Annotated in this window: 53 protein-coding genes and 2 pseudogenes (2 of these 55 cut by a window edge); 22 read left to right on the top strand and 33 right to left on the bottom strand. The window is 60.4% G+C overall.

The window, feature by feature from the left end; translation table 11 throughout:
* The 3 genes and pseudogenes from PSH87_RS09190 to fabB form a co-directional block, all read left to right on the top strand.
* Positions 1-319, top strand: a pseudogene (locus tag PSH87_RS09190) (ATP-binding protein); it begins 1584 nt to the left of the window's first position.
* Between the two features lie 249 nt (positions 320-568).
* Positions 569-1084: a 3-hydroxyacyl-[acyl-carrier-protein] dehydratase FabA gene (fabA, locus tag PSH87_RS09185; protein ID WP_017734321.1), complete on the top strand. Its 516-nt coding sequence runs from the start codon at positions 569-571 to the stop codon at positions 1082-1084.
* 11 nt (positions 1085-1095) lie between these two features.
* The gene (gene fabB, locus PSH87_RS09180) at positions 1096-2316 is read left to right on the top strand and encodes a beta-ketoacyl-ACP synthase I (RefSeq protein ID WP_017734322.1); all 1221 of its coding nucleotides are present in this window, start codon (positions 1096-1098) and stop codon (positions 2314-2316) included.
* A 169-nt stretch (positions 2317-2485) separates the two neighbouring features.
* Here fabB and PSH87_RS28790 read toward each other — a convergent pair whose 3' ends face one another.
* Both PSH87_RS28790 and PSH87_RS28785 read right to left on the bottom strand, forming a co-directional pair.
* Positions 2486-3529 (bottom strand): methyl-accepting chemotaxis protein, encoded by a 1044-nt coding sequence (locus PSH87_RS28790; protein ID WP_370695314.1) that lies wholly within the window; start codon positions 3527-3529, stop codon positions 2486-2488.
* On the bottom strand, positions 3526-4113 hold the full coding sequence (locus PSH87_RS28785; protein WP_370695298.1) for an MCP four helix bundle domain-containing protein: 588 nt from the start codon (positions 4111-4113) through the stop codon (positions 3526-3528). Before PSH87_RS28785 ends, PSH87_RS28790 begins: the two co-directional genes overlap by 4 nt.
* A gap of 210 nt (positions 4114-4323) precedes the next feature.
* Here PSH87_RS28785 and PSH87_RS09170 point away from each other — a divergent pair, with 210 nt between their 5' ends.
* Positions 4324-4740, top strand: coding sequence for an OsmC family protein (locus PSH87_RS09170; protein WP_017734324.1), 417 nt, complete (start codon positions 4324-4326; stop codon positions 4738-4740).
* A gap of 64 nt (positions 4741-4804) precedes the next feature.
* Complete coding sequence (locus tag PSH87_RS09165; protein WP_305433206.1) at positions 4805-5671, top strand: pirin family protein; 867 nt, start codon at positions 4805-4807, stop codon at positions 5669-5671.
* 181 nt (positions 5672-5852) lie between these two features.
* Here the strand turns inward: PSH87_RS09165 and PSH87_RS09160 are convergent, their stop codons facing one another.
* From PSH87_RS09160 to PSH87_RS09145, 4 genes are all read right to left on the bottom strand, one after another.
* Complete coding sequence (locus tag PSH87_RS09160; protein ID WP_305433204.1) at positions 5853-6575, bottom strand: dienelactone hydrolase family protein; 723 nt, start codon at positions 6573-6575, stop codon at positions 5853-5855.
* A gap of 66 nt (positions 6576-6641) precedes the next feature.
* A complete protein-coding gene (gene htpG, locus PSH87_RS09155) occupies positions 6642-8546 on the bottom strand; it encodes a molecular chaperone HtpG (protein WP_305433202.1) in 1905 nt (634 codons plus the stop codon).
* An 89-nt stretch (positions 8547-8635) separates the two neighbouring features.
* Positions 8636-9088 (bottom strand): PaaI family thioesterase, encoded by a 453-nt coding sequence (locus PSH87_RS09150; protein ID WP_017734328.1) that lies wholly within the window; start codon positions 9086-9088, stop codon positions 8636-8638.
* Entirely contained in the window at positions 9085-9561 is a 477-nt protein-coding gene (locus tag PSH87_RS09145) for a PaaI family thioesterase (protein ID WP_305433200.1), read from the bottom strand. The genes PSH87_RS09150 and PSH87_RS09145 overlap by 4 nt, the downstream gene beginning before the upstream one ends.
* A 158-nt stretch (positions 9562-9719) precedes the next feature.
* Here PSH87_RS09145 and PSH87_RS09140 point away from each other — a divergent pair, with 158 nt between their 5' ends.
* Positions 9720-9971, top strand: a complete 252-nt coding sequence (locus PSH87_RS09140) for a hypothetical protein (RefSeq protein ID WP_026136463.1) — start codon at positions 9720-9722, stop codon at positions 9969-9971.
* Positions 9972-10061: 90 nt separating this feature from the next.
* Here PSH87_RS09140 and PSH87_RS09135 read toward each other — a convergent pair whose 3' ends face one another.
* The 11 genes from PSH87_RS09135 to sdhC all read right to left on the bottom strand — a co-directional run bounded on the left by PSH87_RS09135 (position 10062) and on the right by sdhC (position 24166).
* Complete coding sequence (locus tag PSH87_RS09135; RefSeq protein WP_017734331.1) at positions 10062-10799, bottom strand: DUF599 domain-containing protein; 738 nt, start codon at positions 10797-10799, stop codon at positions 10062-10064.
* A gap of 249 nt (positions 10800-11048) precedes the next feature.
* Positions 11049-12362, bottom strand: a complete 1314-nt coding sequence (brnQ, locus tag PSH87_RS09130; RefSeq protein WP_305433197.1) for a branched-chain amino acid transport system II carrier protein — start codon at positions 12360-12362, stop codon at positions 11049-11051.
* Positions 12363-12794: 432 nt separating this feature from the next.
* Positions 12795-13676 carry a succinate--CoA ligase subunit alpha gene (gene sucD, locus PSH87_RS09125; RefSeq protein WP_003172813.1) on the bottom strand — a complete coding sequence of 294 codons (882 nt, stop codon included), beginning with the start codon at positions 13674-13676 and terminating at the stop codon, positions 12795-12797.
* Positions 13676-14842 carry an ADP-forming succinate--CoA ligase subunit beta gene (sucC, locus tag PSH87_RS09120; RefSeq protein ID WP_017734333.1) on the bottom strand — a complete coding sequence of 389 codons (1167 nt, stop codon included), beginning with the start codon at positions 14840-14842 and terminating at the stop codon, positions 13676-13678. Before sucC ends, sucD begins: the two co-directional genes overlap by 1 nt.
* 204 nt (positions 14843-15046) lie before the next feature.
* Positions 15047-16483, bottom strand: coding sequence for a dihydrolipoyl dehydrogenase (gene lpdA / locus PSH87_RS09115; protein WP_017734334.1), 1437 nt, complete (start codon positions 16481-16483; stop codon positions 15047-15049).
* A 99-nt stretch (positions 16484-16582) separates the two neighbouring features.
* Positions 16583-17800, bottom strand: coding sequence for a 2-oxoglutarate dehydrogenase complex dihydrolipoyllysine-residue succinyltransferase (gene odhB / locus PSH87_RS09110; protein WP_305433195.1), 1218 nt, complete (start codon positions 17798-17800; stop codon positions 16583-16585).
* Positions 17801-17844: 44 nt separating this feature from the next.
* Positions 17845-20676, bottom strand: coding sequence for a 2-oxoglutarate dehydrogenase E1 component (locus PSH87_RS09105; protein ID WP_017734336.1), 2832 nt, complete (start codon positions 20674-20676; stop codon positions 17845-17847).
* A gap of 261 nt (positions 20677-20937) precedes the next feature.
* On the bottom strand, positions 20938-21642 hold the full coding sequence (locus tag PSH87_RS09100) for a succinate dehydrogenase iron-sulfur subunit (protein ID WP_003172807.1): 705 nt from the start codon (positions 21640-21642) through the stop codon (positions 20938-20940).
* 11 nt (positions 21643-21653) lie between these two features.
* Positions 21654-23426 (bottom strand): succinate dehydrogenase flavoprotein subunit, encoded by a 1773-nt coding sequence (gene sdhA, locus PSH87_RS09095; RefSeq protein WP_026136464.1) that lies wholly within the window; start codon positions 23424-23426, stop codon positions 21654-21656.
* A 3-nt stretch (positions 23427-23429) separates the two neighbouring features.
* Positions 23430-23798 (bottom strand): succinate dehydrogenase, hydrophobic membrane anchor protein, encoded by a 369-nt coding sequence (gene sdhD / locus PSH87_RS09090; protein WP_016974690.1) that lies wholly within the window; start codon positions 23796-23798, stop codon positions 23430-23432.
* Positions 23792-24166 (bottom strand): succinate dehydrogenase, cytochrome b556 subunit, encoded by a 375-nt coding sequence (gene sdhC, locus PSH87_RS09085; protein WP_016979564.1) that lies wholly within the window; start codon positions 24164-24166, stop codon positions 23792-23794. The genes sdhD and sdhC overlap by 7 nt, the downstream gene beginning before the upstream one ends.
* Positions 24167-24530: 364 nt before the next feature.
* Between sdhC and gltA the strand changes: the two genes are divergently transcribed.
* On the top strand, positions 24531-25820 hold the full coding sequence (gltA, locus tag PSH87_RS09080; protein WP_017734340.1) for a citrate synthase: 1290 nt from the start codon (positions 24531-24533) through the stop codon (positions 25818-25820).
* Between the two features lie 240 nt (positions 25821-26060).
* On the opposite strand, the gene PSH87_RS09075 is transcribed toward gltA, so the two are convergent.
* From PSH87_RS09075 to PSH87_RS09065, 3 genes are all read right to left on the bottom strand, one after another.
* Complete coding sequence (locus PSH87_RS09075) at positions 26061-27719, bottom strand: cation acetate symporter (protein WP_305433191.1); 1659 nt, start codon at positions 27717-27719, stop codon at positions 26061-26063.
* Entirely contained in the window at positions 27716-28027 is a 312-nt protein-coding gene (locus tag PSH87_RS09070; protein ID WP_003190001.1) for a DUF485 domain-containing protein, read from the bottom strand. The genes PSH87_RS09075 and PSH87_RS09070 overlap by 4 nt, the downstream gene beginning before the upstream one ends.
* A 266-nt stretch (positions 28028-28293) precedes the next feature.
* Entirely contained in the window at positions 28294-29145 is an 852-nt protein-coding gene (locus PSH87_RS09065; RefSeq protein ID WP_124525326.1) for a glycine betaine ABC transporter substrate-binding protein, read from the bottom strand.
* 332 nt (positions 29146-29477) lie between these two features.
* Between PSH87_RS09065 and PSH87_RS09060 the strand changes: the two genes are divergently transcribed.
* On the top strand, positions 29478-31031 hold the full coding sequence (locus PSH87_RS09060; RefSeq protein WP_305433188.1) for a glycosyl hydrolase family 17 protein: 1554 nt from the start codon (positions 29478-29480) through the stop codon (positions 31029-31031).
* 98 nt (positions 31032-31129) lie between these two features.
* Here PSH87_RS09060 and PSH87_RS09055 read toward each other — a convergent pair whose 3' ends face one another.
* The gene (locus PSH87_RS09055; RefSeq protein WP_305433186.1) at positions 31130-31498 is read right to left on the bottom strand and encodes a hypothetical protein; all 369 of its coding nucleotides are present in this window, start codon (positions 31496-31498) and stop codon (positions 31130-31132) included.
* A gap of 236 nt (positions 31499-31734) precedes the next feature.
* Between PSH87_RS09055 and PSH87_RS09050 the strand changes: the two genes are divergently transcribed.
* The gene (locus PSH87_RS09050) at positions 31735-33033 is read left to right on the top strand and encodes a serine protein kinase PrkA (RefSeq protein WP_017734345.1); all 1299 of its coding nucleotides are present in this window, start codon (positions 31735-31737) and stop codon (positions 33031-33033) included.
* Positions 33026-33815, top strand: a pseudogene (locus PSH87_RS09045) (VacJ family lipoprotein). The gene PSH87_RS09050 and the pseudogene PSH87_RS09045 overlap by 8 nt, the downstream one beginning before the upstream one ends.
* 56 nt (positions 33816-33871) lie before the next feature.
* On the opposite strand, the gene PSH87_RS09040 reads toward PSH87_RS09045, so the two are convergent.
* The gene (locus PSH87_RS09040) at positions 33872-34786 is read right to left on the bottom strand and encodes a DUF808 domain-containing protein (protein ID WP_305433184.1); all 915 of its coding nucleotides are present in this window, start codon (positions 34784-34786) and stop codon (positions 33872-33874) included.
* A gap of 133 nt (positions 34787-34919) precedes the next feature.
* Here PSH87_RS09040 and PSH87_RS09035 point away from each other — a divergent pair, with 133 nt between their 5' ends.
* Both PSH87_RS09035 and PSH87_RS09030 read left to right on the top strand, forming a co-directional pair.
* Positions 34920-35525 (top strand): TetR/AcrR family transcriptional regulator, encoded by a 606-nt coding sequence (locus tag PSH87_RS09035; protein ID WP_017734348.1) that lies wholly within the window; start codon positions 34920-34922, stop codon positions 35523-35525.
* Between the two features lie 205 nt (positions 35526-35730).
* Positions 35731-36189, top strand: a complete 459-nt coding sequence (locus tag PSH87_RS09030) for a transposase (RefSeq protein ID WP_017734349.1) — start codon at positions 35731-35733, stop codon at positions 36187-36189.
* A gap of 118 nt (positions 36190-36307) precedes the next feature.
* Here the strand turns inward: PSH87_RS09030 and PSH87_RS09025 are convergent, their stop codons facing one another.
* Complete coding sequence (locus tag PSH87_RS09025; RefSeq protein ID WP_017734350.1) at positions 36308-36748, bottom strand: heme-binding protein; 441 nt, start codon at positions 36746-36748, stop codon at positions 36308-36310.
* Positions 36749-37004: 256 nt separating this feature from the next.
* On the opposite strand from PSH87_RS09025, the gene gcl reads away from it, so the two are divergent.
* The 8 genes from gcl (at position 37005) to PSH87_RS08985 (ending at position 46426) form a co-directional block, all read left to right on the top strand.
* Positions 37005-38780 (top strand): glyoxylate carboligase, encoded by a 1776-nt coding sequence (gcl, locus tag PSH87_RS09020; RefSeq protein ID WP_207041458.1) that lies wholly within the window; start codon positions 37005-37007, stop codon positions 38778-38780.
* Between the two features lie 10 nt (positions 38781-38790).
* Positions 38791-39573, top strand: coding sequence for a hydroxypyruvate isomerase (hyi, locus tag PSH87_RS09015; RefSeq protein ID WP_305433182.1), 783 nt, complete (start codon positions 38791-38793; stop codon positions 39571-39573).
* 168 nt (positions 39574-39741) lie between these two features.
* A complete protein-coding gene (locus tag PSH87_RS09010; protein WP_017734353.1) occupies positions 39742-40632 on the top strand; it encodes a 2-hydroxy-3-oxopropionate reductase in 891 nt (296 codons plus the stop codon).
* A 171-nt stretch (positions 40633-40803) separates the two neighbouring features.
* Positions 40804-42084, top strand: coding sequence for a glycerate kinase (locus PSH87_RS09005; RefSeq protein WP_305433179.1), 1281 nt, complete (start codon positions 40804-40806; stop codon positions 42082-42084).
* Positions 42074-43489, top strand: a complete 1416-nt coding sequence (gene pyk, locus PSH87_RS09000) for a pyruvate kinase (RefSeq protein ID WP_017734355.1) — start codon at positions 42074-42076, stop codon at positions 43487-43489. The genes PSH87_RS09005 and pyk overlap by 11 nt, the downstream gene beginning before the upstream one ends.
* Positions 43490-43608: 119 nt before the next feature.
* Positions 43609-44472, top strand: a complete 864-nt coding sequence (locus PSH87_RS08995) for an urea transporter (protein ID WP_305433177.1) — start codon at positions 43609-43611, stop codon at positions 44470-44472.
* A 31-nt stretch (positions 44473-44503) separates the two neighbouring features.
* Positions 44504-45328: an ion transporter gene (locus PSH87_RS08990; protein ID WP_305433175.1), complete on the top strand. Its 825-nt coding sequence runs from the start codon at positions 44504-44506 to the stop codon at positions 45326-45328.
* A gap of 93 nt (positions 45329-45421) precedes the next feature.
* The gene (locus PSH87_RS08985) at positions 45422-46426 is read left to right on the top strand and encodes a sulfate ABC transporter substrate-binding protein (RefSeq protein ID WP_124525340.1); all 1005 of its coding nucleotides are present in this window, start codon (positions 45422-45424) and stop codon (positions 46424-46426) included.
* 44 nt (positions 46427-46470) lie between these two features.
* Here PSH87_RS08985 and PSH87_RS08980 read toward each other — a convergent pair whose 3' ends face one another.
* Both PSH87_RS08980 and PSH87_RS08975 read right to left on the bottom strand, forming a co-directional pair.
* Entirely contained in the window at positions 46471-47832 is a 1362-nt protein-coding gene (locus tag PSH87_RS08980) for a hypothetical protein (protein ID WP_305433172.1), read from the bottom strand.
* Between the two features lie 124 nt (positions 47833-47956).
* Positions 47957-48571, bottom strand: a complete 615-nt coding sequence (locus PSH87_RS08975; protein WP_305433170.1) for a DUF5666 domain-containing protein — start codon at positions 48569-48571, stop codon at positions 47957-47959.
* A 173-nt stretch (positions 48572-48744) separates the two neighbouring features.
* Between PSH87_RS08975 and PSH87_RS08970 the strand changes: the two genes are divergently transcribed.
* Positions 48745-49941 carry an MFS transporter gene (locus tag PSH87_RS08970; RefSeq protein ID WP_305433168.1) on the top strand — a complete coding sequence of 399 codons (1197 nt, stop codon included), beginning with the start codon at positions 48745-48747 and terminating at the stop codon, positions 49939-49941.
* 29 nt (positions 49942-49970) lie between these two features.
* Here the strand turns inward: PSH87_RS08970 and PSH87_RS08965 are convergent, their stop codons facing one another.
* From PSH87_RS08965 to PSH87_RS08950, 4 genes are all read right to left on the bottom strand, one after another.
* Positions 49971-51497, bottom strand: coding sequence for a M57 family metalloprotease (locus tag PSH87_RS08965; protein ID WP_305433166.1), 1527 nt, complete (start codon positions 51495-51497; stop codon positions 49971-49973).
* Positions 51498-51865: 368 nt separating this feature from the next.
* Positions 51866-52270 (bottom strand): type II toxin-antitoxin system HicB family antitoxin, encoded by a 405-nt coding sequence (locus PSH87_RS08960; protein WP_016978509.1) that lies wholly within the window; start codon positions 52268-52270, stop codon positions 51866-51868.
* Positions 52271-52281: 11 nt separating this feature from the next.
* Entirely contained in the window at positions 52282-52470 is a 189-nt protein-coding gene (locus tag PSH87_RS08955; RefSeq protein ID WP_305433164.1) for a type II toxin-antitoxin system HicA family toxin, read from the bottom strand.
* A 107-nt stretch (positions 52471-52577) separates the two neighbouring features.
* Positions 52578-53705 carry a cytochrome P450 gene (locus PSH87_RS08950; protein WP_305433162.1) on the bottom strand — a complete coding sequence of 376 codons (1128 nt, stop codon included), beginning with the start codon at positions 53703-53705 and terminating at the stop codon, positions 52578-52580.
* Positions 53706-53781: 76 nt separating this feature from the next.
* Between PSH87_RS08950 and PSH87_RS08945 the strand changes: the two genes are divergently transcribed.
* The gene (locus PSH87_RS08945) at positions 53782-54477 is read left to right on the top strand and encodes a helix-turn-helix transcriptional regulator (protein ID WP_305433160.1); all 696 of its coding nucleotides are present in this window, start codon (positions 53782-53784) and stop codon (positions 54475-54477) included.
* A 117-nt stretch (positions 54478-54594) separates the two neighbouring features.
* Here the strand turns inward: PSH87_RS08945 and phnN are convergent, their stop codons facing one another.
* The 4 genes from phnN to ccmI all read right to left on the bottom strand — a co-directional run.
* Positions 54595-55155, bottom strand: coding sequence for a phosphonate metabolism protein/1,5-bisphosphokinase (PRPP-forming) PhnN (gene phnN, locus PSH87_RS08940; protein ID WP_305433158.1), 561 nt, complete (start codon positions 55153-55155; stop codon positions 54595-54597).
* Between the two features lie 50 nt (positions 55156-55205).
* Complete coding sequence (locus PSH87_RS08935; RefSeq protein ID WP_305433156.1) at positions 55206-55787, bottom strand: histidine phosphatase family protein; 582 nt, start codon at positions 55785-55787, stop codon at positions 55206-55208.
* Positions 55788-56002: 215 nt separating this feature from the next.
* On the bottom strand, positions 56003-56401 hold the full coding sequence (locus tag PSH87_RS08930) for a hypothetical protein (RefSeq protein ID WP_017734368.1): 399 nt from the start codon (positions 56399-56401) through the stop codon (positions 56003-56005).
* Positions 56402-56417: 16 nt separating this feature from the next.
* Positions 56418-57288, bottom strand: the 3' portion of a protein-coding gene (ccmI, locus tag PSH87_RS08925) for a c-type cytochrome biogenesis protein CcmI (RefSeq protein WP_305433154.1). It continues 314 nt past the right edge of the window; 871 of the gene's 1185 nt are visible here — the last part of the coding sequence; the start codon falls outside the window, past its right edge — the gene reads right to left on this strand; the stop codon is at positions 56418-56420.

Below are 57288 nucleotides of genomic sequence, written 5' to 3'. Positions count from 1 at the left end.
GTGGTTTGAGGCCATGTTGCGCAGCCTGGGCTTTGAAGTCAGCCTGGCCATCGACGGCGCCGAGGCGATCCGCAGTGCCGAAAGCCTGATTTTCACCGCGATCCTGATGGACTGCCGGTTGCCGTTGATCGATGGCTACGAGGCGACCCGGCAGATTCGCCAGTTGCCGGGCTGCGCCGACCTGCCAATCATCGCCCTCACTGCCAACGCCTTGCAGGGTGACCGCGAAGCTTGCCTGGCCGCCGGAATGAACGATTACCTGGCCAAGCCATTCAAACGCACGGATTTGCAGCAAATCCTGCAACGTTGGGTGCAATAGCGCCGCGCCATCAGCCAACTCCGACTGGCGTGAAAGACGAAAGTGCGGCAGTCTTAGGCACCCAAACGGACCCGATAAACAGGCCCGGTTTAAAATTTCAGTGAACAAGTGTACATTCAGTGCCTTGCCGCTGTGACTTTCACTACAACGCAATAGTCTATGTGTAGGCTGCCGGTATGAGGCGTAACGCTTCAGTCGGTTCGGGAAGATTTACCCTACCCTGCCGCATGGGATTATTGAGGAGCTCGCATGACCAAACAAAACGCCTTTACCCGGGAAGACCTGCTGCGCTGCAGTCGCGGTGAGCTGTTCGGCCCAGGTAACGCGCAACTGCCCGCCCCGAACATGCTGATGGTGGATCGCATCACCCATATCAGCGAAGAGGGTGGCAAGTACGGCAAAGGTGAATTGGTCGCCGAGCTGGATATCACCCCGGACCTGTGGTTCTTTGCCTGCCATTTCGAAGGCGACCCTGTGATGCCAGGCTGCCTGGGCCTTGACGCCATGTGGCAGCTGGTCGGTTTCTTCCTCGGCTGGCAAGGCCTGCCGGGTCGCGGTCGCGCCCTGGGTTCGGGCGAAGTGAAGTTCTTTGGCCAGGTCCTGCCGACCGCCAAGAAAGTCACCTACAACATTCAAATCAAGCGCGTCCTCAAGGGCAAGCTGAACCTGGCCATCGCCGATGGTTCGGTGAGCGTCGACGGTCGCGAGATCTATACTGCCGATGGCCTTCGTGTCGGCGTATTCACTTCCACTGACAACTTTTAAGGGTTATCCGCATGCGCCGCGTCGTTATCACTGGTCTGGGCATCGTTTCTTGCCTGGGCAATGACAAAGAGACCGTCACCGCTAACCTGCGTGCAAGTCGCCCTGGCATCCGCTTCAACCCGGAATATGCCGAAATGGGTCTGCGTAGCCAGGTTTCCGGCTCCATCGACCTGCCCCTCGAAGAACTGATCGATCGCAAGATCTATCGCTTCGTCGGCCACGCTGCCGCCTACGCCTACCTGGCCATGAAAGACGCCATCGCCGACTCCGGCCTGAGCGAAGACCAGGTTTCCAACGTACGCACCGGCCTGATCGCCGGTTCGGGCGGCGCATCGACCCTCAACCAGATGGAAGCGCTGGACATCCTGCGCGAAAAAGGCGTGAAGCGCGTTGGCCCGTACCGTGTCACACGGACCATGGGCAGCACCGTTTCGGCCTGCCTGGCCACGCCATTTGCCATCAAGGGCGTGAACTACTCGATCTCCTCGGCGTGCGCCACCAGTGCTCACTGCATCGGTACTGCGGTTGAGCAGATCCAGTTGGGCAAGCAGGACATCGTGTTCGCCGGCGGCGGTGAAGAAGAACATTGGAGCCAATCGTTCCTGTTCGACGCCATGGGCGCACTGTCCACCCAGTACAACGAAACCCCGGAAAAGGCCTCCCGCGCCTACGACGCCAAGCGTGACGGTTTTGTCATCGCCGGCGGTGGCGGCATGGTGGTGGTCGAGGAGCTGGAACACGCTCTGGCCCGTGGTGCCAAGATCTACGCGGAAATCGTCGGTTACGGCGCCACTTCCGACGGCTACGACATGGTTGCGCCAAGCGGTGAAGGCGCCATCCGCTGCATGCAGATGGCAATGTCCACCGTGGATACCCCAATCGACTACCTGAACACCCACGGCACCTCGACTCCGGTCGGCGACGCCAAGGAAATGGAAGGCGTGCGTGCGGTATTCGGCGACAAGGCCCCGGCCATCAGCTCCACCAAGAGCCTGTCGGGTCACTCCCTGGGCGCCGCCGGCGTTCACGAAGCGATCTACTGCCTGCTGATGATGGAAGGCAATTTCATTGCCGGCTCGGCCAACATCGATGAACTGGACCCGGCCGTCGCTGACATGCCGATCCAGCTCAAGACCGTTGAAAACGCCAAGATCGACACCGTGATGAGCAACAGCTTCGGCTTCGGTGGCACCAACGCCACCCTGGTGCTGAAACGCTGGCAGGGCAAGTAAGACCTGTCGCTTGATTGCATGAAAAAGCCCCGACTGGTTCGGGGCTTTTTTATGGGTGAAGGTTTCTGGACAGAGTCGCCTGCATCGCAGGCAAGCCAGCTCCCACATTTTGATTTGTGAATACATTCAAAGGTGGGAGCTGGCTTGCCTGCGATGGGGCCCTCCCGCCCTACACCGAAAACCGCGCCACCAGGGTGTTCAAGTCCACCGCCAACCGCGACAACTCCTGGCTCGCCGCACTCGTCTGGTTCGCCCCGGTAGACGTCTGATGCGCCAGATCACGAATATTCATCAGGTTGCGATCCACCTCCCGCGCCACCGCCGCCTGCTGCTCCGACGCGCTGGCGATCACCAGGTTACGCTCATTGATCAAGGTGAACGCCGACGCAATCGCCTCCAACGCTGTCCCCGCCGATTTGGCGATATCCAGCGTGGCGTGTGCCCGCGTGTTGCTGTGCTGCATGGAACTGACCGCTTGATCGGTGCCCTGCTGGATCCCGCTGATCATCAGCTCGATTTCCTGGGTCGACTGCTGTGTGCGATGAGCCAGCGCCCGCACTTCATCGGCCACCACCGCAAACCCGCGCCCGGCGTCCCCGGCCCGTGCCGCTTCGATGGCCGCGTTGAGCGCCAACAGGTTGGTCTGCTCGGCAATCGAACGAATCACATCCAACACCTTGCTGATGCCATAGACCTTTTGCGCCAAGTCCTCGACCTGCGTGGCGTTGGCGGTCACATCCGAGGCCAGCGCCTCGATTGACACCACCGTCTGCCGCACCTGCTCGCGCCCCTGTTGGGCGATGCGATCGGACTCGCGTGACGCCTGGGACGTGGCCACCGCGTTGCTCGCCACCTCCTCCACCGCTGCCGTCATCTGATTGACCGCCGTCGCCGCCTGCTCGATTTCCTGGTTCTGCTGGTGCAGGCCACGGGTGGCATCCTCGGTCACGCAGCTGAGTTCCTCGGAGGCGGAGGCCAGTTGATTCGACGATTCGGCGATCTGCCGGATGGTGTCCCGCAGGTGTTCCTGCATGCCCTTGAGCGCTTGCTGCAACCGCGCGGGCTCGTCCTTGCCGGTGATGTTGATCTCGCCGGTCAAATCGCCGCTGGCCACGCCCTGGGCGACTTTCAGCGACTGCGCCAGGGGCAGCACGATGCTGCGGGTCAGCCACACGGCCAGGCCGATGGTGATCAGCGCCGTCAGGGCAATCATGCCCACCACCCAGCTGCGCGATTGGCTGAACACACTCTGCGCCACGCTGGCGGCCAGGTTGGCATTGGTTTTGTTGAGGTTGACCAGGGGTCATGCAGGGTGACGGCCATTTCGTCGGCAAGGCGATTCATCTCACCGTTGACCACCTTGATCGCATCGTCCAATTGATCGGCCTTGGAAAAACCCATCACCTGCTCCTGACGTTGCAGGTATTGCAGCTCCTGGGCCTTGAAGCGGTCGAACAGCGTGCGCTCCTCGGGCAGCACGATCAACGCTTCGTACAAGCCCTGGGCCTGGTGCAGGCCGTTCTTGAGGTCGCCGAGCTTCTGCTCGTTCTGTGCCAGCGCCTGGGGGTCGCGGTTGAGCAACAGGCGCAGGGTCAGCGCACGCACGCGCAACAGGTCCTGGCTCATCTCCCCCACCGCCATCACACTGGGTAACCAGTTGTTCTCCACCTGGTCCGACTGCTGACGCATATTGGCCATCTGCAACAGGGCGAAGCCGCCCAACGCGAACACCATCAACGCCAACACACCAAAGCCCAGGCCGGCGCGCGGGGCGATATTCAGACTTCTGATACTCATGCCTTGGTTCCTTCCAAATGCGCTGCATCCATTTGCAGCTGGCTGCTCTTGAAGGTATCGGCCCTTGCGCCACTTTGCGTAAGACGAAAACGCGATATAAACCCCTAGCACAATCGCGACGAAACTGATTGTAGAAAACAGGGAACACCCGCACGCGCCCATGCTCTATAACTGCATGACCTTCATCCTGCCCTTCCTGTGAGGTTTGCCATGCCCGTTACCGTCAATACGCTCAACCACGACAACTTTCGCCACAGCGTGAATATCAACCACCACGAGCTGTTCACCGACCTGCCCAAGAGCCTGGGTGGCGATGACTCGGCGCCTTCCCCCCACGACTACTTCGACGCCGCCCTGGCCTCCTGCAAAGCCTTGACCGTAAAGCTCTACGCGCAGAAAAAGGACATCCCGCTCACCGGCGTGACCGTGGAAGTCACCCACGACGCCACCGAAGAGCAAAAAGGCAAATACAAGCTCAACGTCAAGCTGACCCTCAAAGGCGTGCTCACCGATGCCCAGCGCGACGAGCTGCATCGCGTGGCCGACCGTTGCCCGGTGCACAAGCTGATGACCACCGCCGAGATCAGCATCGACACCACCTTGTCGGAAGGCGCCTTCAGCCAGTAGCAGCAACATCCCGGCGAGCGGGTTATGCTCAACGCCATCTAACCCGCTCAGACTGGGACCTGCCATGCCCCCCCTTACCGTGATCCGCCCACGCCCCGAAGACGTGGAAGGCCAGCCGATCCTGCGCCCGCTGCCCTCGCGCGAATGCCGCAGCGTCGGGCCTTTCGTGTTTTTCGACCATATGCTGCCAACCCGCTATGCGCCGGGCAGCGGCATGAATATCCGCCAGCACCCGCATATCGGCCTGTCCACCCTCACCTACCTGTTCGAAGGCGCCTTGCAGCACAAGGACAGCCTGGGTTCGGATCAGGTGGTGCAGGCCGGCGACGTCAGCTGGATGACCGCCGGCAGCGCGATTGCCCACGTCGAACGCACGCCCGAGGCCGTCAAGGCCGCAGGATTCAGCCTGCACGGCCTGCAAGTATGGCTGGCGTCGCCCAAGGATCACGAGACCGGGCCGGGCCACTACAGCCATCACCCGGCGGCGAGTCTGCCGCTCAGTGACAACCTGGGGGTACAGGTTCGCCTGATCGCGGGCAATGGCTTCTGCCTGAAGTCACCGGTGCCGGTGCTGTCGCCGACCCTGTATGCCGAAGTGCGGATGCAGACGGCCACCACCCTGCTGATTCCTGACGAGCATGAGGAACGGGCGGTGTATGTGCTGGACGGCGAAGCGCAACTGGACGGTGAGCCGCTGGAGGTACACAGCCTGGTGGTGTTGCCACAGGGTCAGGAGATGGCGCTGTTTGCCGAGACGGAGTGCCATCTGGTGGTGTTTGGCGGTGCGCCATTGGATGGGCCGCGGCGGATCAATTGGAATTTCGTGGCGAGTGATCCGGCGGTGATCGAGCAGGCAAGGCAGCGTTGGGCGGCGGGGGATTGGCCGACGGTGCCGGGGGAATCTGAAAGGATTGAGTTGCCGGTGAGATAGCCATCGCGGGCAAGCCCGCTCCTACATTTTGATTTGTGAACGTATTCAAATGTGGGAGCTGGCTTGCCTGCAATAGGGCCAAAAAAATCAGCCCTGAAACACTCCCACATTTTGATTTGTGAACGCATTCAAATGTGGGAGCTGGCTTGCCTGCGATGAGGCCAGTACAGGCGCCGAAAAATCAGCCCGCGAACACTTCATCCAACAAATCATGCATCGACTTGAACGCCCGCTTGGCCGTCTTCGCGTCGTACATCATCTTGCCCGGCACATTGGCGTGCGGGTCGGTGAAGGAATGCACCGCGCCGCCGTAGCTCAGCAGTTGCCAATCCACCCCAGCCGCGTTCATTTCTGCTTCAAACGCTGGCAGCTGCTCTCTCGGCACCAAAGGATCGGACGCGCCATGCAGCACCAGCACTGACCCCTGGATGTGCCTGGCACCTGCCGGGTTCTGGGTGTCGATGGTGCCGTGGAACGATACGGCAGCCTTCAGCGGTGCACCGGTACGCGCCAGCTCCAGCGAGCAGAAACCACCGAAGCAGAAACCAAAGGTCGCCAGCTTCGCCGTATCCACCTCGGCCTGGGCCTGCAGTTGTGCAAAGGCCGCCTGCATGCGCTTGAGCAACTCCGGGTTATCGTTTTTCAACGGCATCATCGCCGCGCCAGCTTCATCGCCATTCGACGGACGCACGGTTTGCCCGTACAGGTCGGCGATCAGCACCACGTAGCCTTTACTGGCCACGCTCTTGGCGATCTCTTCGGCACCCGCACTCACCCCCATCCAGTTCGGCGCCATCAACAGGCCCGGCAGCGGGCCCTGGTGGCTGGCATCGAACGCGAGGCGGCTTTCGTAGGACTGGCCATCAAGCTGATAGACCACGGAACGCACAGTGACTTGGCTCATCATTTACTCCAGTTGAGGTGCACGAGAACGAAAAAGCCCGCCGAAGCGGGCTTTTCTACAACGGTGTCAGACCGACAGTTCAACCAACAGCTTGTTCAGGCGGCGCACATAGGCGGCCGGGTCCTTCAAGCTGTCGCCAGCGGCCAGGGCCGCCTGGTCGAAGAGGATGTGCGACAGGTCGCCAAACCGCTCTTCGCTCTGCTCGCCATCAAGTTTCTCGATCAGCGGGTGAGCCGGGTTGAACTCGAAGATCGGCTTGGAATCCGGAACCTTCTGCCCGCTGGCTTCGAGGATCTGGCGCATCTGCATGCCCAGGTCCTGCTCGCCGATGGCCAGGATCGCCGGGGAATCGGTCAGACGGTGGGAAACCCGCACTTCGCTGACGGCATCGCCCAGGGCGGTCTTGATTCGTTCAACCAGGCCTTCTTTGGCCTTGGCGACTTCTTCGGCTTCCTTCTTCTCTTCTGCGGAGTCCAGGTTACCCAGGTCCAGGTCACCACGGGCCACGTCGACGAACGACTTGCCGTCGAACTCGCTGAGGTAGCTCATCAGCCACTCGTCGATACGGTCGGTCAGCAGCAGCACTTCGATGCCTTTCTTGCGGAAGACTTCCAGGTGCGGGCTGTTCTTGACCTGGGCGTAGGTTTCGCCGGTCAGGTAGTAGATCTTGTCCTGACCTTCCTTGGCGCGGGCCAGGTACTCGGCCAGGGACACCACCTGCTCGCCACCCTCTTCATGGGTCGAAGCAAAGCGCAGCAGGCCGGCGATTTTTTCCTTGTTGGCGAAATCTTCAGCCGGGCCTTCTTTCATGACCTGGCCGAAGTTTTTCCAGAAGCCCTTGTATTGCTCAGGCTCGTTCTTCGCCAGCTTTTCCAGCATGTCGAGCACGCGCTTGGTCAGCGCCGACTTCATGGAGTCGATGATCGGGTCTTTCTGCAGGATTTCCCGCGACACGTTCAGCGACAGGTCATTGGAGTCGACCACGCCTTTGATAAAGCGCAGGTACAGCGGCAGGAAGGATTCCGCCTGGTCCATCACGAACACGCGCTGCACGTAGAGCTTGAGGCCCTTTGGCGCTTCACGCTGGTACAGGTCGAACGGAGCACGGGCCGGTACGTAGAGCAGCGAGCTGTATTCCAGCTTGCCTTCGACCTTGTTGTGGCTCCAGCTCAGCGGGTTCTCGTAGTCATGGGCGATGTGCTTGTAGAACTCCTGGTATTCCTCGTCTTTGACTTCGGTACGAGGACGGGTCCACAGGGCGCTGGCGCGGTTGACCACTTCCCATTCCTGGGCAGGTTTTTCTTCACCTTCGGCAACAGCCTGTTCTTTCGGCAGCTCGATGGGCAAAGCGATATGGTCGGAATACTTCTTGATGATGTTGCGCAGGCGGTAGCCGTCGGCGAACTCATCTTCATTGGCTTTGAGGTGCAGCACGATGCGGGTGCCACGGTCAGCCTTGTCGATGGTGGCGATTTCAAATTCACCCTCACCTTTGGACGACCAGTGCACGCCTTCGCTGGCGTCGAGGCCGGCGCGACGGCTGAACACTTCAACCCTGTCGGCAACGATAAAGGCCGAGTAGAAGCCCACGCCGAACTGGCCGATCAGGTGCGAATCTTTCTTCTGATCGCCCGACAGGTTCTTCATGAAATCTGCAGTGCCGGATTTGGCGATGGTGCCCAGGTGGGTGATCGCGTCTTCACGGCTCATGCCGATGCCGTTGTCTTCGAGGGTGACGGTCTTGGCGTCCTTGTCGAAGCTCACACGGATTTTCAGTTCGGCGCCGCCTTCCAGCAACTCAGGCTTGGACAGGGCTTCGAAACGTAATTTGTCGACAGCGTCAGAGGCGTTGGAGATCAATTCGCGAAGGAAGATTTCCTTGTTGGAATACAGCGAATGGATCATGAGGTGCAGCAGTTGCTTCACCTCGGTCTGGAAGCCCAGGGTTTCCTTTTGAGTTTCCACGCTCATGGTCATCAAACTCCAATTGGATGGCAGTGGCCGCGTTCTCAATGATTGGCGGCGGGTTGTCATCCAAGTTGGGGGCTAAGGCCAGGATTTCAAGGGCGACTTGGTTCCTCGATCTTGAAATGCGCGCGAGCCGTGGCAATCGGTTCCGCCGCCGTGCTCTGCCAGGCGGTGATCGCGACATTCGCCACCCGCCGGCCTTGGCGCCACACCTGGCATTTGGCGTAAGTGTCGCGAAACTGCCCGGCGCGCAGGTAATCCAGGGAGAAGTCGATGATTTTCGGCAGGCCCGGCGCACCGGTGAATACCAGCAGGTGCAGCGCCGCCGACAGCTCCATAAAGCCGGCAATCACCCCGCCGTGGAGCGCCGGCAATATCGGGTTACCAATATTGTCCTTGCTCGCCGGCAGGCGAAACAGCAGCTCATCCCCGAGGCGGGTGCATTCGATGCCGATCAGCTTGGCGTAGGGGATCAGGCCCAGCAGTTCGTCGTAGTTGCCGCGCGCATGGGCCTGTTCCAGGCGGGTCTTGAATCGATGTGTCATGCCTGCTCTCCCTTGATCGCGCTGCCCAATCCTTGCGTGCCCTTGAGACGCTTGCCCATACGCATGAACGTGCCCACTACATGGGCGATGGGCTGCTGTGGATCGTCCTGGTAGGCGAAGCCACGGGTGAAAATCACGTCGGTGGTGACGCGGTAGCATTGGGCGAAGCCAAACACGGGTTTATGGGGCTCGGCCGGGTGCATGTAGTCGATACGCAGGTCGAGGGTCGGGCACACCTCGAACTCGGGCAAGACACATAAGGTCGCCATGCCGCAGGCCGTGTCCATCAGGGAGGTCAAGGCGCCACCATGGATCACACCGGTATTGGGATCACCGACGAGATGGGGGGCGTAGGGCATGATCAACGTGATGCCCTCCCCGCTCGCGTGATGAGCGGTAATACCCAACACCTGGCAATGGCGCAAGGCCGATACAAAGCGCGTCGCGCGCTCTAACAAAGGGTTTTCGGTCATTCGTTCGGGACTCTTATTAGTGTGGATCGACAAAATCGGTGGCGCGGGCAAAAGTTCCTTTAAGTCAGCGGTTTATATATCTGTGAAACAAAAGGAACTAATGCCGGAGCCCCATGCTCGAAAGGCCAGTAGATATCTTCAATAAGGAGAAACACCCCATGCGCAAGACTTTAGCTATTTCCATGATGCTCGCTGCTGCCCTCGGTCTCGCTGCCTGCGACAAAAAATCCGAAGACAAAGCCCAAGACGCCGCTGCACATTCCGAGCAAGCTCAGAAAGACATGGCGAAGGCTCAGGATAAAGTGAACGACGCTGCGAAAGAAAACGCCGAAGCTGCCAAAGCTCAGGCTGAATCGAACGCCGCCGCTGCAAAAGAAGCTGCACCTGCTACACCAGCCACCGGTTCTTGAGACCGCGGCTAGCAATAGCACTGCTGCAAAAAGAAAGCCCGCTTAGATAGCGGGCTTTACTTTGTCTGCCGTTTTTACTTGAAGCGTTAGTTAAACCGCCTCTTTTACCGCCTCCGGCAGCGGCGTGTCGGTCTGCGTATACACCATCACTTGCAATACGTCGGAATGAAACTCCCGGCGGTAAAGCACCAACACCACCCCGCTGCTCATCAACATGAACAACCAGGGGCTGACAAACCACGCCAACATGGTCATGCCAAAATAATAAGAGCGCAGGCCAAAGTTGAACTGGTTGGCCGCCATGGAAATCACCCGCGCCGCCCGCAGGGCGAACGCCTTGCGCTCCTGCTCCGACACATGCCGCTCGCCGATCATCGGTGCCGAACCCACCAGCACGGCCGCGAAGTTGTACTGGCGCATGCACCAGCTGAAGGTGAAGAAGGCGTAGACAAACACCAGTGCCAGGCACAGCAACTTGATCTCCGACATGCCCTGGGACGCCTGCTGCACCATGGGAATGTCCGCCAGCAACGACACCGCCCGCTCCGAGGCCCCGAGCACGGTGAGAATACCGGCAAGGATGATCAAGGTGCTGGAGGCGAAGAACGAGGCGTTCCGCTCCAGGTTGCCGATCACGCTGGCGTCGGCGATGCGGTTGTCGCGCATCAGCATGCGGCGCATCCAGTCTTCGCGATACAGGTGCAGCACGCTGGCCAGGCAAGCCGTGTCCCGTGCTTTCCAGGTGGCATAACGGGTGTAGCCGCCCCAGCACAAGACGAACCAGAGCGCGGCAAGCAGGTGGATCAGATTGGTTTCGATGAACGACATGCGGGTCCCTATGACGAGCGCGATCAATGGGGGAGCTGGCTTGCCTGCGATGGCGTCTGTTCAGTCACTGCTGAGTTAACTGGCATACCGCTATCGCAGGCAAGCCAGCTCCCACACTGACTGCGTTTCAACTTGAAATTTTCTTAACCTGTTCGACGTTAGCCCAAGCGAAAAGACACTGCCTGACAACCAAAAAAAAATGCCCCGTATCGATTGATACGGGGCATTTCGGTAGCGCCTTTTAGCCGATCAAGCGATCGCTTCGCTGCGCTTGCCGAGCAGCAGATCAACCCCAAACGCCACCACCAGGGTCAAAAACGACGGCACCAGCCACGCCAGGCCCTGCTCGCTCAGCGGCAGGTGCGCCAATTGCGCCGGCATCCAGTCGGCCAAGCCAGCGCCTTTGAGCGCATCGATGCAACCAAAGATGAACGACACCAGCATCACCGGGCCGACAATGCGGCCCTGTTCATTCCAGAAGTCTTTGCAGAAGCTCAAGGCCACCAGCACGATGCACGGCGGGTAGATCGCCGTGAGCACCGGGATCGAGAACGCGATCAGCTTGGTCAGGCCCAGGTTGGACACGAACAGCGAAAACAGCGCCAGGATCACGACCAATGTCTTGTAGGACAATGGCAGGACGCGGCTGAAGTACTCGGCGCAGGCACAGGTCAGGCCTACGGCAGTGACCAGGCACGCCAGGGAGATCAACACGGCCAGGAAACCGCTGCCCAGGGAGCCGAAGGTGTGCTGCACGTAAGCATGCAGCACCGCTGCGCCGTTGGTCGCGCCGGCGGCAACGGCATGGCTGCCCGAGCCCAGGCGGAACAGGCTGAAGTACACCAGGGCCAGGCCCACGCCGGCAATCAAGCCCGCAATGATGGCGTAACGGGTGATGAGCTTGGGCGACTCGACGCCACGGGAGCGGATGGCATTGACGATCACGATGCCAAACACCAGGGCGCCCAGGGTATCCATGGTCAGGTAGCCCTGGATAAAGCCTTGGGAAAACGGTGCGGCCACGTATTCCGGGGTGGCGACACCCACGTCACCGGCCGGCAAGGCGAATGCAGCGATACCGAGGATCGCCAAGGCGATGATCTTCAGTGGGGCGAGGAAGCGACCCACGGTATCCAGGAGTCGACCTGGATACAGGGAAACGAAGAACACCACCAGGAAGTACACCGAGCTGTAGATGAACAACGCCAGCGGGCTTTCGCCGGTCAGCGGCGCCAGGCCCACTTCAAAGGACACGGTCGCGGTACGCGGGGTGGCGAACAGCGGCCCTACCGCCAGATACGCCGCCGCCGCGAGCAGGCCACCGGCGATCTTGCCGATCGGGCTGCTCAACGCGTCCATACCGCCGCCGACCTTGGCCAGGGCGATCACGGTGACCACCGGCAAACCCACGGCGGTGATCAGAAAGCCCAGCGCTGCCATCCAGACATGAGGCCCGGACTGCAAACCAACGATAGGCGGGAAGATGATGTTGCCGGCGCCCACGAACAGGGCAAAGGTCATAAAGCCCAACGCCAGGATATCCTGGCTTTTCAACACTTTCATTTGAGGAAATACCACACTACTGAATCGGAATTTAGAGAGGGATTCCCTATGGATGAGGGAAATACTGCCAGCCCTGATGGGGGCCGACCGGTCTAGCGCGGGGCTTCCTTTTGGGAGGCACACGCATAAAGAGGCGGGCAGAATACAGAATTTGGCTGACGAACGCACTGTTGCGGGGCGAACTGTCCGATAAGCGACATTCAAATGTCGCGTTTTCATACTTAACGTGGCAATACATTCCACTGTGGGAGCTGGCTTGCCTGCGATAGCGATCTGTCTGTGCCAAATGTGTCGGCTGACACACCGCTATCGCAGGCAAGCCAGCTCCCACATTTGACCGAGTAGATCCCACAACAAATGGGTAAACCCAGAAAGCACAAAGGCCACCCGAAGGTGGCCTTTGCTTGGTAAAGCGTCAGCTAAGCGCGAGGCTTACTTGACAGCCCAACCGGTCAGCTCGGCCAGGGCCTTGCCGATGTCTGCCAGCGAACGCACGGTTTTAACGCCTGCGTCTTGCAGTGCAGCGAATTTCTCGTCTGCAGTGCCTTTGCCGCCAGAGATGATTGCGCCAGCATGGCCCATGCGCTTGCCAGCAGGGGCAGTCACACCAGCGATGTAGGAAACAACCGGCTTGGTCACGTGTGCCTTGATGTAGGCAGCCGCTTCTTCTTCAGCCGAACCGCCGATCTCACCGATCATCACGATCGCTTCGGTCTTCGGGTCTTCCTGGAACAGTTTCAGGATGTCGATGAAGTTCGAACCTGGGATCGGGTCACCGCCGATGCCGACGCAAGTCGACTGACCGAAACCGGCGTCAGTAGTCTGCTTCACAGCTTCGTAGGTCAGGGTGCCGGAACGGGAAACGATACCGACTTTACCTGGCAAGTGAATGTGACCTGGCATGATGCCGATCTTGCATTCGCCTGGAGTGATCACGCCTGGGCAGTTAGGGCCGATCAGGACAACACCCAGCTCGTCGCACTTAACTTTAGCGTCCAGCATGTCCAGGGTAGGAATGCCTTCGGTGATGCAAACGATCAGCTTGATGCCGCCGAACGCTGCTTCCAGGATCGAGTCCTTGCAGAAAGGAGCTGGAACGTAGATCACGCTGGCGGTGGCGCCAGTGGCAGCTACAGCGTCTTTCACGGTGTTGAACACTGGCAGGCCCAGGTGCTCGGTGCCGCCTTTGCCAGGAGTTACACCACCAACCATCTTGGTGCCGTACTCGATGGCTTGCTGGGTGTGGAAACTACCTTGGGAACCGGTAATGCCCTGGCAGATAACTTTGGTGTCTTTATTGATCAGGACGCTCATTATTTGCCCTCCGCAGCTTTAACAACTTGTTGAGCAGCGTCGGTCAGGCTGGTAGCCGCGATGATGTTCAAACCGCTTTCTGCCAGTACTTTAGCGCCCAGTTCAGCGTTGTTGCCTTCAAGGCGAACAACAACCGGGATTTTCACGCCGACTTCTTTCACTGCACCGATGATGCCTTCGGCAATCATGTCGCAACGAACGATGCCGCCGAAGATGTTGACCAGTACTGCAGCGACGTTGGAGTCGGACAGGATGATCTTGAAGGCTTCGGTTACGCGTTCTTTGGTAGCACCACCGCCCACGTCGAGGAAGTTGGCTGGTTTGCCGCCATGCAGGTTGACGATGTCCATGGTACCCATGGCCAGGCCAGCACCGTTGACCATGCAACCGATGTTACCTTCCAGGGCTACGTAGTTCAGTTCGAACTTGGCAGCGTGCGCTTCGCGCGGATCGTCTTGCGACGGATCGTGGAAAGTCTTCAGCTTAGGCTGACGGTACATGGCGTTGGCGTCGATGTTGATCTTGGCGTCGAGGCAATGCAGATCGCCGTCAGCCTTGATCACCAGCGGGTTCACTTCCAGCAGGGCCAGATCGTGATCCTGGAACAGTTTGGCCAGACCTACGAAGATCTTGGCGAACTGGGCAACTTGCTTGCCTTCCAGACCCAGCTGGAAAGCCAGCTCGCGACCCTGGAATGGCTGAGCGCCAACCAGTGGATCGATAGTGGCTTTCAGAATTTTTTCTGGGGTGTCATGGGCGATCTTCTCGATGTCCACGCCACCTTCGGTGGAAGCCATGAACACGATGCGACGGCTCGAACGGTCAACGACAGCGCCCAGGTACAGCTCTTTAGCGATATCAGTGCACGATTCAACCAGGATCTTGGTGACTGGCTGGCCATTGGCATCAGTCTGGTAAGTCACCAGACGCTTGCCCAGCCACTGCTGTGCGAAGGCCTTGGCGTCTTCTTTGCTGCGAACCAGCTTAACGCCGCCCGCTTTACCGCGACCACCAGCGTGGACCTGGGCTTTGACAACCCACTCGGTACCACCGATTTTGTCGCAAGCTTCTGCTGCTGCTTCCGGGGTGTCGACTGCGAAACCCTGGGATACTGGCAGGCCGTATTCAGCGAACAGCTGCTTACCCTGATACTCGTGAAGATTCATGCTTTTTACCGTCTTCGTTAGGTACTGCGCATTCGGCGCTGCGCTCATTATGAGTGCCGCGCCACCTGTGACTGCTGCTTGCGCAACTTGCGGGGCTCAAGGCCCGTAAAGCTGCGCAAGGCTGCGTCCAGCGGATATTCCGCGGTGAGTCTTGCGCGCAAGGCTCACGACGGGCAACTCCGCCGTGGTTTCTTATTATCTCGCTTAGCGCTTCTTGCGGTTGGCGATGTGGATGGCGCCGCCATTCACTGCCAACGCCGCTTCGTGCAACGCTTCGGACAGGGTCGGATGGGAGAAGACCATCATGCCCAGGTCCTCGGCACTGGTGCCGAATTCCATACCGATCGCGCCTTGCTGAACCAGTTCTGCAGCGCTCGGGCCAATCACGTGGACGCCCAATACGCGGTCAGTCTTGGCATCAGCGATGACTTTGACAAAACCACCGGTGTCGTTCGCTGCCATGGCACGGCCAGAAGCGGCAAACGGGAAGGTGCCGACGTTAACTTCAACGCCTTCAGCTTTCAACTGCTGTTCGTTCTTGCCGACCCATGCAATTTCCGGGTGGGTGTAGATAACCGATGGGATCAGGTCGTAGTTCATCTGGGTTTTGTGGCCCTTGATGCGCTCGACAACCATGATGCCTTCTTCGGAAGCCTTGTGCGCCAGCATCATGCCGCGAACCACGTCACCAATGGCGTAGACGCCAGGCACGGAGGTAGCGCAGTGATCGTCAACGTGCACGTAGCCGCGCTCGTCGAGGCTCACGCCGCTGTCAGCGGCCAGCAGGTCGGTGGTCACTGGACGGCGACCAACGGCTACGATCAGCTTGTCGAAAGTGATGGTTTTTTCGCCATCCTTGTCGGTGTAGTTGACCACAACTTCTTCGCCGTTGACTTTCGAGCCGGTCACGCGAGCGCCCAGTTTGATGTCCAGGCCTTGTTTGGTCAGGGTTTTCAGCGCTTCTTTGGAGACAGCGGTGTCGGCAGCCAGCAGGAACGTGTCCAGGGCTTCCAGGACAGTCACTTCAGCGCCCAGGCGGGACCATACCGAACCCAGTTCCAGACCGATCACGCCAGCGCCGATCACGCCCAGACGCTTAGGTACAGCCTGGAATTCCAGGGCGCCGGTCGAATCAACGATCACGTTGTTGTCGACTGGAGCCGGTGGAATGTCGATTGGGCGCGAACCTGGTGCCAGGATCACGTTCTCGGCTTCGATGATTTCGGTCGAACCGTCTGGCTTGGTGATTTCAACTTTCTTGCCGGCCAGCAGCTTGCCGTGGCCTTGCAGGGAAGTCACGCCGTTGGCCTTGAACAAGGTCGCAACGCCGGAAGTCAGGCCCTTAACGATGTTGGCTTTACGGCCGACCATTGCTGGCACGTCCATGGTCACGCCAGCATGGTTGATACCGTGGATCGCGAAGCCGTCTTGGGCTTCGTGGAATTTCCAGGAGCTGTCCAGCAGCGCCTTGGAAGGAATGCAACCGACGTTCAGGCAAGTACCGCCCAGCGCCAGTTTGCCTTCCTTGTCGGTGTATTTTTCGATGCAAGCAGTCGAGAGGCCCAGTTGTGCGGCCTTGATCGCGGCAACGTAGCCGCCAGGGCCTGCACCAATCACTACGACGTCAAATTTCTGTGTCATGAAAATAGATCCTCTATTTGCGACAAGCTTTTAGCCGCAAGCTGCAAGCCAAGCTGCTTTTTCCTACAGCTTGTAGCTCGCAACTTGCAGCTGCTTATATCAGATATCCAGCAGCAGGCGAGCCGGGTCTTCCAGCAGGTTCTTGATGGTCACCAGGAACGTCACGGCTTCTTTACCATCGATCAGGCGGTGATCGTAGGACAGTGCCAGGTACATCATCGGGCGGATCACGACTTGGCCGTTGATGGCCATCGGACGCTGGATGATGTTGTGCATGCCCAGGATCGCAGCTTGCGGCGGGTTGACGATCGGGGTCGACATCATCGAACCGAAAGTACCACCGTTGGTGATGGTGAACGTACCGCCGGTCATCTCGTCGATGCTCAGCTTGCCGTCACGGGCTTTCTTGCCGTAGCCGGCGATGCCGCCTTCGATTTCAGCCAGGCTCATCAGCTCGGCGTTACGCAGAACCGGTACTACCAGGCCACGGTCGCTGGACACGGCAACGCCGATGTCTGCATAGCCGTGATAAACGATGTCGCTGCCGTCGATCGAAGCGTTGACGGCCGGGAAGCGTTTCAGCGCTTCGGTGGCCGCTTTCACGAAGAAGGACATGAAGCCCAGGCGCACGCCGTTGTGGGACTTCTCGAACAGATCCTTGTACTTCGAACGCAGGGCCATGACTTCGGTCATGTCGACTTCGTTGAAAGTAGTCAGCATCGCCATGTTCGACTGTGCTTCAACCAGACGCTTGGCCACGGTGGCACGAACGCGGGTCATCGGTACGCGCTTCTCGGTGCGGTCGCCAGCGGCGAACACAGGGGCAGCGGCAGCCGGTGCAGCAGCCTTGGCCGGTGCGGCGGCTGGAGCGTTTTTCTTCGCTTCAACAGCGGCAACCACGTCTTCCTTGGTCACGCGGCCGTCTTTGCCGGTGCCTTTGATGGAAGCCAGGTTGATGCCGTTTTCTTCAGCCAGTTGACGCGCGGCTGGAGCAGCGATCGGGTCTTCAGCGCCAGCAGCCGGGGCGGCAGCAGGAGCCGAAGCAGCCGGTGCAGCGGCTGGAGCAGCGGCAGCAGCACTGCCCTCTTCGATCGAACCCAGCACCTGGTTCGACAGGACGGTAGCGCCCTCTTCAGCCACGATTGCGCCCAGTACGCCGTCAGCCTCGGCCAACACTTCCAGCACGACTTTGTCGGTCTCGATGTCGACGATCAGGTCGTCACGCTTGACGGCCTCGCCTGGTTTCTTGTGCCAGGTGGCAACGGTGCCATCGGCAACCGATTCCGGGAATGACGGGGCTTTGATTTCGATAGCCATTATCTGTGTGTCCTTAAAATTCGGTTTCAGTCAGCGCGAAGGCGTTAAACAGTGAAAGCATCTTGCAGCAGTTTTTCCTGCTGCTCGGCGTGCATCGACGCATAACCACACGCAGGTGCAGCAGAAGCATCACGACCGGCGTACTCCAGGCCCAGGCCTGCTTTGTGGTTGCCGATACTGCGACGCAGGTGATGCTGGCTGCTGTACCACGCGCCCTGGTTCATCGGTTCTTCCTGGCACCACACCACATTGGTGAGGTTGGTGTAAGCCGCGATGGCTTCCATCAGGTCGTCTTCCGGGAACGGGTAAAGCTGCTCGATACGCACGATGGCGATGTCTTCGCGGCCTTCGGCACGACGTTTTTCCAGCAGGTCGTAGTAGACCTTGCCGCTGCACAGGACCAGGCGAGTCACCTTGGCTGCATCCAATGCATCGATTTCTGGAATCACGGTCTGGAACGAGCCTTCGGCCAGATCTTCCAGGGTCGAGATGGCCAATTTGTGACGCAACAGCGATTTCGGGGTCAGCACTACCAGCGGCTTGCGCAGCGGGCGGATCACCTGGCGACGCAGCAAGTGGTAGATCTGGGCCGGGGTAGTCGGCACGCACACCTGGATGTTGTGCTCGGCGCACAGCTGCAGGTAACGCTCCAGACGGGCCGAGGAGTGCTCCGGACCCTGACCTTCATAACCGTGTGGCAGCAACATGGTCAGACCGCACAGACGGCCCCACTTGTGCTCGCCGCTGGTGATGAACTGGTCGATAACCACCTGGGCACCGTTGGCGAAGTCGCCGAACTGGGCTTCCCAGATCACCAGCGCGTTTGGCGTGGTGGTCGAGTAGCCGTATTCGAACGCCAGTACGGCTTCTTCGGACAGGAACGAATCGTACAGGTCGAAACGTGGCTGGCCTTCGTACAGGTTCTGCAACGGGATGTAGGTGCCCGCGTCTTTCTGGTTGTGCAATACCGCGTGACGGTGCGAGAACGTACCACGGCCGATGTCCTGGCCGGTCATGCGGATCGGGTGACCTTCGAACGCCAGGGTCGCGTACGCCATGGTTTCGGCGTAACCCCAGTTGATCGGCAGGCCGCCGGCTTGCATCTTCTGACGGTCTTCGTAGATCTTCGCAACCTGGCGCTGTACGACGAAGCCTTCTGGAATTTCCAGCAGCTTGGCAGACAGTTCCTGCAAGGTTTTCAGATCGAACGAGGTGTCGTGACGCGCAGTCCAGGTGTGACCCAGGTACGGACGCCAGTCCACGAACAGCTCTTTGTTCGGCTCTTTGACCAGGCTCTTCACGACGTGCAGGCCGTTGTCCAGCGCGTTGCGGTATTCGTCGATCTTCGCCTGAACACGCGCATCGTCAACCACGCCGGCCTTGGTCAGGCTTTCGGCGTACAGCTCACGGGTGGTGCGCTGCTTGGTGATCTGCTGGTACATCAACGGCTGGGTGCCGCTAGGCTCATCCGCTTCGTTGTGACCGCGACGGCGGTAGCAAACCAGGTCGATCACTACGTCACGCTTGAACTGCATGCGGTAGTCGATGGCGAGCTGGGTCACGAACAACACGGCTTCCGGATCATCACCATTCACATGGAGGATCGGCGCCTGGATCATCTTGGCCACGTCGGTGGCGTACTCGGTAGAGCGCGCGTCCAGCGGGTTGCTGATGGTGAAGCCAACCTGGTTGTTGATCACGATGTGAATCGTGCCACCGGTCTTGAAGCCGCGGGTCTGCGACATCTGGAACGTTTCCAGGACCACACCTTGACCGGCGAATGCCGCGTCACCGTGGATGGAAATCGGCAGGACTTTTTCACCGGTAGCATCGTTACGACGATCCTGGCGGGCACGGACCGAACCCTCGACCACTGGAGAAACGATTTCCAGGTGGGATGGGTTGAAGGCCATGGCCAGGTGAACTTCACCGCCGGTGGTCATCACGTTGGACGAGAAGCCCTGGTGGTATTTAACGTCACCGGAACCCAGCTCGACCTTCTTCTTGCCTTCGAACTCGTCGAACAGTTCACGCGGGTTCTTGCCGAAGGTGTTGACCAACACGTTCAGGCGACCACGGTGAGCCATGCCGATCACGATTTCCTTGGTGCCGTAGGAACCGGAACGCTGGATCAGCTCGTCGAGCATCGGGATCAGGCTTTCGCCGCCTTCCAGGCCGAAACGCTTGGTGCCTGGGTATTTGGTGCCCAGGTATTTTTCCAGGCCTTCGGCAGCGGTTACGCGCTCAAGCAGATGGCTGCGTACGTCAGCGGACAACACCGGACGGCCGCGCACACCTTCCAGACGATGCTGGAACCAGTGGCGTTGCTCGGAATCGGTGATGTGCGTGAACTCGGCGCCAATGGTGCGGCAATATGTCTGCTGCAACGCTTCGTGAATTTCGCGTAGGCTCGCTTCCTCTTTGCCGATGAACAGGTCGCCGGCACGGAAGGTCGTATCAAGATCGGCATTGGTCAAGCCGTAATGATTGATCGACAGGTCAGCAGGTGCAGGACGCTTCCAGAGCCCCAGCGGGTCAAGCTGGGCCGCCTGGTGGCCGCGCATCCGGTAAGCCTGGATCAGTCGCAGTACTTCAACTTGCTTCTTCTCATGCTCACTGCTCACGCTGCCGGCGGAAACCGGTTGGGCGCGGCGCTGGTTCTTTGCCAGCAGCACAAATTGATCGCGAATTGTTGCGTGCGATACATCGGTGGCAGCGTTGCCGTCTGAAGACAACGTCTGAAATTTGGTGCGCCATTCTTCTGGCACAGCGTTAGGGTCGTGCAGGTAGAGCTCATAAAGCTCTTCCACATAGGCAGCGTTACCACCTGAAAGATAGCCGCTGTTCCACATGCGCTGCATCACGCTTTCTTGCATGCTTGGTCACCCTCGATTTGGGGACACCACCGGCGAAAACACCGAGTTTGCTTGCAAAAGGCCAAGTGCAGCGACCAAAACAAGCCACTTAGGATCACGCTGATAGTTCGGGTACCAACCCGAATGCCCCTGCTTGTCTCATTTCTTCAAAATAAGAGCTGCGGCTTTGTAAGTCGCTGCTCAAGTTAAAACTACGGCGCCGGTTGAAGCCTGCGCCGTAGCATTTACGGGCACAACGGTCCTGCTTTGCTACAACGTCGGTTACACGCCGCTTTGCAGCAGCATGTTACGGATGTGACCAATGGCCTTAGTCGGGTTCAGGCCTTTGGGACATACGTTGACGCAGTTCATGATCCCGCGGCAGCGGAATACGCTGAACGGGTCATCCAGTGAAGCCAGACGCTCGGAGGTCTTGGTGTCACGGCTGTCTGCCAGGAAGCGGTAAGCTTGCAGCAGGGCAGCTGGACCCAGGAATTTATCCGGGTTCCACCAGAAGGATGGGCAAGAGGTCGAGCAGCAAGCGCACAGGATGCACTCGTACAGACCGTCAAGCTTCTCACGCTCTTCCGGGGACTGCAGACGTTCGATGGCCGGAGCCGGCGTGTCGTTCTGCAGGAACGGCTTAACTTTCTCGTATTGCTTGTAGAAGATGCTCATATCGACGACCAGGTCACGGATAACCGGCAAACCTGGCAGTGGACGAACGATCAGCTTGTTGCCTTTGACCACGGCGGACAGCGGCGTGATGCACGCCAGGCCGTTTTTGCCGTTGATGTTCATGCCGTCGGAACCGCACACACCTTCACGGCAAGAGCGACGATACGAGAAACCCTCGTCCTGCTCTTTGATCAGTGCCAATACATCCAGCACCATCAGGTCTTTACCACCGGTATCGACCTGGAATTCCTGCATGAACGGCGCGGCGTCCTGATCAGGGTTGTAGCGATAAACACTGACTTTCAACATGGCAGCCACCCTTAGTAAGTCCGAATCTTCGGTTCAAACGTCGGCACCGTCTTCGGCGAGAAGTTCACGGCACGCTTGGTTACGCGCTTGTCACCCGGGAAGTACAGGGTGTGGCACAACCAGTTTTCGTCGTCGCGATCTTCAAAGTCTTCACGGGCGTGGGCACCACGGGATTCTTTACGAACCTCGGCAGCGATGGCAGTCGCTTCGGCCACTTCCAACAGGTTTTGCAGCTCAAGGGCTTCGATACGCGCGGTGTTGAACGCCTGGCTCTTATCGTTGATCTTGACGTTGGCGATGCGCGTACGCAGGTCGGCCAACTGGGCAATACCCTTCTGCATGTATTCGCCGGTACGGAACACACCGAAGTAGTTCTGCATGCAGCTTTGCAGCTCGCGACGCAGGGTTGCCACGTCTTCGCCATCAGTACGCTCGTTCAGAGCGTTCAGGCGCGCCAGGGCGGTTTCGATGTTGGCGTCGGTGGCGTCATCGTATTCGATGCCGTCAGTCAGCGCTTTTTCCAGGTGCAGGCCAGCAGCACGGCCGAATACCACCAGGTCGAGCAGCGAGTTGCCGCCCAGGCGGTTGGCACCGTGTACCGATACGCAAGCCACTTCGCCTACGGCGAACAGACCGTGGATGATCTCGTCGACGCCTTCGGCGTTCTGGGTGATCGCCTGGCCATGAATGTTGGTCGGCACGCCGCCCATCATATAGTGGCAGGTTGGAACCACTGGCACTGGAGCCAGTACCGGGTCAACGTGCGCAAAGGTCTTGGACAGCTCGCAGATACCTGGCAGGCGGCTATGCAGCACTTCCTCACCCAGGTGGTCGAGCTTGAGCATCACGTGGTCGCCGTTCGGGCCACAGCCGTTGCCGGCGATGATTTCCTTAACCATCGAACGGGCAACAACGTCACGACCAGCAAGGTCTTTCGCGTTCGGAGCATAACGCTCCATGAAACGCTCGCCGTGCTTGTTGATCAGGTATCCACCTTCACCACGGCAACCTTCGGTAACCAGTACACCGGCGCCGGCGATGCCGGTCGGGTGGAACTGCCACATCTCGATGTCTTGTACTGGCACGCCAGCACGCAAGGCCATGCCGACGCCGTCACCGGTGTTGATCAGGGCGTTGGTGGTCGACGCGTAGATACGGCCTGCACCGCCAGTCGCCAGAACAGTCGCCTTGGCGCGGATGTAGGTGGTTTCACCGGTTTCGATGCAGATGGCGATCACACCGACGAATGCACCGTCAGCGTTCTTCACCAGGTCCACAGCGTAGTACTCGTTCAGGAACGTAGTACCGGCTTTCAGGTTGCCCTGATAAAGGGTGTGCAGCAGCGCGTGACCAGTACGGTCGGAAGCGGCGCAGGTACGGGCAGCCTGCCCGCCTTTGCCGTAATCCTTCGACTGGCCGCCGAATGGACGCTGGTAGATACGGCCTTGTTCGGTACGGGAGAACGGCAGACCCATGTGGTCCAGCTCGAACACCGCAGCCGGGCCTTCCTGACACATGTACTCGATAGCGTCCTGGTCACCGATATAGTCGGAACCCTTGACGGTATCGTACATGTGCCAGCGCCAGTCATCGTTCGGGTCGGCGGAAGCGATGGCGCAGGTGATGCCACCCTGGGCCGATACGGTGTGGGAACGGGTCGGGAACACCTTGGTGATCACGGCAGTCTTGTGACCGCCCTGGGCCAGCTGCAGCGCTGCGCGCATGCCAGCACCGCCGCCACCAATAATGATGGCGTCGAATGAAATAGTTGGAATGTTAGCCATGAATCAGATACCCCAAAGAATCTGCACACCCCAGACGAAGTAAGCGAACATCGCGACGCCGCAGACTGCCTGGAAGAGAAAACGTACTGCAGTCGCGGACTTGCCCAGCGCCATCGGCGTCAGGTAGTCGGTCGCGATGGTCCACATGCCAACCCAGGCGTGTGCGCCCAGGGCTACAAGGGCCAGCAGACTGAAGATTCGCATCGCATTGTGGGAAAACAGGCCATGCCATTGCTCATAGCTGATGCCTGGATTTGCGACGAGGTATCCGATCAGGAAAATGAAATAAGCCGCGAGAACGACCGCAGACACACGCTGTGCCATCCAGTCATAGAGGCCCGAACGCGAAAGGTTCGTAACGCTGGTTACCATATCCAAACTCCTGCCAGAACGATCAGCACCACGGAAATGGCGATGATGATTTTCGAGCCCAGGCGGCCGCCTTCCAGCGTCTCACCGATACCCGCATCCATGATCAAGTGGCGCACACCGGCTACCAGGTGATACAGCAGAGCGGACAGGAGGCCCCATGCTACGAACTTGGCCAGCGGGCTGGTCAAGCATGCCTTCACCTCGGCGTAACCTTCCTCGGAACCCAGGGATTTGCTCAATGCATAAAGCATGATGCCCAAGCCCAGGAACAGGATGATGCCGGAAACACGGTGCAGGAACGACGTAACGCCGGTGATGGGGAGTTTGATGGTCCTTAGGTCTAGGTTTACAGGTCGTTGGCTATTCACGGCTTTTTTTCACACTGAAGAGCCCCTAACAATCAGGGCAAAGTTGTTGGGGAGTGCACTGGTCAGGTAAGCACCACCCAGGGAGTGCGACCCCCAATGAAAGCAAGCCCAAAAGCCCTTGGCGGTCGGTGGCCGAGTATAGACAGTTAGGTTACTAATGACAACGCGCGCACCTCACCCTAATAGCTGATTGCGCTGGCGGTATAAAAGGCGTAAATGGCAGGCAATTTCGAGGAAAAAGTACGGTTAAAGCCTTCTGGTGCAAGACTTTAGGCAAATTGACATCTGGATTTATATCAATATAGTGGTGCGGGCCCTGCGTGGGGGGTCTGTCTGATGATTTGAAGCATAAATAGGAGGCCACATGGCTGACAAAAAAGCGCAGTTGATCATCGAGGGCGCAGCCCCCGTCGAGCTGCCCATTTTAACCGGCACCGTTGGTCCCGATGTTATCGACGTACGGGGCCTGACGGCCACGGGCCGTTTTACATTCGACCCAGGCTTCATGTCGACCGCCTCTTGCGAGTCGAAGATCACCTATATCGATGGTGATAATGGCATTTTGCTGCATCGCGGCTACCCGATCGAGCAACTGGCCGAGAAATCGGACTACCTGGAAACCTGCTACCTGCTGCTAAATGGCGAACTGCCAACAGCCGAGCAGAAAGCCCAGTTCGTCAGCACCGTGAAGAACCACACCATGGTTCACGAGCAGTTGAAGACCTTCTTCAACGGCTTCCGTCGCGACGCCCACCCGATGGCCGTCATGTGCGGTGTGGTCGGCGCCCTGTCGGCCTTCTATCACGACTCCCTCGACATCAATAACCCGCAGCATCGCGAAATTTCCGCGATCCGCCTGGTTGCCAAGATGCCGACCCTGGCCGCAATGGTTTACAAGTACTCCATGGGCCAACCCATGATGTACCCGCGCAACGACCTGACGTACGCGGAAAACTTCCTGCACATGATGTTCAACACCCCGTGCGAGATCAAACCGATCAGCCCGGTGCTGGCCGCAGCGATGGACAAGATCTTCATCCTCCACGCCGATCACGAGCAGAACGCATCGACCTCCACCGTGCGCCTAGCAGGTTCCTCGGGTGCCAACCCGTTCGCCTGTATCGCCGCCGGTATCGCTGCACTGTGGGGCCCTGCCCACGGCGGTGCGAACGAAGCCGTATTGACCATGCTCGATGAAATCGGCGATGTCTCGAACATCGACAAGTTCATCGCCAAGGCCAAGGACAAGAACGATCCGTTCAAGCTGATGGGCTTCGGTCACCGGGTCTACAAGAACCGCGACCCGCGCGCCACCGTGATGAAAAAGACCTGCGACGAAGTGTTGAAGGAACTGGGCATCAAGAACGATCCGCAACTCGAACTGGCCATGCGCCTGGAAGAGATCGCCCTGACCGACCCGTACTTCATCGAACGCTCGCTGTACCCGAACGTCGACTTCTACTCGGGGATCATCCTCAAGGCAATCGGCATTCCAACCAGCATGTTCACCGTGATCTTCGCCCTGGCGCGGACCGTGGGCTGGATTTCCCACTGGAAAGAAATGCTCTCCAGCCCGTACAAGATTGGCCGCCCGCGCCAGCTGTACACCGGCTACGAGTCGCGTGACATCACCAAGCTGGAAGATCGCAAGTAAGCATCGCTTAGCTGCACTGAAAACGGCCTCCCTTAGTGGAGGCCGTTTTTGTTTGTGTCGCCTGCTCCACCGCCATCGCAGGCAAGCCAGCTCCCACATTTGACTGCATTCCAAGGGATGTACCCGGTCGACTGTGGGAGCTGGCTTGCCTGCGATGGCGACAGCCCAGACAACACAGAACCCCAGGCAAAAAAATACCCCGGCCTTGCGACCGGGGCATTTCTCTATCCAACTACAACCTTAGTGAGAAACCGCCCCACTCGCCCCCAGGCCAGTCTGCGAACGCACAAACTGCGGGAAGTACAGCGCACGCTCTTTCTCTGCCGCCGCCGACTTGTCGGTGATGGAGAAGAACCAGATGCCGACGAACGCAATGATCATCGAGAACAGCGCTGGGTACTCGTAAGGGAAGATGGCTTTTTCATGGTGCAGGATCGAGACCCAGATGGTCGGGCCAAGGATCATCAGGCCCACGGCACTGATCAAGCCCAGCCAGCCGCCAATCATGGCGCCACGGGTGGTGAGGTTTTTCCAGTACATGGAAAGCAGCAACACCGGGAAGTTACAGCTGGCCGCGATGGAGAACGCCAGGCCCACCATGAACGCAATGTTCTGGCTTTCGAACAGGATACCCAGGCCGATTGCCAACACACCCAAGGCCACGGTGGTGATCTTCGACACACGAATCTCATCTTTCTCGTTGGCCTTGCCTTTCTTGATCACGCTGGCGTACAGGTCATGGGACACCGCCGACGCACCCGCCAGGGTCAAGCCGGCAACCACCGCGAGGATGGTGGCGAACGCCACGGCCGAGATGAAGCCCAGGAAGATACTGCCACCCACCGCGTTGGCCAGGTGCACCGCTGCCATGTTGTTGCCACCGAGCAAGGCGCCTGCTGCATCCTTGAACGCCGGGTTGGTGCTGACCAGCAGGATCGCGCCGAAGCCGATGATAAAGGTCAGGATATAGAAGTAACCGATGAAACCCGTGGCGTAGAACACACTCTTGCGGGCTTCTTTAGCGTCGCTGACGGTGAAGAAGCGCATCAGGATGTGAGGCAGGCCAGCGGTACCGAACATCAGGGCCAGGCCCAGGGAGAACGCCGAGATCGGATCTTTGACCAAGCCACCCGGGCTCATGATCGCCTCGCCTTTCGCGTGAACCTTGATTGCCTCGGAGAACAGTGTGTTGAAGTCGAAGTTGACGTACTTCATCACCATCAGCGCCATGAACGAAGCACCGGACAACAGCAACACCGCCTTGATGATCTGTACCCAGGTGGTCGCCAGCATGCCGCCGAACAGCACGTACATGCACATCAGGATACCCACCAGGATCACCGCAACGTGGTAGTCCAGGCCGAACAGCAGCTGGATCAGCTTGCCCGCGCCAACCATCTGCGCGATCAGGTAGAACGCCACCACCACCAGGGAACCACAGGCCGACAGGCTGCGGATCTGGGTTTGCCCGAGACGGTAGGACGCCACGTCGGCAAAGGTGTACTTGCCCAGGTTGCGCAGGCGCTCGGCGATCAGGAACAGAATGATCGGCCAGCCCACCAGGAAGCCGATCGAGTAGATCAGGCCGTCATAACCGGAGGTGTAGACCAGCGCGGAAATCCCCAGGAAGGACGCAGCCGACATGTAGTCACCGGCAATCGCCAGGCCATTCTGGAAACCGGTGATCTTGCCACCGGCCGCATAGTAGTCGGCCGCCGACTTGTTGCGCTTGGACGCCCAGTAAGTGATGCACAGGGTGGCACCGACAAACGCGACAAACATCACGATGGCCGACACGTTCAGGGGTTGCTTGTGCACTTCACCGGTCAATGCGTCCGCTGCCCAAAGGGCCGGAGCGAAGAACGAAGCGCCGAGTAGTGCCAGTAGACGACCGATCATTGCGCAGCCTCCTTGAGAATCGCATTGTTCAGGTCGTCAAATTCGCCATTGGCCCGGCGCACGTAGATGCCGGTCAGGATGAAGGCGGACACAATCAGTCCGACGCCCAGGGGAATGCCCCAGGTAATCGAAGAACCGGGGCTGATCTTGGCCCCCAGCACTTGTGGCCCGTAGGCGATCAACAGGATGAAAGCGGAGTAAAGCCCGAGCATGATCGCCGAGAGAATCCAGGCGAATCGTTCCCTTTTTCTCACCAGCTCCTTGAAACGCGGGCTGTTTTGAATCGAGAGGTAAATGCTGTCGTTCATTGTTTTTATCCTCGCAGCACAGCTTTTTTATTATTTTGGAACGTATCCACTGTATGCGGCTGCCGTAGAGGTTCCAGACGACCTTAGTCTTAGATCGAGTGTAGCGAGGGATTGTCAGAGCGCAGAAGGATTTACAGACGGTAAAAGTAATGTGGGAGCGGGCTTGCCCGCGATGGCGGCGTGTCAGTACCGAATCTATCGACTGACACACTGCTATCGCGGGCAAGCCCGCTCCCACATTAGGTGTGTGGCGTACTTGCTACAGGTTATTTACCGATCCACTCGGCTACACGCTCTGGGTGCTTGGCCACCCAATCCTTGGCCGCCGCATCCGGCTTGGCGCCCTCTTGAATGGCCAGCATGACTTCGCCGATTTCATCCTTGGAAGCCCACTGGAATTTCTTCAGGAACGCCGCAACTTCCGGCGCTTTCTTCTCCAGGCCCTTGCTGCCGATGCTGTTGACGGTTTCCGCAGCGCCATACACGCCTTTTGGATCTTCCAGGAAACGCAGTTTCCACTTGGCGAACATCCAGTGCGGCACCCAACCGGTGACCGCAATGGATTCCTGCTTGTCTTCGGCACGGGTCAGTTCGGCGATCATCGCTGCGCCCGAACTGGCTTGCAGTTTGTAGTCGAGGCCGTACTGCTTGATGGCTTCGTCGGTCTTGAGCATCACGCCCGAACCGGCGTCGATGCCGACGATTTTGTTCTTGAAGGTGGTGTCGGTCTTGAGGTCTTCGATGGATTTGGCTTTCACGTACTCCGGCACGATCAGGCCGATTTTCGCATCCTTGAAGTTAGGGCCGTAGTCGACCACCTTGTCCTTGTTCTTGGTCCAGTACTCACCGTGGGTCACCGGCAGCCAGGCGGAGAGCATGGCGTCGAGTTTGCCGGTGGCCACGCCTTGCCACATGATCCCGGTGGCGACGGCTTGCAGTTTCACGTCATAACCGAGCTTGGCCTTGATCACCTCTGCCGCCACATGGGTGGTGGCAACGCTGTCGGACCAGCCATCCACGTAGCCGATGCTCAGGGTTTTGCTGTCGGCGCTGGCCAGTGTGGAGCTCATCGCAACTACCAGAGTGGCAGCTGCGCCCAAGAGTCGTCGCATCTTCATCGTACTTCCCCGAAAGTGCTGCGCCCGACGGATGCCGAGCGACGTCAACCTGTTGTTATGTGGTGCGCCGCGCCCCCTTCACGCGCATCGATCCGGCTGCTGCGGCATCAGTGGAGTGCTGACACTTGGATAATCAACCTGCCGGGACTTGGAACCTGCTCTGTCAGCGACCTCACCCGAGCAAGAAACGACATCACAACGCCAGCAGGACGCTTTGCAGGAATTGGCGTCAAAATCCCGCCCGAACTTTGCATGTCAAAATCATGCAGCCCCACTGGGACGGGACAAATCCGGGTAAGATGCGCGCCTTTGCTCCCCCAGATAAGCCGACCATGCCCGCGACTGCCCGCTTTCCTGCCCTGCCCTATTTCTTCGCCTTGATCCTTGGCCTGCTGGCCCTGGCTGGCTACTGGTACAGCCTCGGCCGGCCGGTGGTGCTGCCCGACGTCGCCAGTGCTTCGCACAAAATGCAGTGCGCGTCCTACACACCTTTCGATAAAGACCAATCCCCGTTCGACCAGCCCTTCAAGCTGCGCCCGGAGCGCATGGACGCCGACCTGGCCTTGCTGTCCACCCGTTTCGAATGTATCCGCACCTACTCCATGACCGGCCTGGAAGCCTTGCCGGACATGGCGCGCAAGCACGGCTTGAAGGTGATGGCCGGTGCCTGGGTCAGCAGTGACCCGGTGGCCACCGAAAAGGAAATCAACGAACTGATCGCCTCGGCCAACGCCCATCCGGATGTCGTCACGTCGGTGATCGTCGGCAACGAAGCGCTGCTGCGCAAGGAAGTCACGGCCACGCAGTTGGTCAAGCTGATCCAGACGGTCAAAAGCCAGATCAAACAGCCAGTGACCTACGCCGACGTGTGGGAATTCTGGCTGCAGCACCCGGAAATCGCCCCGGCAGTGGACTTCCTGACCATTCACTTGCTGCCGTACTGGGAAGATGACCCGTCCGGGATCGACCAGGCGCTCAAGCACGTAGGCGATGTGCGCCAGACCTTCGGCACCAAGTTCGCGCCCAAGGACATCTTGATCGGCGAAACCGGCTGGCCCAGCGAAGGCCGCCAGCGTGAAACCGCGGTGCCCAGCCGCGTAAACGAAGCCAAGTTCATGCGCGGCTTCGTGGCCATGGCCGAAGCCAATGGCTGGCACTACAACCTGATCGAAGCCTTCGACCAGCCGTGGAAACGCGCCAGCGAAGGCGCGGTCGGCGGCTATTGGGGCCTGTTCGATGCAGACCGCCAGGACAAGGGCATCCTCGCCGGGCCGGTGACCAATGTGCCGTACTGGCCGTTGTGGCTGGGCGTGGGCGGGTTGATCCTGCTGGGGACCTTGGCGCTGGGCGGCCGCGTGCGCAGCACCCGTGCCGCGCTGGCCCTGCCGCTGCTGGGTGCGGTGGCGGCCTGTTCCATCGGCAGCTGGGCCGAACTGACCCGCATCACCGCACGCTTCAATGATGAATGGGTGTGGGCAGGTTTGCTGCTGGTGCTGAACCTGTTGGTGCTGGCCCATGCCGCCCTGGCCTTGAGTGCTCGCGAAGGCTGGCGCGAGCGGGCGTTCAACTGGCTGGAGCAGCGTGCAGGCTGGCTGGTGGCAATCGCTGGCTTCGCAGGGGCAGTCATGATGTTGGCGTTGGTGTTCGAACCGCGTTATCGCAGCTTCCCGAGTGCGGCACTGGTATTGCCGGCCTTGGTGTACCTGGTTCGCCCGGTCACCGGCCCGCGCCGGGAGATTGCCTTGCTGGCGTTTATCATCGGTGCCGGCGTTGCGCCGCAGTTGTACCGTGAAGGTCTGTTGAATCAGCAGGCTTGGGGCTGGGCGGTAGTGAGCGTGCTAATGGTTGGGGCTTTGTGGCGGTGCTTGCGGGTGCGCAAGGCTTAAGATCGCTATCGCAGGCGAGCCAGCTCCCACACTTGACCGCATTCCAAAGGATGTACTCGGTCAAGTGTGGGAGCTGGCTCGCCTGCGATGAGGCCCTATCAGGCAGCCCTAGGCTTCCTGACCAACCGCAACCCCGCAATCACCAGCGCAAACACCGCAAACGAGGTGTTGTACAACGCCAGCGCCGGCAACCCGAACACCATCCCCAACACCGCCAGCCACCAGCCCACACGGCCCGGCACAAAAAACGCGACAACCGACGCAATCAACGCCACCCAACCCAGCACCTTGAAGTGAATCATCAAGCCCAGGTTCGAACGCAACTGGCATTCCCACCGCCCGGCTTCGTCGGCACAGATCCCCACCCAACTGCCATCCTCCATAAAACCGTAGCGCGCGCCATAACTGGCAGCCAACCACAGCGGCAGGGCAATAAGCAGCAAAATCAACGGCAAGCGACGGGACATGGGGCACTCCGATAGGCAAAAACGGCGCTCAGCTTAATGCCCCGGTAGCCGTTAGCAAGGCGCATACACACAATTAGTGTCCATCAGCGCGTGGCAAAGTGTATCGTCTGGCTACTATTACCCCGATTCCGACGTTATTTTCCGACATTTCGTGCCGCGTGATGGCACTTCGGCGACAGCGCGGTGGTCATAGCCTGCGAACTTCATTTAGCACGTTTCCTCTTAGGGATTTAGTCATGCTCCGTTCCTTGCGCTGTGCCGCCCTATTGGGCAGCCTTTTTCTGAGTGCGTCAGCACTGGCGGTCGATATCGACCAAGCCAGCTATGGCTACCCTTTGACCAACCCGTTTGAAGCGACCATCGCCACCACCCCGCCCGACCTTCGGCCCAAATTGCCGAGCAACGACGAGATCAACCAATCCGACTACACCCTGACGATGCGCCCCGAGCGCGAGTTCAGCCTGCCCGACAACTTCTGGCCGGTGAAAAAGCTCACTTACCGCATCGCCAAGCAAGACCGCGCCGCGCCGCTGATCTTCCTGATCGCCGGCACCGGTGCGCGGTTCGACAGCAGCATCAACGAATACCTGAAAAAACTGTATTACCAGGCCGGCTACCACGTGGTGCAACTGTCATCGCCCACCAGCTTTGACTTCATCAGCGCCGCCTCACGCTTCGCCACCCCGGGGATCACCCAGGAAGACGCCGAAGACATGTACCGCGTGATGCAAGCCGTGCGCGCGCAAAACGCCTCGCTGCCGGTGACCGACTTCTACCTCACCGGCTACAGCCTCGGCGGCCTGGATGCGGCATTCGTGGCCAAACTGGACGAAACCCGGCGCAGCTTCAACTTCAAGAAAGTCTTGCTGCTGAACCCGCCGGTCAACCTCTACACCTCGATCACCAACCTCGACAAGCTGGTGCAGACCGAGGTCAAGGGCATCAACAACACCACCACCTTCTATGAACTGGTGTTGAACAAGCTGACCCGCTACTTCCAGCAGAAGGGCTACATCGACCTCAATGACGCCCTGCTCTACGACTTCCAGCAGTCCAAACAGCACCTGACCAACGAACAGATGGCGATGCTGATCGGCACTTCGTTCCGCTTCTCGGCGGCCGACATTGCCTTTACCTCGGACCTGATCAACCGTCGCGGCCTGATCATCCCGCCGAAGTACCCGATCACCGAAAGCACCAGCCTCACGCCGTTCCTCAAGCGCGCGCTGCAATGTGACTTCGACTGCTACCTCACCGAACAGGTGATCCCGATGTGGCGTGCCCGCACCGACGGCGGCAGCCTGCTGCAACTGGTCGACCAGGTCAGCCTGTACGCCCTCAAGGACTACCTGCACAGCAGCAAGAAAATCGCCGTCATGCACAACGCCGACGACGTGATCCTCGGCCCTGGCGACCTCGGCTTCCTGCGTAAAACCTTCGGCGATCGCTTGACCGTCTACCCACTGGGCGGCCACTGCGGCAACCTCAATTACCGCGTCAACGCCGACGCCATGCTGGAGTTCTTCCGTGGCTAAATATCTTCTGCTGCTCGCCGCCTTGATGTGCGCGGGCGTGGCCAATGCCGACAACAGCAAGGCCCATGAGCCGATCAAGGTCGACTCCGATGGCTTCAAGGAGCCGCTGTCCAAGCTCAAGTTCAACCCCGGCATGGACCAGCGTGAGTTCGAGCGTTCGTCGCTCACTGCGCTCAACGTCTACGACCCGCTGGAGGCGTGGAACCGTCGGGTGTACCACTTCAACTACCGCTTCGACCAAATGGGTATTCATACCCGTGGTCAACGGCTACACCTACGTGACCCCAAGCTTCCTGCGTACCGGCGTGAGCAATTTCTTCAACAACCTGGGCGATGTGCCCAACCTGTTGAACAGCCTGCTGCAACTCAAGGGCCATCGCTCCCTGGAAACCACCGGGCGCCTGCTGCTCAACACCACCATCGGCATCGCCGGCCTGTGGGACCCGGCCACCGCCATGGGCCTGCCACGCCAGAGCGAAGACTTCGGCCAGACCCTGGGCTTCTACGGGGTACCGGGCGGCGCGTACCTGGTGCTGCCGGTCTTCGGTCCGTCGAACCTGCGTGACACCACTGGCTTGATCGTGGACTACACCGCAGAGAGCCAGATCAACTTCCTCAACGTTTCGGAAGTCAGTTCCAACCATCCGGAAATCTGGGCCCTGCGCGCGGTAGACAGGCGCTACCAGACCAGCTTCCGTTACGGTCAGATGAATTCACCGTTCGAGTATGAAAAGGTGCGCTACATCTACACCGAATCGCGCAAGTTGCAGATAGCCGAGTAAGCAACGCCCACAAAAAAGGCCATTCGATTGAATGGCCTTTTTTATTGCGGCTAGGATCAAGCCTTCACGGTTTTCCAGAGCTTGCCCAGCACACTGACCAACGCCAGCACCACGCCCCCCGCAATGATCCCCGCGACGCCATTGAGCAACGTCGGCACCAACCACGCCACCCCTCCTGCACCTTGGCTCACCGTCTCGATCCAGTGATGCACCACCGGTACGCCGTGGGTGAGGATGCCGCCACCCACCAGAAACATCGCCGCCGTACCAATCACCGACAGGCTCTTCATCATGTAGGGTGCCGCCCGCAGGATCGCGCCGCCGATACTGCGCGCCATCTGGCCGGGCTTCTGGGTCAACCACAAGCCCAGGTCGTCCAGCTTGACGATACCTGCGACCAGCCCATAGACGCCGACAGTCATGACGATAGCAATGCCCGACAGCACGATCACTTGCTGCATCAGCGGCGCATCCGCCACGGTGCCCAGGGTGATGGCGATGATTTCGGCGGAAAGGATGAAATCGGTGCGGATCGCACCTTTGATCTTGTCCTTTTCGAACGCCACCAGATCGGTTGCCGGATCGGCTACCGCTTCGACCAATTGCGCGTGCTCGGCTTTGTCCTCGTCCTTGCTGTGGAGGAATTTGTGCGCGAGCTTCTCGAAGCCTTCAAAACACAGATAAGCGCCGCCGAGCATCAGCAGTGGCGTAACGGCCCACGGCGCAAACGTGCTGATCAACAACGCCGCCGGCACCAGGATCAGCTTGTTGACGAACGACCCCTTGGCCACCGCCCACACCACGGGAATTTCCCGCTCGGCACGCACACCCGACACCTGCTGGGCATTCAGCGCCAGGTCGTCGCCCAGCACGCCGGCGGTTTTCTTCGCGGCCATTTTTGTCATCAAGGCAACGTCGTCGAGTACGGCGGCGATATCGTCGATCAGTACCAGTAAGCTGCTGCCTGCCATGAATCGGTCTTCCATAACGTGGGATACGCCGAGCATAACGCGGCGCGAGGCTTTGCGGGCGCCTTGTTGAGGCTCGCGGATAGCCGGTGCTACCATGCGCAACCGCCAGTCTTGGCAAGGAAAGTCCAGGTTTATGAGCAGCATTCGCGAGCGCAACAAAGAAAAAATCCTGCGGGCGGCGAGCGAGGAGTTTGCCGACAAGGGCTTCGCCGCGACCAAAACCAGCGACATCGCCGCCAAGGCCGGGCTGCCCAAGCCCAACGTCTATTACTACTTCAAGTCCAAGGACAACCTCTACCGCGAGGTGCTCGAAAGCATTATCGAGCCGATCCTGGCCGCCTCCACACCGTTCAACCCGGAGGGCGAGCCCAAGGAAGTGCTGAGCAACTACATCCGCTCGAAAATCCGCATCTCCCGCGACCTGCCGTTTGCTTCCAAGGTCTTCGCCAGCGAAATCATGCATGGCGCCCCGCACCTCAGCACGGAGCAGGTCGAGCAACTCAACGCCCAGGCCAAGCACAACATCGACTGCATCCAGACCTGGGTGGATCGCGGCTTGATCGCCGCCATTGACCCCAACCACCTGATGTTCAGCATCTGGGCGGCAACACAGACTTATGCGGATTTTGACTGGCAGATTTCGGCGGTGACCGGCAAGGCCAAGTTGGATGAGGCGGACTACGAGGCGGCAGCGTTGACGATTATTCGGTTGGTGTTGAAGGGGTGTGAGCCGGACTGATAGACCGCGGTGAGGCCATCGCAGGCAAGCCAGCTCCCACAGGTTCCCGCGTCGCACACAAAATGTAAGAACACCGCAAATCCCCTGTGGGAGCGGGCTTGCCCGCGATAGCGCCCTCCCAGACACATCCTGCCAAAAGCCTGCCGATCAGTATCAACCACCCGGATCTAGCCTCTCAGAACCCACACTGAAGAGAGGCCAAGGAATGCCTGATCTCCCCGCGTCAAAACGCCTACGCTTCGGCCGGCATGATGAACCCAGCCGCATTTACCTGCTGACCACCAATACGCTTGATCGCGAACCCGTTTTCCAGGACTTCACGCTCGGCCGCCTGGTGGTCCAACAATTCAGGATTGCCCAAAACCAGGGCCTGGCGACCTCCTTGGCGTGGGTCGTCATGCCGGATCACTTCCACTGGCTGGTCTCGCTGGAGAAAGGCTCACTGGCCGACCTCATGCGCCAGGTGAAGTCCAAGAGCACTCGCGTCGTGAATGCGGTAGCCAGACGCCAGGGTCGGCTCTGGCAGCCGGGTTTTCACGACCATGCGGTGCGCCGTGAAGAAAGCCTTGAAGGGATCGCCCGATATATCGTGGCCAATCCCCTAAGAGCTGGATTGGTAAAACGATATGGCGACTATCCGCTGTGGGATGCCATTTGGGTTTGACTTGAGACCGAGTCGCCTGCATCGCGGGCAAGCCCGCTCCCACAGGGATTGGTGGTGTTCACACCGGCCAATGTGGGAGCTGGCTTGCCTGCGATGAGGCCCTTCCAGTCACATCAAATCAAGCCGACACCCCCGCATCCGCCAACAACCCCACCCCTTCAATCGCCGTTATCGCGCACTGTTCATCAATATCCGACGTATCCCCGCTGATCCCGATCGCCCCCAACACCCGGCCCTCCTGATCCCGGATCAACACCCCACCCGGCGCCGGCACCACGCTGCCCTGCCCCAGGCTGTTCAACGCGGCGATAAACGCCGGCCGCTGCTGCGCGTCCAGTGCCAGCAGGCGCGAGCCCTTGCCCAGGGCAATCGCGCCCCAGGCCTTGCCGATGGCGATCTGCGGGCGCAGCAGGCTGGCGCCGTCTTCCCGTTGCAGGGTGATCAGGTGCCCACCGCTGTCGAGCACCGCGATGGTCAGCGGCGCCGCGGAAATGGTGCGCCCTGCGGTGAGGGCCTGGCTGGCCAGTTGGGTGGCAATTTTCAAGGTTAAAGCGCTCATGGTGCCGTCCTTATCTTGTTATGGGAAAAGCGGTGGAGGTCTGAAGGATCAGATGCTCGATCAAACAAATAGAACACAATGACATTTGTTTTTGTATACAATATTTTCGAACAAACCTTCCATACGTCGTAAAAATGCCTTCCGACGAACGCAAAGGCCCGCCGATAAAATGGATTGACCTGCGCAGCTCGCCGTGAATACACTTTGACCAGACACCACTTGTATACAATTACAAAACGCAAGAGGCACCAAAATCATGAGCAAAATGAGAGCAATCGAAGCCGCCGTTCTGGTAATGCGCCGTGAGGGCGTCGACACCGCCTTCGGTATCCCAGGCGCTGCGATCAACCCGCTGTACTCGGCCTTGCAGAAGGTGGGTGGCATCGATCACGTCCTTGCTCGCCACGTTGAAGGCGCCTCCCACATGGCCGAGGGCTACACCCGCACCAAGGCCGGCAATATCGGCGTGTGCATCGGCACCTCGGGCCCGGCGGGCACCGACATGGTCACCGGCCTGTACAGCGCCTCGGCGGACTCGATCCCGATCCTGTGCATCACCGGCCAAGCCCCCCGCGCCCGGATGCACAAGGAAGACTTCCAGGCCGTGGACATCACCAGCATCGTCAAGCCGGTGACCAAGTGGGCAACCACCGTGCTGGAACCTGGCCAGGTGCCTTACGCATTCCAGAAAGCTTTCTACGAAATGCGCTCCGGCCGCCCAGGCCCGGTGCTGATCGACCTGCCGTTCGACGTGCAGATGGCCGAGATCGAGTTCGACATCGACGCCTACCAGCCGCTGCCTTTGGCCAAGCCACTGGCCACGCGCATCCAGGTGGAAAAAGCCCTGGCCCTGCTCGACCAGGCTGAACGCCCGCTGCTGGTCAGCGGTGGTGGCGTGATCAACGCCGACGCCAGCGACCTGCTGGTGGAATTCGCCGAGCTGACCGGCATCCCGGTGATCCCGACCCTGATGGGCTGGGGCACGATCCCCGACGATCACCCGCTGATGGTCGGCATGGTCGGCCTGCAAACCTCCCACCGTTATGGCAACGCGACGATGCTCAAGTCGGACGTGGTGCTGGGCATCGGTAACCGCTGGGCTAACCGCCACACCGGTTCGGTGGAGGTGTACACCGAAGGGCGCAAATTCATTCACGTCGACATCGAGCCGACGCAGATTGGCCGCGTGTTCACCCCGGACCTGGGCATCGTGTCCGACGCCGGCTCGGCCCTGACCCTGTTCATTGAAGTGGCCCGCGAGTGGAAAGCCGCCGGCAAGCTCAAGGACCGCAGCGCCTGGTTGCATGACTGCCAACAGCGCAAAGCCACCCTGCACCGCAAGACGCACTTCGACAACGTGCCGGTCAAGCCGCAACGGGTGTACGAAGAGATGAACCAGGTGTTTGGCAAAGACACCTGCTACGTCAGCACCATCGGCTTGTCGCAGATAGCCGGCGCACAATTCCTGCACGTCTATAAGCCGCGCCACTGGATCAACTGCGGCCAGGCAGGTCCCTTGGGTTGGACCATTCCGGCGGCGCTGGGCGTGGTCAAGGCCGACCCGAGCCGCAAGGTCGTCGCGCTGTCGGGCGACTATGACTTCCAGTTCATGATCGAAGAATTGGCCGTGGGCGCGCAGTTCAAGCTGCCGTACATCCACGTGGTGGTGAACAACTCCTACCTCGGCTTGATCCGTCAGGCCCAGCGCGGGTTTGAAATGGACTACTGCGTGCAGCTGTCTTTCGACAACCTCAACGCCCCGGAACTCAACGGGTATGGCGTCGACCACGTGGCTGTCGCCGAAGGCCTGGGTTGCAAGGCCCTGCGCGTATTCGAACCGGGCCAGATCCAGCCAGCGCTGCGCAAGGCGCAGGAAATGATCGAAGAATTCAAGGTGCCGGTGATCGTTGAGATTATTCTGGAGCGCGTGACCAATATTTCCATGGGCACCGAGATCAACGCCGTCAACGAATTCGAAGATCTGGCCCTGGTCGGCAACGATGCGCCGACCGCCATTTCCCTGCTCGATTAAGGAGAACCCTATGCCGCGCTTTGCCGCCAACCTGTCCATGCTGTTCACCGAGCAAGACTTTCTTGCTCGCTTCAAAGCGGCCGCCGATGCGGGCTTCGAAGGTGTGGAGTATCTGTTCCCGTATGAATTCAGCTCGGCTGAAATCAAGGCACAGCTCGACGCCAACGGCCTGACCCAAGTGCTGTTCAACCTGCCGGCCGGTGACTGGGCCAAGGGCGAACGCGGCCTGGCGTGCCACCCGGACCGGGTCGAGGAATTCCGCGCCGGGGTCAACCTGGCCATCGCCTACGCCCAGGTGCTGGGCAACACCCAGGTCAACTGCCTGGCGGGTATCCGGCCGCAGGGCGTTGACGATGCAACGGTGGAAAAAACCTTCGTCGCCAACCTCAAGTACGCCGCCGACAAGCTGCAAGCGGTGGGTATCAAGCTGGTGATGGAGATGATCAACACCCGCGACATCCCGGGTTTCTACCTGAACAACACGGCGCAGGCCCTGTCGATCCGCGAGCAGGTGGGCAGCGCCAACCTGTTCCTGCAATACGACATCTACCACATGCAAATCATGGAAGGCGACCTGGCCCGCACCATGGCCGCGCACCTGGATGAGATCAACCACATCCAGCTGGCGGACAACCCCGGGCGCAATGAGCCGGGGACGGGCGAGATCAACTACCGGTTCCTGTTCGAGCATCTGGACCGCATTGGATACAAGGGTTGTGTGGGTTGTGAATACAAGCCATTGACCACCACCGAAGCCGGTTTGGGCTGGCTCAAGACCCACAACGCGATCTAACCGCACCCCCCATTAATGTGGGAGCTGGCTTGCCTGCGATGCAGACACCGCAGTGTTTCAGGCAAAACCGGTGGATGCCATCGCAGGCAAGCCAGCTCCCACATTGGATCGTCTGTGTTCGGCAGGCTGAGACAGGCCTGCCCATCCAATAAAAAGAGGATTTTCGTCATGGCTAAAATAGGATTCATCGGCACCGGCATCATGGGCCAACCCATGGCCGCCAACCTGCAAAAAGCAGGTCACCAACTGTTCCTCTCCGAACATCACGGCAAGGCCCCGCAAGCCCTGGTCGACGCCGGCGCCATCGCCCTGGCCAGCCCGCAGCAGGTGGCCCAGGAAGCCGAGTTCATCATCGTCATGGTGCCCGACACCCCGCAGGTCGAGGACGTGTTGTTCCGCGCCGACGGCGTGGCCGCTGGCCTGTCACCGAACAAAGTGGTGATCGACATGAGTTCGATCTCTCCCACCGCCACCAAAGCCTTCGCCGCGAAGATCAACGCGACTGGCGCGCAGTACCTCGACGCCCCGGTATCCGGCGGTGAAGTCGGCGCCAAGGCCGGCACCCTGAGCATCATGATCGGTGGCAAGCCACAGACCTTCGAACGCGCCCTGCCGCTGTTCCAGGCCATGGGCAAGAACATCACCCTGGTCGGCGGCAATGGCGACGGCCAGACTGCCAAAGTGGCCAACCAGATCATCGTCGCGCTGAACATCCAGGCCGTGGCCGAAGCGCTGCTGTTCGCCTCCAAGAACGGCGCCGACCCGGCCAAGGTGCGTGAAGCGCTGATGGGTGGTTTTGCCTCGTCGAAGATCTTGGAAGTGCATGGCGAGCGCATGATCAAAGGCACCTTTGATCCGGGCTTCCGCATCAACCTGCACCAGAAGGACCTGAACCTGGCGCTGGCCGGTGCCAAGGAGCTGGGGATCAACCTGCCGAACACTGCTGGCACCCAGCAAGTGTTCAGTACCTGCACCGCCATCGGTGGCGGCAACTGGGACCACTCGGCGCTGATCAAGGGCCTGGAACACATGGCCAACTTCTCGATTCGCGATAAGTAAACCTTAATTTGAAATGCAGGCCAGTGTGGGAGCTGGCTTGCCTGCGATAGCGCTCTTGCAGCTAGACATTCATTGCCTGATACACCGCTATCGCAGGCAAGCCCGCTCCCACATTTGATCGCATTCCAATTGCTGCACCCCTAATAACAAGAATCCCCCGGGAGCCCGCTTATGTCGGTCGATCCGCAACACCTGCTTCGCGAGCTGTTTGCCACAGCCATCGACGCCGCCCACCCCCGGCAAGTCCTCGAACCCTACCTGCCCGCCGACCGCAGCGGCCGGGTGATCGTGATCGGCGCCGGCAAGGCCGCCGCCGCCATGGCCCTCGTTGTCGAAAACTGCTGGCAAGGTGAAGTCTCCGGCCTGGTGGTCACCCGCTACGGCCACGGCGCGCCCTGCAAGAAAATCGAAGTGGTCGAAGCCGCCCACCCCGTACCCGATGCCGCCGGCCTGGCCGTGGCCAAGCGCGTGCTGGCCCTGATCAGCAACTTGAGCGAAGACGATCGCGTGATCTTCCTGCTGTCGGGCGGCGGCTCGGCCCTGCTGGCGCTGCCAGCCGAAGGCATCACCCTGGCCGACAAGCAAGCCGTCAACAAAGCCCTGCTCAAATCCGGCGCCACCATTGGCGAGATGAATTGCGTGCGCAAGCACCTCTCGGCGATCAAGGGCGGCCGCCTGGCGAAAGCCGCTTGGCCCGCGACGGTGTACACCTACGCGATTTCCGATGTGCCGGGCGACCAGGCCACGGTGATCGCCTCCGGCCCCACCGTCGGCGACCCGAGCACCTCGGCCCAGGCCCTGGCGATCCTCAATCGCTACCACATCGACGCCCCCGCCGCCGTGCGCAGCTGGCTACAGAACCCCGCGTCGGAAACCGTCAAGCCCGGCGACCCGGCGCTGGCGCGCAGCCACTTCCAACTGATCGCCCGCCCGCAGCAATCCCTCGAAGCGGTGGCAGTCAAAGTCCGCCAGGCCGGGTTCAGCCCGCTGATCCTCGGCGACCTCGAAGGTGAAGCGCGGGACGTGGCCAAGGTGCACGCCGGGATCGCCCGGCAGATCGTGCAACACGGCCAACCGCTGGCGGCGCCGTGCGTGATCCTCTCCGGCGGTGAAACCACCGTCACCGTGCGCGGCAATGGCCGTGGCGGGCGCAACGCGGAATTCCTCCTGAGCCTCACCGACAGCCTCAAGGGCCTGCCCGGCGTGTACGCCCTGGCCGGCGACACCGACGGCATCGACGGTTCCGAAGACAACGCCGGCGCGATCATGACCCCATGCAGCTATGCGCGCGCCGAAGCCCTGGGCCTGTCGGCCAGCGACGAGTTGGACAACAACAATGGCTACGGCTACTTCGCCGCGCTCGACGGGTTGATCGTCACCGAACCGACGCGCACCAACGTCAACGACTTCCGCGCCATCCTGATTCTTGAGACTGCCAAACATGACGCCTGACAAGAAGGTCAAAATCCTCGCCACCCTGGGCCCCGCCACCGACGGCATCGACGACATCCGCGAGCTGGTGGAAGCCGGGGTGAATATCTTTCGCCTCAACTTCAGCCACGGCGACCATGCCGACCACGCCCAGCGCTACCAGTGGATTCGCCAAGTGGAGCGCCAGCTGAACTACCCGCTGGGCATCCTCATGGACCTGCAAGGGCCGAAGCTGCGCGTCGGCCGTTTTGCCGAGGGCAAGGTGCAACTGGTGCGCGGCCAGGCGCTGCGCCTGGACCTGGACCCGACCCCGGGCGACCAGTGCCGGGTCAACCTGCCACACCCGGAAATCATCGCGGCGCTGGAGCCCGGCATGGACCTGTTGCTGGACGACGGCAAGCTGCGCCTGCGGGTCATCACCAAACACGCCGAGGCCATCGACACCACGGTGCTGAATGGCGGCGAGTTGTCTGACCGCAAAGGCGTGAACGTCCCACAAGCCTTGCTGGAACTCAGCCCATTGACCGCCAAGGATCGGCGCGACTTGAGCTTCGGCCTGGAACTCGGCGTGGATTGGGTGGCGCTGTCGTTCGTACAGCGCCCGGAAGACATCCGCGAAGCCCGCGAGCTGATCGGCGACAAAGCGTTCTTGATGGCCAAGATCGAGAAACCGTCGGCCGTGCAGCGCCTGCAGGAAATCGCCGAACTGAGCGACGCGATCATGGTGGCCAGAGGGGATCTGGGCGTGGAAGTGCCGGCCGAGAGCGTGCCGCAGATCCAGAAAGACATCATCAGCGTCTGTCGCCAGCTGGGCAAGCCGGTGGTGGTGGCCACGCAGATGCTCGAATCCATGCGCTTCTCCCCGGCGCCGACCCGTGCCGAGGTGACCGATGTGGCCAACGCGGTGGCCGAAGGCGCGGATGCGGTGATGTTGTCGGCGGAGACCGCGTCGGGCGAGTACCCGCTGGAAGCCGTGCAGATGATGAGCAAGATCATCCGCCAGGTGGAGAGCGGCCCGGATTACCAGGCGCAACTGGATGTGAGCCGGCCGAAGGCGGATGCCACGGTGTCGGATGCCATCAGCTGCGCGATCCGCCGGATCAGCAACATCCTGCCGGTGGCGGTGCTGGTCAACTACAGCGAGTCCGGCAGCTCCAGCCTGCGCGCGGCGCGGGAACGGCCGGTGGCGCCGATCCTCAACCTCACGCCGAACCTGTCCACGGCGCGGCGCTTGAGCGTGGCGTGGGGGGTGCACTCGGTGGTCAATGACCGGCTGCGCCAGGTGGACGAGGTGTGCTCGACGGCGCTGGAGATTGCCCAGGCCCAAGGCATGGCGCAGCGCGGCGATACCTTGGTGATTACCGCGGGCGTGCCGTTTGGGCAGCCGGGGTCGACCAATTCGCTGCGTATCGAGACGTTGATTTAGCGTCTGTTCGGACCTCATCGCGGGCAAGCCCGCTCCCACATTTTGAACGTATTCGCAATTCAAGTGTGGGAGCTGGCTTGCCTGCGATAAGGGCAACTCGGTCTAACTGACTTACCCCTATGCATAACCCAACTTGCCCCGACTGGGCCGAAGCCCTGCTCAACGGCTTCAGCCAGATATTCCTGCAGCGCCAGCCACTGTGCGGCCTGCTGTGCCTGCTGGCCATCCTGATCGGCGCCCCGGCCTTGTTCGGCGGCGCGTTGCTCGGTGGCGTCGCGGGTTTGCTCACGGCCCAGCGCCGGGGTTATCCCAAGGCCGAGCGTCAGGCCGGGCTCTATAGCTATAACGGCGTGCTGCTGGGCTTGTTGATCAGCCAGCACTTCGCCTGGTCGGCCTTGTTGCCGCCGCTGATCCTGGCGTGCGGCGGCCTGGCGGCGATGCTCACGCGTCAATGGCTGAAACAGACAGCCTTGCCGCCCTACACAGCGCCCTTCGTGGGCCTGGGTTGGTTGCTGCTGGGTACCGTGCCGCCAGGCGCCCTTGCCCTGGTCGAACCGGATACCCTCGCCGTCGTTGCCGCGCCCTTTACCGGGCTCGCACAAATCATGCTACTGGACCAACCGGCGGCGGGCGTACTGATTGCCCTTGGCCTGTGGCTGGCCAACCGGCGCGCCGCACTGTGGGCCTTGCTCGGTGCCAGTCTCGGCGTGCTGGTCGCGCTGCTGCTGGACGACGCCACCGGTGCCCTCCTTGGCCTACACAGTTACAACCCGGCGCTGGCCGCACTGGCCCTGAGCCAAGTGCGCCGCCAACCCTGGCTACCACTGCTGGGCATAGGCCTGTCGATCCTCTTGATGCCAGCCTTCGCCGCCCTGCACCTGCCCGCGCTTACGGCACCGTTCATCCTCGCCTGCTGGCTGGTGCGCGCCGGTGTTCGCACGCTTCAGAAACCCCGCATGGACAGCCCCTTCGAATCCCCCTAGGCTTGCTCGACATCTGATTCAGGCGGGCTTTATGGACAGCAACAACGACTGGCGCCAACGGCTCTACGTCATGATTTTCCAGACCGACACCAATGCCGGGCGGCGCTTTGACGGCATCTTGCTGCTGATCATCCTCGCCACCCTGGTGATCGTGATGCTCGACAGCATCGACGAGGTGCACCAGAACTACGCCGACGTGCTGGCCTACATCGAGTGGGGCTTCACCATCATCTTCGCCATCGAGTACGGGCTGCGGCTGTATTGCTCGCCCAAGCCGTTGCGCTATGCCTTCAGCTTTTACGGGCTGGTGGACTTGCTGGCCATCGTGCCGGGCATCCTCGCCCTGTATTACAGCGACGCGCAGTACCTGTTGATCATCCGCATCATCCGCATGCTGCGCATCTTCCGTGTGCTCAAGCTCAGCCCCTACCTCAAGCAGGCCAACTACCTGATGGCGGCGCTGCGCGGCAGCAAGCAGAAGATCGTGGTGTTCCTGGTCAGCGTGTGCACCCTGGTGACGGTGTTCGGCACCCTGATGTACGTGATCGAAGGCCCGGAACACGGCTTTACCAGCATTCCCAAGGGCATCTACTGGGCCATCGTGACCCTGACCACCGTGGGCTTTGGCGATATCGTGCCGAAGACGCCCTTGGGCCAGGTGATTTCTTCGCTGGTGATGATCACCGGTTATTCGATCATTGCCGTGCCCACCGGGATTTTCACCGCCGAACTGGCCAGTGCCATGCGCGGTGAGCAGCTGCAACACGACTGCCCGGTGTGCAAGAAAAGCAGCCATGAGCCCAACGCGGCATTCTGCGCACGCTGTGGGAGTAATCTTTTTCGTAAAGTGGAATAAGCAAAGTGCGTTTTAATCTTTAAACGTCTATGCAGGCCCGGCTATAGTCGCTGGCAAATTGCCGTCATCTTCTCGAACAACAAGGAATGAGCAGTGAAAAAACTCGTAAGCGCCTCCCTACTGGCCGCCGGTCTTGCCCTGGCGGGCGCCGTCCAGGCTGCCCCCGTGACACTGCTTAACGTCTCCTACGACGTGATGCGCGATTTCTACAAGGACTACAACGCTGCGTTCCAGAAGCACTGGGACGCCGAGCACCCGAATGACAAGCTGACCTTGCAAATGTCCTTCGGCGGTTCGAGCAAACAAGCGCGTTCGGTGATCGACGGCCTGCCCGCTGACGTGATCACCATGAACATGGCCACCGACATCAACGCCCTGGTGGACAACGGCAAACTGGTGCCGGACAACTGGGTCACCCGCCTGCCGAACAACAGCGCGCCGTTCACCTCCGCCACCGTATTCATCGTGCGCAAAGGCAACCCGAAAGCCCTGAAAGACTGGCCAGATCTGTTGAAAGATGGCGTGCAGGTGATCGTGCCCAACCCGAAAACCTCGGGTAACGGCCGCTACACCTACCTGTCGGCCTGGGGTTATGTGCTGAAGAACGGCGGCGACGAAAACAAGGCCAAGGCCTTTGTCGGCAAGCTGTTCAAACAAGCACCGGTACTCGATACCGGCGGCCGTGCCGCCACCACCACGTTCATGACCAACCAGATCGGCGACGTGCTGGTGACGTTCGAGAACGAAGCGGAAATGATCGCCCGTGAATTTGGTCGTGACCAGTTCGAAGTGATCTACCCAAGCGTCTCCGCCGAAGCCGAGCCACCGGTGTCGGTGGTCGACAAAGTGGTCGAGAAGAAAGGCACACGCGCGGCAGCCGAAGACTACTTGAAGTACCTGTGGTCGGCAGAAGGCCAGGAAATCGCGGCCAACAATTACCTGCGTCCACGTGACCCGAAAGTGCTGGCCAAGTACACCGACCGCTTCCCGAAAGTCGACTTCCTGTCGGTGGAGAAGACCTTTGGTGACTGGCGCACCGTGCAGAAAACCCACTTCAATGATGGTGGGGTGTTTGACCAGATCTACAGCGGCCAATAAAGCCTGAGTCAGCTAAAAGCCCCTGAATCCAGGGGCTTTTACTTTTACGCACGGACACACCAGACATTGCCATCGCCTTTTTCGGGGAAAGGCACGTCGATCTCCATCCCCTGCCTTTTCACTTGCAGACGCCTAGCCTGCCGGTCCGCAAACTCCCCAGCAGCGAATGGCACCACCACAAACCCGCCCTCCTCGCCGCAGGACTTGCTGACCGCCAGCGCAACTGTCGCGCCGTCGAATGTGACATGGCCTCCCGGCAGCGAAAACCGCGCCATTAAACCCACGAAAAACTCTTCGGGCACCTGTTCCACCTGGTAGCTGCCACTCAGGCCGATGGACCCCGCAACAGACGCCATCGGCACCAACAGACGTAGGGTAGCGGCATCCTGCAACTGGCTGACGACAGGGTCGATGACCGGTGCCAGATGCCGGTTACGCTCACTCACATCCTCCGCGATTCGTTGATTGAGCCTCGTGTCCGGAACATCGCCCCTTGGCGCCACGGACGCCAACAAGCGTTGCGCTGGCGCCTGCCCCTCGACGATTGCCTGCCACCCCGACGCATCCGTGCCTTCCAACAGGTAAATGGCCAAGGCCCCCAATGCGTAGCTTTCGCCGTCCAACGACAACACCGCAGCATCCGGGAAGCGCGTCCGCACACTTTGCGCCCACGCTTCAGGCGTGTCCGGGACACCACTCGCCAGCCGCCGGGCGAGCCCCTCAATGTATTCGGCGGTGCCTTCGACAATGTCGTAAAAGTGGATGTCCTGCGCCTCCTGGGGAAACTCGGCCTGCCAACGGTCATGCCAGTAGCGCGCCTTACCCAGCGCGTCGGCATCGCCTTGCAGTGAGGCATATAAGGCGCGGATCAGCTGCTGCCGGTACTGCCGGGGCAACGCCTGTACTGGATAGCGCCCGGCGCGCGAGCCCGAAGCCAGTTGCCACCCCTTCTGCGCAAAAAAATGAAAGGCTTCATGGGTTGCCAATGCAAACAACTCAGGCACGGCAGCAGGATGGCCAAGCAGGTGTTGCACCTCTTGCTCAGGCAACTCACGGCCTAGCCCCATGTAGACCGTCGGGCGACCGTCCCACGACAGTTGTTGAAAGGTCTTGTAGTCCGATGACAAGCCAAGCGCTTGCACCGGTTCCACGGCAATCGCTTTGTAGCCATTTGCATCGATCAACCAGGCGGCCGTACCGTCGTAAACCAGAATTTGCGCCTGCGCATAAAATCCGGTCTGTCGCTTCAAGCGCTCCATGGTCGCCAACCTTGGCCAAGCGGCTGCGCTGGCGGCGGCCATCCGTTCGACGTAGGACTCGTTACTGATATTCGTAAGCTTTTGCTCGGCGACAGCCGTGACTCCCGGCACAAACGCCCACAGCACCACTACCTTGATCGTCCGCATGATGACGTTCCCATCCTGATTCAGCCTGCAAAGATGCAGGCGACGAATCTAGAGCGGATGTGTCATGCGGTCTTGCCAGACGAGACCTATAAGAGCGTCGGAATCGGCCTATACGAAAAAACCTTCACATCGGTGGTGTCACGCCATCCTTGCCGGCGGAGATGGCCTGCGCCGTAATCGTCCCATCCGCGCCCTTCGCCGCAAACAACACCACCTTCACCCCCGCCTTCAACAGGCTGCGATCCCCCGGTTCCAGGTTGACGATCGGCACATCCTCCGGCACCACGATCTTCTGCTCACCGCCCTTGTACTTCACCGTCAGCGTGCGCCCGTTGCTCACCACCAGGTCACCCACCGTGCCGTTGGTCATGCTGCTGCCTTCCTTCAAATCAAACGCTCGGTGCCCGTCTCCGGTGCCGGCCATCGCCGGTGGGAACACGTGCACTTCCAGCGCGGTCAGGCTGCCGTCGGCATTGGGCATGGCAGCGGAACCGATGTAGCTGCCCGGCTTGATCTCATCGATCTTGGCCAAGGTGACGGCGCGCACCTGGGTGGCCGGGGTCAACAGCACGGTGACGTCTTCGCCGCTGTTGACCTTGACGTGCATGGCGTCACCGTCGATGGCGGTAATGGCACCGCGCACGCCCACGCGCGGCGCTTCGGCGGCGTGGGCCAGGCCCATGGCCATGGCGGCGGCGAGGGTTGAAGCCAGGAGCATCTTGTTCAGCGTGATCTTCATGGGATTTCCTGTTTCGGCAGTTGTGTCTGAATGTATCATCGCCGTTCGAGGCGAAAGTTAACGATTCAGTCATTAATTTGCGGCATGAGTGTTATCACCGCCAGCAGCCTTCTGCCCAACGGGCCTTGTCTTTACTCTCGCACGCCATCTTCCTTCGCTTTTATGAGACCACCATGAACGCTACCCCACACACCTCAAGCACCATGACCCGCGGGATGGTGATGCTGTTTGCGTTCTGCTGCGGCGCCATCGTTGCCAACATCTACTACGCGCAGCCGGTCATCGAGCTGATCGCTCCGGACATCGGCCTCACACCGGCCATGGCCAGCCTGATCGTGTCGCTGACACAAATCGGCTACGCCCTTGGCCTGTTTTTCCTGGTGCCCCTGGGCGACTTGCTGGAAAACCGCAAGCTGATGATCAGCACCACAGTGCTCGCCATCGCCAGCCTGCTCGGTGCGGCGTTTATCCAGCAGCCGAACCTGTTCCTGCTGGTGTCGTTGCTGATCGGCTTCAGCTCGGTGTCGGTGCAGATCCTCATCCCGCTGGCCGCGCACCTGGCGCCGGCCGAGTCCCGTGGCCGGGTAGTCGGCAGCATCATGGGCGGCCTGTTGCTCGGCATCCTGCTGGCGCGACCAGTGTCCAGCGTCGTGGCCGACCACTTCGGCTGGCGCGCGATGTTCATGGCTGCAGCCGGGTTGATGGCGTTTATCAGCGTGGTCCTGCTGATCACCATCCCCAAGCGCCAGCCGGACCACAGCGCCACCTACGGCCAGTTGCTGCGTTCCCTCGGCACCCTGCTGCGCAAGCAACCAGTGCTGCGCCAACGGGCGTTCTACCAGGGTGGCATGTTCGCCACGTTCAGCCTGTTCTGGACCGCCGCGCCGCTGGAACTGGCGCGCAATCACGGCCTGAGCCAAAGCGAGATCGCCCTGTTTGCCCTGGTCGGTGCCCTCGGCGCCATCGCCGCGCCCATCGCCGGCCGCCTGGCGGATGCGGGCCACACCCACCGCGCTTCGTTGCTGGCCATGCTGTTTGCCGCGTTGAGCTTTCTGCCGGCCTTCGTCCACCCGCTGTACAGCGTGATCGGCCTGGCCGTCACCGGCGTGGTGCTGGATTTCTGCGTGCAGATGAACATGGTCCTCGGCCAGCGCGCGATCTACGCCCTCGACGCCAACAGCCGCAGCCGCCTGAACGCGCTGTACATGACCAGCATCTTCATCGGGGGCGCCTTCGGCTCGGCGATTGCCAGCAGCGTGTACGAACACGGCGGCTGGCTGGGCGTGATGCTGGTGGGCAGCGCGTTCCCGCTGGTGGCGTTGTTGCGGTTCTTGAGTGTTTCCCGCCAGGTTGCGGTGGTCGCAGCCTGATCAGTGGTGCAGCTGGATTACAGCCTGTCTCACACACGCTGCTTACCCGTGGACACTTGGCCTGAAAGTCGCGAAAAAAAACCTAGCAACTGCAAAATGAATGCAGACACTACCTTGGCAAGCATCTGGGCCATGTGAGCCTGATTTTCCACGATTGAATCCAGTGGCTGGGGGGGCGCAGGTGTAGGTGCAGGCATTGGTGCCGGTATGGGAGCTGGTGCCGGTGCAGGACCAACCTCTGGGGGGCTGCCTACCCACACTACATCGCCAGCCCGGATCTCGCGTTTGCTGTTGATCAACAGATCCGCGCTGCCGCTGCCCTTCAGGTCAATCGCCAGGCTTGAGCGGCCGGAACTGGCGTCGTGCTTGAGTACCGCCTCACCCGCTCGTCCGCTGAACCGATCCGTGAACACAAGGGCTCGCACCCCCGCTTCTTTCATCGCTCCCGACACGTCGATCTTATCGCTGCCGCTAGTGAAGTCCTCGAGCGTATCAGGCCGCTGCGGCGTGGAATCACTGGCCTTGTCGTAGACAAACGTATCCGCACCGTCTCCTCCTCTCAGTGAGTCGGCGTCGGCGCCTCCCTTGAGGCGATTGGCGACCTGATTGCCGACAATTTTATCCGGGCCGGAACCGCCGACAGCGTTTTCAACCAGGCATCCCCGGGCGATCGACACATTGCCCTTCAACCCCGCAACATCAGAAAACGACTCTGCATTCAGGTCGATCTTCTGGGCTTGGGAAAACCCGGAAAAATCCAGGGTGTCGATCCCGCCCCCATCCCACACGCAGAAAATGGGCTTGTCCCTCGCGCTTTTCAGGCTCATGGCCTCACGCTCGGTATTGGAATTGAAGCCGTAGGTGGTGTCTGTGGCACGGGTTTTGTGATTGGCCCCGTACAGGCGCTGGACCGCCGCAATGTCATCCATCATGGGCGCGGACGGTTTCAGCGAATTGAAGTCGTGACCCGGCTGGTTTCGCTCCGACCAGTAACTCATCACGGTGCGTGCTTGTGTGTCCTGAGCGTACACCGCACCGTTGGTGTAATTGGCACCCTCGCCGTTGTAGTTACCTGGGTGTTGCAGGCCAATGGCGTGACCTATTTCATGAACGGCGGTCAGCATGAAGTGGCTGCTCAGCGCAGGCGAACCGCTCTCGCCGGCGGTGCCAACCGTCGCCGTGGTACGGGTAACGGAACGATGGGGGGAGGTGGCGACGCCACGATCGCCCCGCGGGTTGTTATAGATGTGGACGGCACCGTCCGTGTTGCCCGGACCTTCCCGGAAATTGATATTTGCCACATCCTGCCAGGCCTGGACCGCCTGGCGAACGCGTTGCTTCTGCCGGGTACTGAAACTCTCGTCAACCTTGTAGTTCAGATCGATTGACTGGTCGCTGTTACGGTCATGGAAACGCAAGTTTTCACGTGTGATCTGCTTGGCCGCCTGGTCTGTCGTGAAGGACTGCTTGTGATTGAAGCCTACGCCATATGAACCAGCATCGGATTTAGGTAAACCACAGAAAGTGTTCATTGCGATTGGATTAGAAACATTCATTGTGCTGCGCCCTTATGTTTTAGAAACAAGAAATAACGCACTGGCCAGCCCGGTACCATGCCAGGCTGGCCAACCGTTACCGAGATAAACTTGCACACTAAAAAGCGCCACACCAAGCTGTTTTCAGTTACAGTCGAAACACTTAAAACTTTTGAGACATGCAGCATCACAAGCATTCAATCAGTTGCAATATATATTCAACAACACTAACTTCAGCGACACATCCAATTGTTCTAAAACAGAAAAAACAAAGTCTTAGAAATCGACGTTATTGAACTTCTCCATTTCCCCATCGAGCGGGACATATCCACTCAACATTGCGCGCCACACCTGACCGGACCCAACCTGGCACCCGCCGAGCGCATTTGTCACGAACGCACCAACTTCTCCAAGGCCGCATCCGCCAGGAATGACGAGCGGCTTTTGACCTTGTGCTCGCGCACATAGCGGTCGATACGCTGGATGACATAACCGGGCAAGGTCACATTGACCTTCTCGGTCTTGCCCAGATAGGGCGAGATATCCAGCTCCAACATGCCCCAGCCCATGCCGGCATAGTCTTCGTGAGCGTGATGATTGGCCACCGAGGTGGGCATCGGAATCGGCCCGCCCTCGGCGGCGATCTCTTGCAGCATGATATGGGCCACTTCCACGGCGGCGTTATACGCCTCTTCAAAACTGTCCCCGGCGGTGACGGCGCCCGGAATATCGGGGATCTGAATACCGGTGGCGGTGAAGTCATCGCCCCATTCGATACAGATTGGGTATTGCATGAATGCTCTCCTTAAAACTCAAACAAGCCAGCGCGTTTGCTGATGCTTCTCACGGTGCCCAACGGCAGGTCCTTCTTGGGGTGAGGCACCGGGATCGTGTACGGGTTATAGCGATGGGTAAAAATATGATGGCTGCCCGTGACCCGATCCAACACCCAACCTGCCTCTTGCAGTTCCTTGATCAATAACCTGCTTTGCACCGCAGCCTCCCTGGCCTAGCCTGAATAAAAGTAACCCTAGAGTTATATTTACTCAAGCACAAAATAGGCAAGACTGACTGGCGGCTGTTTTACTGGATGTTGAAAAACTACCCGTTCACAACGTGCGGGCCAGGTGCTGCGTGGTGAAACTGGGGGATGCGGCCGTTCAGCGACGGCCAATAGCTGAACGGGATGGGCAAGACCGGCTGGCGCTGCAACAACGCCAGAATCACCTGTGAAGCAAGCGTCAGCGCGAGCTGCTGGCCGGGGCAATGATGCCGGCCCACGCCAAAGCTGAATATTCGCCGCTGCGGGCGCTCAAGCAGGAAGCTGTCGGGGTCCGGGTTGGCATCGCCGTCCCGGTTGGCCGACGCCAGAAGCACCAGAATCGTATCGCCCACTTCCAGGACTTGACCGCCAATCGTGCAGCGCCGCGCCACAAATCGCCGGGTGTTTTGCACCGGTGCGTCGTAGCGTGCCACTTCTTCCACCAGCGCCATCGCCAGTGCCGGCGTGCGTTGCACCTGCTCCAGCAGGTCGGGCCGCCGAGCGAGCACCACTAGTGTATTGCCGATCAGGCCGGCGCTTGCTTCGCAGGTCTGCGACAACAGGCCGATCAGGTTGGCATTCAGCACGTCTGCGCCCAACCACTCACCGCTGCGAATGGCCGCCAGCAGCGCGGTTTCTTCGAACACATCGCTGAACATCTGCCGCAACTGCGAAGCCCCGAGATCGGCGTTGCGCAGTTGCGCTTCGTCACTCAACGGTGAGAGGCAGGCGACAAAATTCCGCGTCAGCTCGGCGACCACACCCAACTGATCACCGGGAAAGCCGAGCAAATGGGCTATCACCGACACCGGCAGGCGTAACATCCAGTCGTCCAACTGAGTAGCATCACCGCAGAGGTGCTGCACGGCGCCGGCAACCTGCCGTGCACTCACACCCGCCAGCGCCGGCTGGACGGCGGCCCGTGGGCAGCGATGGGCAACGCCTTCGTTCATGCGCATCAGTTGCGCAAACACCTGGCCCGCGGCGCGTTGCGCAATCGCGGCCGGCACCGGTTCATGCAATGGCCGTACGCCGCAGTCGGGATGGACCAACACCGCCTCGACCGTCTGCGCGCGGCTGGCGACCCACAGCCCTAGACCGACGTCGAACAGCAAGCCCGCATTGCGCCGCAAACCGGCGTAATAGCCATAGGGATCAGCATGGGTCGCAGCTTGCAACGGTGTCATTCAGCACATCCTGTTCTCATGAAGAACCGTTACTATCCGCCCTCCCGCACGGCAACGATTCGCTCAGGAACGAAATATGAACGGCCACGACGAAGACGCCGCCCTCTCACAAATTGCCGGTGCGATTGCCGAACCCGCACGTACGAAAATGCTCTGCGCGCTGATGGACGGCCACGCGCGCACCAGCACCGAAATGGCGGCGATTGCCGAGGTCCGTGCGTCCACCGCCAGCGCCCATCTGGCCAGGCTCAAGGACGATGGGCTGATCACGTTGCACACTCAGGGCCGCCACCGTTACTACAGCCTCGCGGGGTCGCATATTGCCCAGGCCATTGAAGGGTTGATGGTGATCAGCCGCCAGAGCGCCAAGGCGTTTGTGCCGAACACACCAAGCCGCTTGCAGTTCGCGCGTACGTGTTACGACCACATGGCCGGGACGCTGGCGGTGCAGTTGCATGACCACTTCATCGCAGCCGGCTGGCTGATCGGCGAAGGGACTTACCAGCTCAGCCCACCCGGCGAAAAAGCCATGCTTGAACTCGGGATTGATCTCCCTGCACTGCACGCCCAACGCCGGCGCTTTGCCTGTGGTTGCCTGGACTGGAGCATGCGCCGCCCCCACCTGGCCGGCGCGCTGGGTGCGGCGCTGCTGCACAGTGCGCTTCGCAAGGAATGGCTGACTCAGGATCTGGATAGCCGCGCGCTGGGGCTGACGCCCAAGGGCCGCAAGGCACTGGTGACGCGCTTTGGAATACAGATGGAAGATCGATGAAAATCAAAGTGTGGGAGCGGGCTTGCCCGCGAAAGCGGTGGATCAGCCCACACATCTGTCACTGATAGACCGCATTCGCGGGCAAGCCCGCTCCCACAGGGGGATGGGGTGCTCAAATCAAATGGCGTTGTCCAGGCAACACAACAAGCGCTCGACCGTATGCGCCAACGGCCCGGAGTTATCCAGCACAAACAACCCCGACGCATTGTCGGCGATCAGCTCTGCGGTGAACTGCGCATTACGCGCCAGGCGCGCCTCAATGTCCGCCAACGACTCACGTCCACGGGCAATCAAGCGCTGGCGCAACACCGCCTGATCCACCGTCAGCAACAACACCAACAAGCTCGGATATCGCGCGCGCGTCTGCGCCAGGTGCGCGCGGGAGCCATTGACCAGCACGTCGTCCCCGGCCGCCAGCCAGTCGTCGATTTCCCGCGGGATGCCATAACACAAGCCATTCGCCTGCCAGCTCAGGGCAAACGCGCCCTCGGCGTCCATCGCGGCAAACTGCGCCGGGCTCACCCCTTGCGCGGCCTCGCCCACCGCCTCCGCCGAACGGGTGATGACGCGGCGCACAATGCGGCAGCCGCGCTCGGCCAGGTGCGGTCGCGCGGCGTCCAACAGGCTGTCCTTGCCCGAACCCGATGGTCCGATGAGATAGATCAACCTGCCTGCCATCCACACACCCTCTTTACCTGTTGCCGGTCAGCCCGCCGGCGGCGGCCACTTTACAGCAGCGCACTGGTGGGCAGTGCCATGGGATGGAAATTTTCCAGCAGCAGCCTGTCGCCGTTCTCCAGTTGCCAGTCATAAAAGTCCGCAAAGTCCCCAAGCGCCAATCCACGGATCACCTTGGCCACGAAACCATGGGCCACCAACAACACCGTGCCCGAAGGATAACGTGCCGCCAGCTCGGCCAAGCCTTGGTGTACACGGGCAACAACCTCGGCGATCGACTCACCGCCTGTTGGACCGACGGCCCATTGGCGCGTGATGTCCTGTGCCCAGAGCTGCGGGTACTGCGCTTTTGCCTCCGCCTGGGTCAGGCCCTCGAACACGCCCACATAGCGTTCGCGAAAGCTGTCCATTGTCACGAGTTCAAGGTTCAACGCCTGGTTAAGAATCTGCGCGGTTTGCTGGGCGCGCAAGCGTGGGGAGACGATCAGCGCGTCGATGCCGGCGGGTAAATTTTGGCTGAGGGAAAAGGCTTGTTCCCGACCGCGTTCGGTCAGTTCCGGGTCGAGCGCACCGAGGTAGCGTTGCTCGGCGTTGGCCCAGGTTTCGCCGTGGCGTACGACGTGTAGGTGCATGAGGTCCATCTCGCGGTTCTGTGGGATTCGCGATGATAGCAACAGCCCCGATCCCCTGTGGGAGCTGGCTTCCCTGCGATAGCGGTATACCTGCAATGAATTCCGCGCCTGACACACCGCCATCGCGGGCAAGCCCGGCTCCCACAGTTGATCTTCGTTGAATTGAAGAAGGTGTTTCAAAGGCATGAAAAAGGCGACCCGGAGGTCGCCTTTGGTTATTGCGCGTACTTTTTGCTGAGCCCCGGCGGCACGCCCTGCACGTTGGTTTCTTCCCACGGCCCGTTCGGGCTGATGGAGCGGCTCCAGCCGTTGCTCCAGCGGTAATACGTACGCTGGCGGTAGAAGGTGTCGGGCTGGTCATCCAGCACGTAGACCTTCATGGTGCCATCCCAGTGGCTCGCCGCACCCGGTGGTGGGGCGAAGGTCGGTGAAGAGGTCGGCACCGGTTTTTTCGGCGGCGCGGTCACCGGGGTGCTGGGCTTGGTGCTCGGCTGCGTCGCCGGGCCCGACGGCGGGATGGTCGGGCCGGTCGGCGCGGGCGGTGGCCGGTGGACCGCACAAGCACTCAAGCCCAATACCAGGCTGAGCAGGGTGATACGTGCGAATGCGGTCATGGGCGTTTCCTCGAAATTACTTGTCCGGACTGTCGATGGTCAGCTGCTGCAGCGCAGTGGTGGTGCTGGCCAAGGGTTGGCTGCGGCCGATCCACTCGCCAGCGGTCGGAAGACCGGCCCGGGATATGCGCGCAACCAGTTGGACTTCGGGGAAGTTCGACAGTTTCAACTGCGGCATCATCGCGTCGGCATCGCCCAGTTCGACGGTGATCGGCAGTTCGGCGACGGTGACGCGCTTGGCCGCCAACGGTGCCGGCGGGCCGGACACGGCGCGGGCGAAGATGAACACGCTGTCGCTTGGCAGGGCTTTGGCCTTCACGTCCGCCGCCAGGTCCACGCGGACTTTGAGCAAGGCTTTTTGCGCGACGCTACCACCACTTTCCTTGAGCTTGTCGGCGGCGCGGTCGATACCGCCTTGCAGGGCGGCGCGGGAGCCATCTTCGGCCGGCAGTTGCGCCAGCAGGCGGCTCCAGTAGTCGATCGCTTCCTGGTAGCGCTGGCCTTCAAAGGCGGCGATGCCCAGCAGGCCGAGGCTGGTGACTTCCTTGGGGTCCAGCTTCAGCGCTTCGTCGGTCAAGGCCTGGACCTTGGGCGACCACTGTTTGTTGTCGGCAAAGTACTGCGCCTGGGCCCACTGGCCAAGCAGTTCCGGCTGGCGCCCGGCGAGGGCCGCTGCGCGCTCGAAGACCTTGGCCGCATCGGCCGCGCGGTCCTGGGCCATGTAGGCGCGACCGAGGAAGTACAGGCCTTCCGGCGAGTCCGGTTGGGCGATGGCGGCGCGTTCCAGGCGCTGGGTCATGTCTTCCATGGACACCGGCGGCTGGGAGAATTCGCGGGTCAGTTCAACCTTGTCGCTGGCACCGAAATGCAGGTACAGGCTCACGCCC

The sequence above is a fragment of the Pseudomonas sp. FP453 genome (assembly GCF_030687495.1).
GTDB lineage: Bacteria > Pseudomonadota > Gammaproteobacteria > Pseudomonadales > Pseudomonadaceae > Aquipseudomonas.
This window is presented reverse-complemented; position numbering and strand designations above follow the sequence as displayed.

Excerpts from the sequence above, each read along its gene's own strand:
- fabA (WP_017734321.1), top strand. The coding sequence starts at position 569 with ATGACCAAACAAAACGCCTTTACCCGGGAAGACCTGCTGCGCTGCAGT.
- fabB (WP_017734322.1), top strand. The coding sequence starts at position 1,096 with ATGCGCCGCGTCGTTATCACTGGTCTGGGCATCGTTTCTTGCCTGGGC.
- PSH87_RS28790 (WP_370695314.1), bottom strand. The coding sequence starts at position 3,529 with ATGATTGCCCTGACGGCGCTGATCACCATCGGCCTGGCCGTGTGGCTG.
- PSH87_RS28785 (WP_370695298.1), bottom strand. The coding sequence starts at position 4,113 with ATGAGTATCAGAAGTCTGAATATCGCCCCGCGCGCCGGCCTGGGCTTT.
- PSH87_RS09170 (WP_017734324.1), top strand. The coding sequence starts at position 4,324 with ATGCCCGTTACCGTCAATACGCTCAACCACGACAACTTTCGCCACAGC.
- PSH87_RS09165 (WP_305433206.1), top strand. The coding sequence starts at position 4,805 with ATGCCCCCCCTTACCGTGATCCGCCCACGCCCCGAAGACGTGGAAGGC.
- PSH87_RS09160 (WP_305433204.1), bottom strand. The coding sequence starts at position 6,575 with ATGAGCCAAGTCACTGTGCGTTCCGTGGTCTATCAGCTTGATGGCCAG.
- htpG (WP_305433202.1), bottom strand. The coding sequence starts at position 8,546 with ATGAGCGTGGAAACTCAAAAGGAAACCCTGGGCTTCCAGACCGAGGTG.
- PSH87_RS09150 (WP_017734328.1), bottom strand. The coding sequence starts at position 9,088 with ATGACACATCGATTCAAGACCCGCCTGGAACAGGCCCATGCGCGCGGC.
- PSH87_RS09145 (WP_305433200.1), bottom strand. The coding sequence starts at position 9,561 with ATGACCGAAAACCCTTTGTTAGAGCGCGCGACGCGCTTTGTATCGGCC.
- PSH87_RS09140 (WP_026136463.1), top strand. The coding sequence starts at position 9,720 with ATGCGCAAGACTTTAGCTATTTCCATGATGCTCGCTGCTGCCCTCGGT.
- PSH87_RS09135 (WP_017734331.1), bottom strand. The coding sequence starts at position 10,799 with ATGTCGTTCATCGAAACCAATCTGATCCACCTGCTTGCCGCGCTCTGG.
- brnQ (WP_305433197.1), bottom strand. The coding sequence starts at position 12,362 with ATGAAAGTGTTGAAAAGCCAGGATATCCTGGCGTTGGGCTTTATGACC.
- sucD (WP_003172813.1), bottom strand. The coding sequence starts at position 13,676 with ATGAGCGTCCTGATCAATAAAGACACCAAAGTTATCTGCCAGGGCATT.
- sucC (WP_017734333.1), bottom strand. The coding sequence starts at position 14,842 with ATGAATCTTCACGAGTATCAGGGTAAGCAGCTGTTCGCTGAATACGGC.
- lpdA (WP_017734334.1), bottom strand. The coding sequence starts at position 16,483 with ATGACACAGAAATTTGACGTCGTAGTGATTGGTGCAGGCCCTGGCGGC.
- odhB (WP_305433195.1), bottom strand. The coding sequence starts at position 17,800 with ATGGCTATCGAAATCAAAGCCCCGTCATTCCCGGAATCGGTTGCCGAT.
- PSH87_RS09105 (WP_017734336.1), bottom strand. The coding sequence starts at position 20,676 with ATGCAAGAAAGCGTGATGCAGCGCATGTGGAACAGCGGCTATCTTTCA.
- PSH87_RS09100 (WP_003172807.1), bottom strand. The coding sequence starts at position 21,642 with ATGTTGAAAGTCAGTGTTTATCGCTACAACCCTGATCAGGACGCCGCG.
- sdhA (WP_026136464.1), bottom strand. The coding sequence starts at position 23,426 with ATGGCTAACATTCCAACTATTTCATTCGACGCCATCATTATTGGTGGC.
- sdhD (WP_016974690.1), bottom strand. The coding sequence starts at position 23,798 with ATGGTAACCAGCGTTACGAACCTTTCGCGTTCGGGCCTCTATGACTGG.
- gltA (WP_017734340.1), top strand. The coding sequence starts at position 24,531 with ATGGCTGACAAAAAAGCGCAGTTGATCATCGAGGGCGCAGCCCCCGTC.
- PSH87_RS09075 (WP_305433191.1), bottom strand. The coding sequence starts at position 27,719 with ATGATCGGTCGTCTACTGGCACTACTCGGCGCTTCGTTCTTCGCTCCG.
- PSH87_RS09070 (WP_003190001.1), bottom strand. The coding sequence starts at position 28,027 with ATGAACGACAGCATTTACCTCTCGATTCAAAACAGCCCGCGTTTCAAG.
- PSH87_RS09065 (WP_124525326.1), bottom strand. The coding sequence starts at position 29,145 with ATGAAGATGCGACGACTCTTGGGCGCAGCTGCCACTCTGGTAGTTGCG.
- PSH87_RS09060 (WP_305433188.1), top strand. The coding sequence starts at position 29,478 with ATGCCCGCGACTGCCCGCTTTCCTGCCCTGCCCTATTTCTTCGCCTTG.
- PSH87_RS09055 (WP_305433186.1), bottom strand. The coding sequence starts at position 31,498 with ATGTCCCGTCGCTTGCCGTTGATTTTGCTGCTTATTGCCCTGCCGCTG.
- PSH87_RS09050 (WP_017734345.1), top strand. The coding sequence starts at position 31,735 with ATGCTCCGTTCCTTGCGCTGTGCCGCCCTATTGGGCAGCCTTTTTCTG.
- PSH87_RS09040 (WP_305433184.1), bottom strand. The coding sequence starts at position 34,786 with ATGGCAGGCAGCAGCTTACTGGTACTGATCGACGATATCGCCGCCGTA.
- PSH87_RS09035 (WP_017734348.1), top strand. The coding sequence starts at position 34,920 with ATGAGCAGCATTCGCGAGCGCAACAAAGAAAAAATCCTGCGGGCGGCG.
- PSH87_RS09030 (WP_017734349.1), top strand. The coding sequence starts at position 35,731 with ATGCCTGATCTCCCCGCGTCAAAACGCCTACGCTTCGGCCGGCATGAT.
- PSH87_RS09025 (WP_017734350.1), bottom strand. The coding sequence starts at position 36,748 with ATGAGCGCTTTAACCTTGAAAATTGCCACCCAACTGGCCAGCCAGGCC.
- gcl (WP_207041458.1), top strand. The coding sequence starts at position 37,005 with ATGAGCAAAATGAGAGCAATCGAAGCCGCCGTTCTGGTAATGCGCCGT.
- hyi (WP_305433182.1), top strand. The coding sequence starts at position 38,791 with ATGCCGCGCTTTGCCGCCAACCTGTCCATGCTGTTCACCGAGCAAGAC.
- PSH87_RS09010 (WP_017734353.1), top strand. The coding sequence starts at position 39,742 with ATGGCTAAAATAGGATTCATCGGCACCGGCATCATGGGCCAACCCATG.
- PSH87_RS09005 (WP_305433179.1), top strand. The coding sequence starts at position 40,804 with ATGTCGGTCGATCCGCAACACCTGCTTCGCGAGCTGTTTGCCACAGCC.
- pyk (WP_017734355.1), top strand. The coding sequence starts at position 42,074 with ATGACGCCTGACAAGAAGGTCAAAATCCTCGCCACCCTGGGCCCCGCC.
- PSH87_RS08995 (WP_305433177.1), top strand. The coding sequence starts at position 43,609 with ATGCATAACCCAACTTGCCCCGACTGGGCCGAAGCCCTGCTCAACGGC.
- PSH87_RS08990 (WP_305433175.1), top strand. The coding sequence starts at position 44,504 with ATGGACAGCAACAACGACTGGCGCCAACGGCTCTACGTCATGATTTTC.
- PSH87_RS08980 (WP_305433172.1), bottom strand. The coding sequence starts at position 47,832 with ATGCGGACGATCAAGGTAGTGGTGCTGTGGGCGTTTGTGCCGGGAGTC.
- PSH87_RS08975 (WP_305433170.1), bottom strand. The coding sequence starts at position 48,571 with ATGAAGATCACGCTGAACAAGATGCTCCTGGCTTCAACCCTCGCCGCC.
- PSH87_RS08970 (WP_305433168.1), top strand. The coding sequence starts at position 48,745 with ATGAACGCTACCCCACACACCTCAAGCACCATGACCCGCGGGATGGTG.
- PSH87_RS08965 (WP_305433166.1), bottom strand. The coding sequence starts at position 51,497 with ATGAATGTTTCTAATCCAATCGCAATGAACACTTTCTGTGGTTTACCT.
- PSH87_RS08960 (WP_016978509.1), bottom strand. The coding sequence starts at position 52,270 with ATGCAATACCCAATCTGTATCGAATGGGGCGATGACTTCACCGCCACC.
- PSH87_RS08950 (WP_305433162.1), bottom strand. The coding sequence starts at position 53,705 with ATGACACCGTTGCAAGCTGCGACCCATGCTGATCCCTATGGCTATTAC.
- PSH87_RS08945 (WP_305433160.1), top strand. The coding sequence starts at position 53,782 with ATGAACGGCCACGACGAAGACGCCGCCCTCTCACAAATTGCCGGTGCG.
- phnN (WP_305433158.1), bottom strand. The coding sequence starts at position 55,155 with ATGGCAGGCAGGTTGATCTATCTCATCGGACCATCGGGTTCGGGCAAG.
- PSH87_RS08935 (WP_305433156.1), bottom strand. The coding sequence starts at position 55,787 with ATGCACCTACACGTCGTACGCCACGGCGAAACCTGGGCCAACGCCGAG.
- PSH87_RS08930 (WP_017734368.1), bottom strand. The coding sequence starts at position 56,401 with ATGACCGCATTCGCACGTATCACCCTGCTCAGCCTGGTATTGGGCTTG.